This window comes from Comamonas testosteroni, from assembly GCF_000761245.1.
Classification (GTDB): domain Bacteria; phylum Pseudomonadota; class Gammaproteobacteria; order Burkholderiales; family Burkholderiaceae_C; genus Comamonas; species Comamonas testosteroni_C.
The window spans coordinates 1-54,386 of the sequence record NZ_AWOR01000057.1; the positions used below are offsets into that span (position 1 = coordinate 1).

Annotated in this window: 65 protein-coding genes (1 of these 65 running past the window's edge); 37 read left to right on the forward strand and 28 right to left on the reverse strand. The window is 59.8% G+C overall.

Annotation, left to right across the window (positions count from 1 at the left end; all coding sequences use genetic code 11):
* Positions 1-49: 49 nt before the first annotated feature.
* A complete protein-coding gene (locus P353_RS16255; RefSeq protein ID WP_034371611.1) occupies positions 50-1,414 on the forward strand; it encodes an efflux RND transporter periplasmic adaptor subunit in 1,365 nt (454 codons plus the stop codon).
* 102 nt (positions 1,415-1,516) lie between these two features.
* Positions 1,517-3,532, forward strand: a complete 2,016-nt coding sequence (locus P353_RS16260) for a site-2 protease family protein (protein WP_232776578.1) — start codon at positions 1,517-1,519, stop codon at positions 3,530-3,532.
* 174 nt (positions 3,533-3,706) lie between these two features.
* On the opposite strand, the gene P353_RS16265 is transcribed toward P353_RS16260, so the two are convergent.
* Together P353_RS16265 and P353_RS16270 are read right to left on the reverse strand one after the other, a co-directional pair.
* Positions 3,707-4,294, reverse strand: coding sequence for an NAD(P)H-dependent oxidoreductase (locus P353_RS16265; protein WP_052084899.1), 588 nt, complete (start codon positions 4,292-4,294; stop codon positions 3,707-3,709).
* 75 nt (positions 4,295-4,369) lie between these two features.
* Positions 4,370-4,750 (reverse strand): MerR family transcriptional regulator, encoded by a 381-nt coding sequence (locus P353_RS16270; RefSeq protein ID WP_034371618.1) that lies wholly within the window; start codon positions 4,748-4,750, stop codon positions 4,370-4,372.
* Positions 4,751-5,722: 972 nt separating this feature from the next.
* Here P353_RS16270 and P353_RS16275 point away from each other — a divergent pair.
* Positions 5,723-6,112 carry a hypothetical protein gene (locus P353_RS16275; protein WP_034371621.1) on the forward strand — a complete coding sequence of 130 codons (390 nt, stop codon included), beginning with the start codon at positions 5,723-5,725 and terminating at the stop codon, positions 6,110-6,112.
* 65 nt (positions 6,113-6,177) lie between these two features.
* On the opposite strand, the gene P353_RS16280 is transcribed toward P353_RS16275, so the two are convergent.
* The 24 genes from P353_RS16280 to P353_RS16385 all read right to left on the reverse strand — a co-directional run bounded on the left by P353_RS16280 (position 6,178) and on the right by P353_RS16385 (position 20,678).
* A complete protein-coding gene (locus tag P353_RS16280) occupies positions 6,178-6,390 on the reverse strand; it encodes a hypothetical protein (RefSeq protein WP_157839614.1) in 213 nt (70 codons plus the stop codon).
* Positions 6,391-6,486: 96 nt separating this feature from the next.
* On the reverse strand, positions 6,487-7,380 hold the full coding sequence (locus tag P353_RS16285; RefSeq protein ID WP_157839615.1) for a hypothetical protein: 894 nt from the start codon (positions 7,378-7,380) through the stop codon (positions 6,487-6,489).
* Positions 7,381-7,395: 15 nt separating this feature from the next.
* On the reverse strand, positions 7,396-8,187 hold the full coding sequence (locus P353_RS16290; RefSeq protein ID WP_034371630.1) for a DNA adenine methylase: 792 nt from the start codon (positions 8,185-8,187) through the stop codon (positions 7,396-7,398).
* Positions 8,108-8,341: a Com family DNA-binding transcriptional regulator gene (locus P353_RS28305; RefSeq protein WP_080750586.1), complete on the reverse strand. Its 234-nt coding sequence runs from the start codon at positions 8,339-8,341 to the stop codon at positions 8,108-8,110. Before P353_RS28305 ends, P353_RS16290 begins: the two co-directional genes overlap by 80 nt.
* A gap of 239 nt (positions 8,342-8,580) precedes the next feature.
* Complete coding sequence (locus P353_RS16295; protein ID WP_034371633.1) at positions 8,581-9,243, reverse strand: ASCH domain-containing protein; 663 nt, start codon at positions 9,241-9,243, stop codon at positions 8,581-8,583.
* Between the two features lie 290 nt (positions 9,244-9,533).
* Entirely contained in the window at positions 9,534-9,782 is a 249-nt protein-coding gene (locus P353_RS16300) for a hypothetical protein (RefSeq protein ID WP_034371636.1), read from the reverse strand.
* A gap of 219 nt (positions 9,783-10,001) precedes the next feature.
* Positions 10,002-10,325: a hypothetical protein gene (locus tag P353_RS16305; RefSeq protein ID WP_034371638.1), complete on the reverse strand. Its 324-nt coding sequence runs from the start codon at positions 10,323-10,325 to the stop codon at positions 10,002-10,004.
* The gene (locus P353_RS29580; RefSeq protein ID WP_052084901.1) at positions 10,322-11,041 is read right to left on the reverse strand and encodes a hypothetical protein; all 720 of its coding nucleotides are present in this window, start codon (positions 11,039-11,041) and stop codon (positions 10,322-10,324) included. The genes P353_RS16305 and P353_RS29580 overlap by 4 nt, the downstream gene beginning before the upstream one ends.
* Complete coding sequence (locus P353_RS27600) at positions 11,041-12,075, reverse strand: hypothetical protein (protein ID WP_052084902.1); 1,035 nt, start codon at positions 12,073-12,075, stop codon at positions 11,041-11,043. Before P353_RS27600 ends, P353_RS29580 begins: the two co-directional genes overlap by 1 nt.
* Positions 12,076-12,089: 14 nt before the next feature.
* On the reverse strand, positions 12,090-14,120 hold the full coding sequence (locus P353_RS16320; protein ID WP_034371641.1) for a DNA cytosine methyltransferase: 2,031 nt from the start codon (positions 14,118-14,120) through the stop codon (positions 12,090-12,092).
* Positions 14,121-14,201: 81 nt separating this feature from the next.
* On the reverse strand, positions 14,202-14,768 hold the full coding sequence (locus P353_RS16325; RefSeq protein WP_034371644.1) for a hypothetical protein: 567 nt from the start codon (positions 14,766-14,768) through the stop codon (positions 14,202-14,204).
* Between the two features lie 88 nt (positions 14,769-14,856).
* The gene (locus P353_RS16330) at positions 14,857-15,117 is read right to left on the reverse strand and encodes a hypothetical protein (RefSeq protein ID WP_034371647.1); all 261 of its coding nucleotides are present in this window, start codon (positions 15,115-15,117) and stop codon (positions 14,857-14,859) included.
* Positions 15,107-15,598 (reverse strand): hypothetical protein, encoded by a 492-nt coding sequence (locus P353_RS16335; protein ID WP_157839616.1) that lies wholly within the window; start codon positions 15,596-15,598, stop codon positions 15,107-15,109. The genes P353_RS16330 and P353_RS16335 overlap by 11 nt, the downstream gene beginning before the upstream one ends.
* Entirely contained in the window at positions 15,595-15,879 is a 285-nt protein-coding gene (locus tag P353_RS16340; RefSeq protein WP_232776580.1) for a hypothetical protein, read from the reverse strand. Before P353_RS16340 ends, P353_RS16335 begins: the two co-directional genes overlap by 4 nt.
* Positions 15,860-16,072 (reverse strand): hypothetical protein, encoded by a 213-nt coding sequence (locus P353_RS16345; RefSeq protein ID WP_034371656.1) that lies wholly within the window; start codon positions 16,070-16,072, stop codon positions 15,860-15,862. Before P353_RS16345 ends, P353_RS16340 begins: the two co-directional genes overlap by 20 nt.
* Positions 16,065-16,394, reverse strand: coding sequence for a hypothetical protein (locus tag P353_RS16350; RefSeq protein WP_034371659.1), 330 nt, complete (start codon positions 16,392-16,394; stop codon positions 16,065-16,067). Before P353_RS16350 ends, P353_RS16345 begins: the two co-directional genes overlap by 8 nt.
* Before the next feature lie 128 nt (positions 16,395-16,522).
* Positions 16,523-16,777 (reverse strand): hypothetical protein, encoded by a 255-nt coding sequence (locus P353_RS16355; protein WP_034371662.1) that lies wholly within the window; start codon positions 16,775-16,777, stop codon positions 16,523-16,525.
* A 5-nt stretch (positions 16,778-16,782) separates the two neighbouring features.
* The gene (locus P353_RS16360; protein WP_052084903.1) at positions 16,783-17,694 is read right to left on the reverse strand and encodes a DUF2303 family protein; all 912 of its coding nucleotides are present in this window, start codon (positions 17,692-17,694) and stop codon (positions 16,783-16,785) included.
* 85 nt (positions 17,695-17,779) lie between these two features.
* Positions 17,780-18,133 carry a hypothetical protein gene (locus P353_RS16365; protein ID WP_034371664.1) on the reverse strand — a complete coding sequence of 118 codons (354 nt, stop codon included), beginning with the start codon at positions 18,131-18,133 and terminating at the stop codon, positions 17,780-17,782.
* A 40-nt stretch (positions 18,134-18,173) separates the two neighbouring features.
* Complete coding sequence (locus P353_RS16370; protein WP_034371667.1) at positions 18,174-18,500, reverse strand: hypothetical protein; 327 nt, start codon at positions 18,498-18,500, stop codon at positions 18,174-18,176.
* Between the two features lie 125 nt (positions 18,501-18,625).
* Positions 18,626-18,760, reverse strand: a complete 135-nt coding sequence (locus tag P353_RS30185; RefSeq protein WP_269058793.1) for a hypothetical protein — start codon at positions 18,758-18,760, stop codon at positions 18,626-18,628.
* Positions 18,754-19,005 (reverse strand): hypothetical protein, encoded by a 252-nt coding sequence (locus tag P353_RS16375; RefSeq protein ID WP_157839617.1) that lies wholly within the window; start codon positions 19,003-19,005, stop codon positions 18,754-18,756. The genes P353_RS30185 and P353_RS16375 overlap by 7 nt, the downstream gene beginning before the upstream one ends.
* A gap of 280 nt (positions 19,006-19,285) precedes the next feature.
* A complete protein-coding gene (locus P353_RS16380) occupies positions 19,286-19,942 on the reverse strand; it encodes a VWA domain-containing protein (protein WP_157839618.1) in 657 nt (218 codons plus the stop codon).
* Between the two features lie 235 nt (positions 19,943-20,177).
* Entirely contained in the window at positions 20,178-20,678 is a 501-nt protein-coding gene (locus P353_RS16385) for a hypothetical protein (protein WP_034371673.1), read from the reverse strand.
* Positions 20,679-21,112: 434 nt separating this feature from the next.
* Between P353_RS16385 and P353_RS16395 the strand changes: the two genes are divergently transcribed.
* On the forward strand, positions 21,113-21,697 hold the full coding sequence (locus P353_RS16395; protein ID WP_034371679.1) for an HNH endonuclease: 585 nt from the start codon (positions 21,113-21,115) through the stop codon (positions 21,695-21,697).
* Between the two features lie 384 nt (positions 21,698-22,081).
* Here the strand turns inward: P353_RS16395 and P353_RS16400 are convergent, their stop codons facing one another.
* On the reverse strand, positions 22,082-22,486 hold the full coding sequence (locus tag P353_RS16400; protein WP_034371683.1) for a hypothetical protein: 405 nt from the start codon (positions 22,484-22,486) through the stop codon (positions 22,082-22,084).
* Between the two features lie 269 nt (positions 22,487-22,755).
* Here P353_RS16400 and P353_RS28865 point away from each other — a divergent pair, with 269 nt between their 5' ends.
* The 32 genes from P353_RS28865 to P353_RS16565 all read left to right on the forward strand — a co-directional run bounded on the left by P353_RS28865 (position 22,756) and on the right by P353_RS16565 (position 53,584).
* Positions 22,756-23,187 carry a hypothetical protein gene (locus P353_RS28865; RefSeq protein WP_157839619.1) on the forward strand — a complete coding sequence of 144 codons (432 nt, stop codon included), beginning with the start codon at positions 22,756-22,758 and terminating at the stop codon, positions 23,185-23,187.
* Positions 23,187-23,717 (forward strand): phage regulatory CII family protein, encoded by a 531-nt coding sequence (locus tag P353_RS16410; RefSeq protein WP_034371689.1) that lies wholly within the window; start codon positions 23,187-23,189, stop codon positions 23,715-23,717. The genes P353_RS28865 and P353_RS16410 overlap by 1 nt, the downstream gene beginning before the upstream one ends.
* Before the next feature lie 423 nt (positions 23,718-24,140).
* Complete coding sequence (locus P353_RS16415; protein ID WP_034371692.1) at positions 24,141-26,609, forward strand: DUF5906 domain-containing protein; 2,469 nt, start codon at positions 24,141-24,143, stop codon at positions 26,607-26,609.
* On the forward strand, positions 26,606-27,166 hold the full coding sequence (locus P353_RS29585) for a hypothetical protein (protein WP_198529088.1): 561 nt from the start codon (positions 26,606-26,608) through the stop codon (positions 27,164-27,166). The genes P353_RS16415 and P353_RS29585 overlap by 4 nt, the downstream gene beginning before the upstream one ends.
* Positions 27,166-27,999, forward strand: a complete 834-nt coding sequence (locus tag P353_RS16425) for a hypothetical protein (protein WP_034371698.1) — start codon at positions 27,166-27,168, stop codon at positions 27,997-27,999. The genes P353_RS29585 and P353_RS16425 overlap by 1 nt, the downstream gene beginning before the upstream one ends.
* Entirely contained in the window at positions 27,996-28,628 is a 633-nt protein-coding gene (locus tag P353_RS27605; protein WP_052084905.1) for a hypothetical protein, read from the forward strand. The genes P353_RS16425 and P353_RS27605 overlap by 4 nt, the downstream gene beginning before the upstream one ends.
* A 50-nt stretch (positions 28,629-28,678) precedes the next feature.
* Positions 28,679-30,568, forward strand: coding sequence for a phage terminase large subunit family protein (locus P353_RS16435; RefSeq protein ID WP_034371947.1), 1,890 nt, complete (start codon positions 28,679-28,681; stop codon positions 30,566-30,568).
* Positions 30,569-30,598: 30 nt separating this feature from the next.
* Positions 30,599-30,907: a helix-turn-helix domain-containing protein gene (locus P353_RS16440; RefSeq protein ID WP_052084906.1), complete on the forward strand. Its 309-nt coding sequence runs from the start codon at positions 30,599-30,601 to the stop codon at positions 30,905-30,907.
* Between the two features lie 131 nt (positions 30,908-31,038).
* A complete protein-coding gene (locus tag P353_RS16445) occupies positions 31,039-31,272 on the forward strand; it encodes a hypothetical protein (protein WP_034371701.1) in 234 nt (77 codons plus the stop codon).
* Between the two features lie 2 nt (positions 31,273-31,274).
* Positions 31,275-32,852 carry a phage portal protein gene (locus P353_RS16450; RefSeq protein WP_034371704.1) on the forward strand — a complete coding sequence of 526 codons (1,578 nt, stop codon included), beginning with the start codon at positions 31,275-31,277 and terminating at the stop codon, positions 32,850-32,852.
* Positions 32,853-32,857: 5 nt separating this feature from the next.
* The gene (locus P353_RS16455; protein ID WP_034371953.1) at positions 32,858-34,249 is read left to right on the forward strand and encodes a S49 family peptidase; all 1,392 of its coding nucleotides are present in this window, start codon (positions 32,858-32,860) and stop codon (positions 34,247-34,249) included.
* A gap of 26 nt (positions 34,250-34,275) precedes the next feature.
* Positions 34,276-34,641 (forward strand): head decoration protein, encoded by a 366-nt coding sequence (locus P353_RS16460; RefSeq protein ID WP_034371706.1) that lies wholly within the window; start codon positions 34,276-34,278, stop codon positions 34,639-34,641.
* A gap of 63 nt (positions 34,642-34,704) precedes the next feature.
* Positions 34,705-35,706: a major capsid protein gene (locus P353_RS16465; protein ID WP_232776582.1), complete on the forward strand. Its 1,002-nt coding sequence runs from the start codon at positions 34,705-34,707 to the stop codon at positions 35,704-35,706.
* A gap of 10 nt (positions 35,707-35,716) precedes the next feature.
* A complete protein-coding gene (locus P353_RS27610; RefSeq protein ID WP_052084907.1) occupies positions 35,717-36,052 on the forward strand; it encodes a head-tail joining protein in 336 nt (111 codons plus the stop codon).
* On the forward strand, positions 36,045-36,518 hold the full coding sequence (locus tag P353_RS16475) for a hypothetical protein (RefSeq protein ID WP_034371712.1): 474 nt from the start codon (positions 36,045-36,047) through the stop codon (positions 36,516-36,518). Before P353_RS27610 ends, P353_RS16475 begins: the two co-directional genes overlap by 8 nt.
* A 25-nt stretch (positions 36,519-36,543) precedes the next feature.
* Positions 36,544-37,215: an InlB B-repeat-containing protein gene (locus P353_RS16480; RefSeq protein WP_034371715.1), complete on the forward strand. Its 672-nt coding sequence runs from the start codon at positions 36,544-36,546 to the stop codon at positions 37,213-37,215.
* 44 nt (positions 37,216-37,259) lie between these two features.
* The gene (locus tag P353_RS16485; protein WP_034371718.1) at positions 37,260-37,715 is read left to right on the forward strand and encodes a hypothetical protein; all 456 of its coding nucleotides are present in this window, start codon (positions 37,260-37,262) and stop codon (positions 37,713-37,715) included.
* Positions 37,691-38,179 carry a hypothetical protein gene (locus P353_RS16490; protein WP_232776585.1) on the forward strand — a complete coding sequence of 163 codons (489 nt, stop codon included), beginning with the start codon at positions 37,691-37,693 and terminating at the stop codon, positions 38,177-38,179. The genes P353_RS16485 and P353_RS16490 overlap by 25 nt, the downstream gene beginning before the upstream one ends.
* A gap of 9 nt (positions 38,180-38,188) precedes the next feature.
* Positions 38,189-41,347 (forward strand): phage tail tape measure protein, encoded by a 3,159-nt coding sequence (locus P353_RS16495; protein WP_034371721.1) that lies wholly within the window; start codon positions 38,189-38,191, stop codon positions 41,345-41,347.
* Positions 41,348-41,349: 2 nt separating this feature from the next.
* The gene (locus tag P353_RS16500; RefSeq protein WP_034371724.1) at positions 41,350-41,706 is read left to right on the forward strand and encodes a hypothetical protein; all 357 of its coding nucleotides are present in this window, start codon (positions 41,350-41,352) and stop codon (positions 41,704-41,706) included.
* A complete protein-coding gene (locus P353_RS16505) occupies positions 41,703-42,164 on the forward strand; it encodes a DUF1833 family protein (protein ID WP_034371727.1) in 462 nt (153 codons plus the stop codon). The genes P353_RS16500 and P353_RS16505 overlap by 4 nt, the downstream gene beginning before the upstream one ends.
* Positions 42,164-42,568 (forward strand): hypothetical protein, encoded by a 405-nt coding sequence (locus P353_RS16510; protein ID WP_034371731.1) that lies wholly within the window; start codon positions 42,164-42,166, stop codon positions 42,566-42,568. The genes P353_RS16505 and P353_RS16510 overlap by 1 nt, the downstream gene beginning before the upstream one ends.
* Positions 42,559-48,564: a phage tail tip fiber protein gene (locus P353_RS27615; protein ID WP_052084908.1), complete on the forward strand. Its 6,006-nt coding sequence runs from the start codon at positions 42,559-42,561 to the stop codon at positions 48,562-48,564. The genes P353_RS16510 and P353_RS27615 overlap by 10 nt, the downstream gene beginning before the upstream one ends.
* A complete protein-coding gene (locus tag P353_RS16520) occupies positions 48,561-49,022 on the forward strand; it encodes a phage tail assembly chaperone (protein WP_034371734.1) in 462 nt (153 codons plus the stop codon). The genes P353_RS27615 and P353_RS16520 overlap by 4 nt, the downstream gene beginning before the upstream one ends.
* A 3-nt stretch (positions 49,023-49,025) precedes the next feature.
* Positions 49,026-49,778, forward strand: a complete 753-nt coding sequence (locus P353_RS27620) for a hypothetical protein (RefSeq protein ID WP_052084909.1) — start codon at positions 49,026-49,028, stop codon at positions 49,776-49,778.
* Positions 49,775-50,983, forward strand: a complete 1,209-nt coding sequence (locus P353_RS29285; RefSeq protein ID WP_157839621.1) for a phage head spike fiber domain-containing protein — start codon at positions 49,775-49,777, stop codon at positions 50,981-50,983. Before P353_RS27620 ends, P353_RS29285 begins: the two co-directional genes overlap by 4 nt.
* Positions 50,980-51,546: a hypothetical protein gene (locus P353_RS16540; protein WP_232776587.1), complete on the forward strand. Its 567-nt coding sequence runs from the start codon at positions 50,980-50,982 to the stop codon at positions 51,544-51,546. The genes P353_RS29285 and P353_RS16540 overlap by 4 nt, the downstream gene beginning before the upstream one ends.
* A gap of 2 nt (positions 51,547-51,548) precedes the next feature.
* Positions 51,549-51,854: a hypothetical protein gene (locus P353_RS16545; RefSeq protein WP_034371741.1), complete on the forward strand. Its 306-nt coding sequence runs from the start codon at positions 51,549-51,551 to the stop codon at positions 51,852-51,854.
* A complete protein-coding gene (locus P353_RS16550; RefSeq protein ID WP_034371744.1) occupies positions 51,851-52,228 on the forward strand; it encodes a hypothetical protein in 378 nt (125 codons plus the stop codon). The genes P353_RS16545 and P353_RS16550 overlap by 4 nt, the downstream gene beginning before the upstream one ends.
* Entirely contained in the window at positions 52,225-52,524 is a 300-nt protein-coding gene (locus P353_RS16555) for a hypothetical protein (protein WP_034371748.1), read from the forward strand. Before P353_RS16550 ends, P353_RS16555 begins: the two co-directional genes overlap by 4 nt.
* The gene (locus tag P353_RS16560) at positions 52,521-53,072 is read left to right on the forward strand and encodes a hypothetical protein (protein ID WP_034371751.1); all 552 of its coding nucleotides are present in this window, start codon (positions 52,521-52,523) and stop codon (positions 53,070-53,072) included. The genes P353_RS16555 and P353_RS16560 overlap by 4 nt, the downstream gene beginning before the upstream one ends.
* Positions 53,069-53,584: a hypothetical protein gene (locus P353_RS16565; RefSeq protein WP_034371754.1), complete on the forward strand. Its 516-nt coding sequence runs from the start codon at positions 53,069-53,071 to the stop codon at positions 53,582-53,584. The genes P353_RS16560 and P353_RS16565 overlap by 4 nt, the downstream gene beginning before the upstream one ends.
* A 55-nt stretch (positions 53,585-53,639) precedes the next feature.
* Here P353_RS16565 and P353_RS16570 read toward each other — a convergent pair whose 3' ends face one another.
* Positions 53,640-53,894, reverse strand: a complete 255-nt coding sequence (locus tag P353_RS16570; protein WP_034371757.1) for a hypothetical protein — start codon at positions 53,892-53,894, stop codon at positions 53,640-53,642.
* A gap of 71 nt (positions 53,895-53,965) precedes the next feature.
* Between P353_RS16570 and P353_RS29290 the strand changes: the two genes are divergently transcribed.
* Positions 53,966-54,386: the 5' portion of a hypothetical protein gene (locus tag P353_RS29290; protein WP_157839622.1), read on the forward strand. The gene runs 176 nt beyond the window's last position; 421 of the gene's 597 nt are visible here — the first part of the coding sequence; its start codon is at positions 53,966-53,968; its stop codon lies off the right edge, out of view.

The window sequence follows — 54,386 nt, forward strand, 5'->3', positions numbered from 1 at the left end:
TGTTCATGGTTGATGGAATCATGAGTGCTGCATATCAGGTGCCGATGCAATGAATGCAGCCGTTTCTCCTCAGAGCGCGAACCCGGCAATGCTGCTGCTCGAGCTTGGGCATCGAGCCAGGGCCGCACGCAGCGGCGCCGAACTGCGCTTTTTGCTGGTCAACGACAGCCGTTTGCTCGTGCCTTATCGTCAAGCATGTTTGTGGCTGGACAACGATGGTGTGACGGCGCTGTCCGGCGTTGTCGAGACCGACAGGAACACTCCTTATGCGCAGTGGCTGCACGGGGTTGGTCAGTTTCTCCAGGCGCAGCCATCCGTTCAGGTTCGGCGCATTGAGCCGGCCCAGCTTCCTCCCGAACTGGCCAGTTCCTGGAACGAATGGCTGGGCGCCCATGCGATTTGGGTGCCTCTTGTGCAGGATGCCCAGACACCTGTTTGTTGCGGCGGGCTGTTGCTTTCAGGGGCGCAGCCTATTGAAGAGCAGCGTTTTCCGCTGCTCGCCGAATGGTGTCATATATGGTTGCATGCGTACTCTGCATTGCAGGCAGGCCAGTCCAGGTTCTGGCGAAAGCCTGCGGTATCAAGAACTGCGGCCAGGAGCTGGTGGCAGAGAAAGCCTGTCTGGATCATTGGCGGGCTTATTGCGCTTGGTGCTGTCCCTGTGCATATGAGCGTTCTTGCTCCGGGTGAACTGGTAGCGGCCCAGCCCGTGGTGTTGAGAGCGCCTTTGGATGGCGTCATCGATCAGATTCATGTACAGCCCAATCAAGTGGTCCGTAAAGGTGAGCGTCTGTTCGGACTGGATGAGGCGCAGATCAGCAGCCGATTGGAGGTGGCCCAGCAAGCCTTGCTGACCGCTGAAGCCGAGTACCGGCAATCCGCCCAGCTGGCCTTGGGCGATGCTCGCTCCAAGGCGCAACTGGCCGCGCTCGTCGGGCGTATAGGCGAGAAGCGCGCCGAGGTGCAATACCTGAGCGATCAGCGTGAGCGCAGCCGGGTGCTGGCGCCTGAAGATGGCATGGTCCTGTTTGACTCCCCCACGGAATGGTTGGGCAAGCCTGTGCAGACGGGCGAGCGCGTGATGCGCATTGCCCGGCCTGATGAGGTGGAAATCGAAGCCTGGGTTCCCATCGGTGATGCCATTCCATTGGCCCAGGGCTCCACAGTGAAGCTGTATCTGGCCGCGAATCCCATGGCAGGGCTGGAGGGCAAGCTACGGTATATGGCGTATGACGCCAATGCCAGGCCAGATGGCAGCTACGCCTATCGAGTGCGTGCATCCCTGTCGCTCGCCAAGGAGGAGGCTCGTATCGGCCTCAAAGGTACCGCCAAGCTGCAAGGCGATTGGGTGCCTTTGGTCTACTGGGTTCTGCGCAAGCCCTGGGCCGTCCTGCGCCAGTTTATTGCCTGGTAAGTCGACATGAGTACAGCATGGCCTGCTTTGCGTGAAGAACTGGATTTGCTTGCCGGTCCTGTGCTGCCCGATGGTCAGCCCAGCTGGACCTTGCATGATCCCGTGCGCAACCTTTTCTTTCAGCTTGACTGGGCCAGCTTTGAGGTGTTCAAGCGCTGGCATGTCGGTGCCGCTGACGCGATCGTGCAGGATGTGAATGCTCAAACGACATTGACGCTGCATCAGGAGGACGTGAACGCGCTTTTCCAGTTTGCACAGCGCAATGATCTACTGGAGCCACTTCCCAATAGTGCCGGCACGCTGGCCGAGCGTTGGCAGTCCAGGCGCTCAAGCTGGATGCAATGGCTTTTGCATAACTACCTCTTCTTCCGGGTCCCTTTGATCAAGCCCGATCGCTGGCTGACACGATGGGCGCCGCGGCTGGACTTTCTTTTCAGTCGAACTTTTGCCTGGATTACCTTGCTGGCTCTGTGCGCTGGACTTTGGGGCGTTTCCCGTGCGTGGGGTGTGTTTACCGCGACCTTGGTTGATTCGCTGACCTGGCAAGGCCTGGCGGCCTATGGCTTGACTTTGGGGTTTGTCAAGGTATTGCATGAACTGGGGCACGGCTTGACCGCCAAGCGATTTGGATGCCGCGTTCCCACCATGGGCGTCGCCTTTCTGGTGCTATGGCCGGTGGCATACACAGATACCAATGAGGTCTGGAAGTTGACACGGCGTGACCAGCGCCTCAAGGTGGCGGGAGCTGGAATTGCAACAGAGCTGATGATTGCCGCATGGGCCTTGCTGGCCTGGGTCTGGTTACCAGAGGGTGCACCCCGATCCATGGCCTTCTTGCTGGCCACCACGACATGGGTCAGCACCCTGGCCATCAATGCAAGCCCATTCATGCGCTTTGATGGGTATTTTCTGTTGTCCGATTTTCTACAGATGCCCAATTTGCACTCACGTGCCTTTGCCCTGGCACGCTGGGATATGAGGGAGAGATTATTCAAGCTCGGAGAACCTCCGCCAGAGTTTTTCTCCAATGCCAAACGCCGCGGGCTGATTCTGTTTGCCTGGGCTACCTGGATTTATCGACTGGTTCTTTTCTTGGGCATTGCCGCCTTGGTCTATCACTTCTTCATCAAGGCGTTGGGTATTTTGCTGTTTCTGGTGGAGATTGTGTGGTTCATTGCCAAGCCTGTGTGGTCAGAGATTTCAGCGTGGTCTTCACGCTGGCCTCAAATCGTGCGTAGTCGAAGAGCTCGTTGGAGCGCGGTCGGTGCCTTTGTCCTTGTTGCGCTGTGCTGGCTTCCGTTGCCTGCCCCGATTCGCACGGAGGGCATGCTGCAATCCAGTGATATTTGGCCTTTGCATGCACTTGACGCATCGCAGCTGCAACAGCAAATACTTGGCAACGCAGATACGATCGCGCTGGATGCGCCTGTCTTTGTGCTGGATTCCCCGGCGCTCAAGGCTGCCCAGGCTCAGAACGATGCCCAGAGAATCCAGTATTCACAGCAAATAGCTGCGGCAGGTTTCGACTCGGAGCTACGCCGAGATTGGCAGGTTCTGCAGGAGCGCCAGCTGCAGGCGGCCACTCAACAGCAGGCGGTGGAAACCGAAGCCAGCCGATACCGGCTGAATGCCTCGGGCGCCGGAGTGCTGCGAGATGTGGATCCTGATCTGCGGTCAGGAGACTGGCTCGCCCGCAACGAGCTGCTTGGCAGAGTCGTGGGCCGTGATCGCCTGGAGGTTCTTGCCTATGTGCAGGAAGACGATGTCCAGCGCATCAGCATCGGCGACAGCGCAATTTTCATCGCTGACGCTGGCGTGGGGCCGGTACTGGACTTGACAGTGCGCAGCGTCGATCAGGATGCGAGTCGTACCCTCTCGGAGGCAGCGCTGTCTGCGGCAGCTGGAGGCATGATTCAGGTCCGAAGCATGCAAGGCACCCTATACCCGGAGCGTCCGGTCTACAGAGTGGTGCTGAATGTGGTGACACCGCTTGAAACAGACGCTGTTTTGCAACACCGTTGGCGTGGCAAAGTCAGCATTCGCGGCCAATGGGAAGCGGCTGCAGCGCAGTTTGTGAAAACTGCGACAAGTGTCTTCTGGCGGGAGGCAGGCTTTTAGCCTCAATGAATGACTGCAATGGGCGGCGATTCAACCGGTCGATGCGTCCGCCCCGCAGCAATTTGTGTCCGTATTCCTTGGTCGCGTGGAGCTTCGCGGAACGAAAGTCGGGTGGCTTGCCGATCCTTCCTGCCGAAACAAAGAACGGTGGGGGAGAACTAAGGAAGGACGCTGTCAGCGTAAGCCTGCACGAGTGCCCAGCATGCGCACGCGCCCTACCCAGGCGGCGCGCTTTGCAGCACTGGACTTGACTACCGGGCCGAAACTGTGCACGTGCACGGGCCGGATCCCGCTGAACTCCAGGATGCTCTGCTTCATTTGCCGATGACCTGGTTGGCGCTGTACCCAGCGGTAGTACCAAGGAGGAAAATCCATTGTCACAAGCAGTTCAGCAGTGCGGCCGGCCAGCAGGCGGTCCCACAATGCAGAGTTGGCCCGGTATTTGAAGGCGAAACCTGGCAGGAAGATGCGATCCAGAAAGCCCTTGAGCAGCGCCGGTAGCCCGCCCCACCATATTGGATAGACCCACACCAGGTGTTGCGCCCAGGTAATGTCGAGCTGAGCGTTCCGCAGGTCGGTCTCCAGCGGCTGGCTATGCTCGTAGCCGTGGTGCAGGATGGGGTCGAATTGCATTTCACCCAGCTCCAGCAGCCGGACCTCGGCTCCGGCGTGGCGTGCGGCATCGGCATAGGTGCTCGCCAAAGCGGCGCATAGACTGTTGGAGGAGGGTTGACCGAGGATGATGAGGACGCGACGGGACATGGTGATAGAGAGGGCCTGAGTTCGTAAGCCGTCAGCATCACCTTGTCCTTGGGGACAGAGTCAAGCCCTACAACGTCAAATGGAGAGTGGCTCTAGTGAACGGCATGTCTTTGCACCGTCGCATGTGCTCAGTTCCATGGTCAATGCAGCCAGGGCGATGTCGGCAGCTTGCAGCCGCGCCAGCTCGTCGGCAATGGCGCGTCGCCGGGTCTGGAGCAGCGCCTGGACGGCGGCAGCGCCGGAGGGGGTGTCGATGCTGCGTAGCGGCTGTAGCGCAGCCAGGCGAAAACCCAGCGACAGCGCCTGGCGGATCCACTGCACGCGCTGGACGTCTTCCGGGTCGTAGTTGCGGTAGCTGCCTCGGCGTGCCACGGTGCCGAGCAAGCCATGCGTCTCATACAGGCGTAGCGCTTTGGGCGTGCAGCCTGTGAGTGCGGCGAGTTCACCGATACGCATAGGTGACTCCCGTGCGCTTGGGAGCAGGTATCTTTCTTGCTGAAAGTGCTGTTGGCTCAGGGTGCATGAATGCCTGGGGTCGTTTGAATGTGTTGTGGGAATTGTTGACCCATGAATTCCGAGTGGTCGTGACAGGGGGGCTCACGGCCATAGGCCTTGTCAGTAGCCATCGTGCGAATTTACGGCAATCCCATGGCGCGATTACAGCAAATTTCGGCGCGGTCTTGGCACTCGACAAACGTCAGGGTTGTCGGCTTGTCCTGTGCTTGTAGGAAATCCTCTGCTAACGGCTTTTCTCTAGTGAGCATTGCCTTGCGGCCGCTCCTTTATCTGCTCATATTGACTGGGCTCGCTGCAGCGAGCATTGAGGGGCGACTATTGGATGCCTCTGGCTAAGCAGAGGAGGGAGGTGGTTGCAAGCTTCCATCGGCATACCTTAGCCCAGGGGAGACCAGGAGGGCGCGAGCAGCCTGGGTGCGCAGCTGGTAAAATCAAGCGATTAACCTGTTTTGGGCCGTGTCAATGCTTGTTGATGACTCGGGCTTTTAATCCGTTGGTCGCGAGATTGAATCTCGTGGAACCAGCCAGAATACAGGCGCTACAGCTATAGAAGCGGTAGCGCCTTTTTCGTTTACCAGTTTTTCAATCGTGCGTGTGGCTGGCTCGAACAACAGAGACGAGTCTGCTGATCTGGCCGTTGAAATAAAATTTCTGCTTGGCGCGTAGACGCTGCGCTGCTGGAAAAATCAAATGAAATCAATCGACTCCGTTAGCCCCACGCAAACCGCAATCCCCAAAGTGGGCTTTGTTTCGTTGGGCTGCCCGAGTGATACTCAATGTATAGCCTAGCACGTCTCGAGCGCCCAACAGAAATGGCCTGTCCTAGATGGACAGGCCATTGCTTCTTGTGGGGTTGAAATAGTGCTGCAGTCCCTTGTGAGTACGATGGTCCTTTTCTAAAGGGGAGGATGTATGGGGCAGGAGACTTTTCGCGCTGGCACACAGTACGGTGACTTCAAGGGTTCGGCCGCTGCAGATCGCCATGATCATGCCGACATCTCTGACTACCTTGAGCAGAGGGGTTTGATCAAAGAGGGTGAGCAGGTTTTCGCTACCGAGCTCTATTCGGGAGAAGTGCATACGGTCACTCAGGATTCAAAGGTCTATGTCACGGTCATGCTGGCAACCGGCGAAGGGTACGACGACATCAAGGCAGCAATCGACTCAGGCGAACCACTGAAGGTCCGCAAGGTCCGTTTGGAGATGCACCTGAACGAATTCTTCGGTCTGTTCAAGCGCTTCAACATCTGCATATCGAATCATGGACTGCTGGAAAACAAAGAAATCCAGTTTGATGATTAAACGAAGCTCATTGCAATGAAAAAGGGCCTGTCCAACTTTGGACAGGCCCTTTTGCTTGGCTTCCCTTACTCGCCCCACTTTGTGCCAGGCGGTAGCTCCAAGGGCTTGATGTAGACGACCTGATCTTCAATGGTGCCGCGAACTGGGACTCTGTGAAGGCCAGGCGCAGATTCTTTTGTCAACTGCTCGATAAGGTCGGCAGCTTTCTGTGCAGTGGCATCTCCCCGGCGAAGGTCGATGATGAGTTGAGATATCTCAGTGCTGTTCATTTTTTGCATTTGAAGCTATTTTGCGAGGCTGTTTAATTCATTTGTGAGTAAGCGCTATCAGAATCTCTATTCATGCAGCCTTAAATTTTTAGCTCATTCCCGTCCCTAGGGAACCTGAACTGTTACAGATGCATTGGTCAAACGATCGTGAACTTTGAAGTGTGAGCCGTTTGCGTTCACTTCAACTAGGGACAAAAAGCGAAAAAGCCCTTTGCCTCTTGGAAAAATGGTTGCATGGTGAGTTTCGACATGAGCTTGCAGAGCTTCTATTTTTCGATGCAAGATCATCCAATGGACAGTCGACTCAAGGGAGTGCCTCTGTCCACCCATCAAGCCGCCTGCAGGGATGACAGTGCCACGATCAGTCGTCACAAATGCATTGCCGCCATTTGAAAATACTGCTTTGTGCTCGTCATCAGATAGTCCGCCATCAGAAGCGGGTCCAGCCTCAAAAAGCCTGTGGAGTTGCGGCCAGTTCCGATCTGCAACCCTCACGAGATGGGCATCGATCCACTCCTCGCGGCGAGCGCCTTTCGGGGGATGGGGTAGAAGGTCGATGAAAAAGACCTCATTCTCCTTCACATGAAAATAAAGTAAATGATCTGCTCTCTGGTTAATGAAGTTTGGATTCTTGGTATCTCGCTGGCCTTCTAGGACAGGGTGCAGATGATTAATTCCCCAGTAGGCGAGGAGACGATCAGGGCCATCAACGTTGGATGACGTTTTGGAAAGATAAGGGGTTATGTCCCCCCCACTCTCGAGTAGGCCAGTCACCTCGGCAACCGCTTGCTGATACTGCGGCCAATAGCTTTGCGCAAGTAGCTCTGGTGAGTGGTGGACCTTGTACTGACCAATCGGCACTTGGCGCTTATTGTTGTCGAAGAGCATGGAATAGGCTTGTGCTGGACTGACTTTCGACAGTCGTTTCGATCCGGATTCTTTGAGCCTGGCCATGACCATGTCATTGAAGTCCCGTTGGAAATCCATAATCGCAAGCATTCCATACTCCCTTTTTTAAAACAGGCCCGCTGGCTCTGCCTCCCTGTCCCAACTATAGATGACTAGCTCGCCGCGCTCGACACGATTTGCCGCGCCGCCCACGGTGTAGTCGAGCTTCAGATCCTCCATCTCGAAGTCCTTGAAGCACTCCCTGATCGCAGGGTGATCGTTGATGCTGATGACGGCCTTGCCCTTGATCGCCTTGAGCTTCTTGGCCATGAGCTCGTACTGCTCCCAGGGGAAGGGCACGCCATAGCCCTCGGTCTCCCAGTACGGCGGGTCCATGTAGAAGAGGGTGTGCGCGCGGTCGTAGCGATCGATGCAGGCTGCCCAGTCCAGCTGCTCGACATAGGTGCCGGCCGCAAGCCGCAGGTGGGCGGCAGACAGGTTTTCCTCGATGCGCAGCAGGTTGATGGCCGGGGCCGTGGTGGCAGTGCCGAATGTCTGGCCAGCGACCTTGCCGCCGAAGGACTGATGCTGCAGATAGAAGAAGCGCGCGGCGCGCTGAATGTCCGTCAGGGTCTCAGGCTTCGTATCCTGCATCCATTTGAAGACCTGGCGGCTGGTGAGCGCCCATTTGAACTGGCGCACAAACTCCTCGAGGTGGTGGGTCACCACCCGGTAAAGGTTCACCAGATCTCCATTGACGTCGTTGAGTACCTCGACGTCGGCAGGGTGCCGGGCGAAGTAGACGGCAGCGCCGCCTGCGAACACTTCAACATAGCAGTCATGCGCTGGAAAGCGCTTGAGCAGCATGTCCACCAGGCGGCGCTTGCCGCCGATCCACGGAATGATTGGGTTGGTCATTTATCTCAGCTTCTGGCACGCGGGGGTGCTCTTGAGGGGCGCGCGTGGCGCTCAGCTGATTGAATGCACCGCATCTGGGGCATTTGATAGATAGACGAGTGTATTCACCTTCGCCCAGTTTGCGGCGGCAGTTGCCGCAGCGAATTTCCTGCATATGCTCTTTCCGAGGGGAAAAATTGGCTAGACTCGTCACGCTGTCGCGACAGTGGCGGGTCTTCGCCTGGCATGCAGGCCCGGTCTGCTGTTGGGGTCTTGCGCGGGTGTTACCGCACCTTTGCAAGTCGCCCGTCTTTTTTGATTTCGAGAAACCCGCTGTACTCAGGTCGGCGGGTTTTTTTCGCACTAGATCGCTGCCGCCGTGCGCAACATGGACAAGCGCCTGTCAGAGCAGATTCATGCTGTGGTTCTGCGATCTATGCGTTTGAAGTCAATCACCCAGACCCATGGGTTTGCTGCCCAGTCGCCGCCAGTGGATTCCCAAAGTTCGCGGAATGCGTCATCTGGATAAGTCCAGTTTTTCGGGTGCTGTTCATTTCTGATCGCGCTGTAGTAGTCACCCTCGCGGCCGTGGGAAATGCGATTCACGCCTTCGGCAATTGCATCTTCATTGCTGATGTCCTGCAGGCGCTCCACGCGCACTCCAGTGACTTCCAGCCAGATGCGCGCGGCAGACTTGGGCATGTGAATGCTTGGCCGCCATGGCGATTTCTCCATGTCCTCCGAATCCATCACATCGGGATCGGTGGCGCGATACCAGTAAACGTTGTCAATCAGGCATCCGTCGTCATCTGCCTGCTGGCACCATGTCTCGCGCACATAGATGCGGTCACCACGCTTGCCGAATGGGCACTTGGCCGAGTGGTAGATGCCCTGCGTGTAGGTGCCCGACCACCAAGTGTGCTCTCCTTCGGCAACAAAGGAGTCGGGGGCGTCAACCGAACGATGTAGACGATCTTCCGGTGGCTGTGGTTTCACTACTCGGCGCGTCTGGGTCTTCTGCCCGCTCAGAATGGCGCGCACCAAGGGCGCCTTGAACATCAAGCCGGTTTCTTTCATTGGGTGGCTCCAAAAGCAGAACCCCGCTCAGTGGCGGGGCTCTGCTGGTTGATACATATGCCAGGGTAGCGGTGGCACGCCGGCCAGTACGTGTGAGGGAGTGTCACTTCCCATTGCTCTGCTCCTTTTCAACTCGCCAGCACAAGTCGCACAGAAACTTGCATTCGTTTTCCGACCGTGGATCGCCCACGGCCTGCCCACAGTTGTGGCTGCAAACCTTTGTCGCAGGATCGAACGCGGCAAGCGCCTTGGGGTCGGCACGTGGCCACGGTACTGGATCAGCCATTGCTCTACTCCTTCTTCGCCTGGGCGCGCTTTGCTTTGGCAGCCTCGATGTGAGCTAGAAACGTCCGGCGAAGGTCGAGTAGGTGCTCTGTCACTTCATCAGGCAAGGCGACCAGGCGGATTCCATCGGGCTGGCCCTTCTGGAAGGCAGGCAGCATGTGCATGAAGGCTGCGGCCATGGCAGGGTCGACCATGGCAATGCACTGCTTCCCATCAACTTCAACAAACACGTTGATCGCTGTGAAATTAGCCATGCTCCACTCCTACCTTGGCTTCTTGCGAGGCACGCTTGAAAACAGTCTCCGGGTACTTCGTGTTGAATGTCTGAGAGGTTCCGCAATTGCTGCACGCATGAGGCCATTGCGGTGGATCGCTCATCAGAATGGATCCAGTCGGCTGCATGTGGCCCGATCCGCATTCGTCACATACATAATCGACTATCGCCGCTTCGGCAGGTGCTTCTTGTCTTGCCATCACTCACCCCCTTGCGCTGCCTGGGCGGCGCGCTGTTCAAATTCGTCTATGGCACTTGCGTCATCGCCGTCGTAATCGTCATCCTCGGTGCACCGCCCCATCAGTTCGCAGCAGGCTGCGCACCAACGGTGCGTCATGAAGTCACCATACTTTCCGATCTGGCAACGGTGTCGCTCACCTTTTTGGATGACGCTTTTGCAGTGGCAGCACTCGTGCGGCTTGGAGGCAACTACCATCTTGTTCGATAGCACTGTGTCGCTGGGCTCGCCAAAATCGCCCTCGAATGGATCGAAGGCAAGGATGCTTTGATCTGTAGCCATCATTTCCCCTTTGCTGCCTCAATAGCAGCGCTGCATGCTTCTTCTGGTGTGTCGCCTTGTCCGCTGCACAGCACCTTGCGATCTGGATTGATTACAGGGCCGCTGTTTAAAGGCTTGTCTGTGATCCATGCCATCCAGCCGGTTCGCCGCGTGTAGGCCAATTCGAAATAGGCGTAATGGTTGTGCTCTAGTTCTGCTCGGTGTTTGCCGATCAGTTCGCGGATGACATCCCGTGAATCAGCCCGTTCACCCTGTGCGGAGCTATACAGTTCGACGTAGTCCAACGCCGGATTTCGCATCGCAGCTAAGTGCTGCTCCGTTCCTGGGCGTACCGGCCTGTGGTCAAAAAAGGATGTTTCTCCGATTTCTCGGACCAGAACGGCATAAGGTTCCGCACTCTGCGTGTCTGTCTGTACACGCTGCTTGAGCCTGCGCAGTTGATCGCGTGTTCCCGATATGTCGCAGACCTCGTTTTCGCGGGGGGTCCCGGCGTTCATCCCACGACCTTCGCCTGATGCGCTGATGAAAGCAGCGATAAGCCGAGCCTCTGCCGACTCATGGCCGCACCACTTGTCGATCTCATCCACGGCTATCTGATAACGCATGATTTTTTCTTCGGCCGCATCCATGTCTCTGCGAAGGCTTCGCATGGAGAAGTGCTGTTTGATGGCCCACACGAAGCAGATGTAGAACCCGGCGACATAAATTGCTTCAGTCATCACTCCCCCTTTGCTGCCGCGATAGCGGTGTCATCTTCCAAATGCAGTGGCCCGGTGCAGTACGGGTCGCGCTCGATGCGCGCCATGGCCTCCCGAATCGCCCGTCGTGGTTGATCGCCGTAGACCTCCGAAACCACGCGCTCACGCGGCTCGCTCATGTGGTGCTGCACTGTTCGCCAGCCCACATCCTCTCCGTCGCTGGTCGTGAAGCAGCGAAGGTCAATGCACTGGTCTTGGAGAAAGCCCAGCAGCTCCGCAGCCCGCGCGTCTTCCACCGTCATGGGGGCTGAGAAAACGGGGCGTACATAGTGCTGCGTTTTGTACTTGCTGAAATCCCTGCTCCAGTTTGTGACTTCACCACCGACAGTCCACGCCACTGGTTCTGCCTGCGACTGGGGTGTGATGCCTTCGGCGCGCGCCGACAGGAAAGCGCAGAAGTTCGCAACGTCCACGGGGTCGCCCTTGTCAACGTGGCCGCGCAGCAGCTCGGACAAGCGTTCACGAGTGCAGTCGGTATCCCATCCGCCGTATCCCTTGGCTCGCTGCTTTGCCAGCTTGGCTTTCATGAGCGCAGCAAGGGCATCGACCGCAACATCGTCGGGGTGAGGCGCGACCACCGCCTGCGCGGGAAGTCCGGTAGCAGCAGCCAGCACGGCGCGCAATGCCTCGATTTCCAAAGCACCACGGATGCAGGCTTTTGCATCGAGCTCGTCCCAGCTGTGACCGGGTGGGTAGTTCGTTGCCATGGCTCGCAGTTGTGCGGCTGCGCTCTCGCCCTTGGGCATGATCGCAGGTTGCTGCTGCCTGACCCATTCGGGGTTCAGCATCTGGCCCTGCTCAATGTCGTGCGGGTCGTCGATCCACTTCGGCACTGCGGGCGCGGCTGCCGGGGTGGCGGCAAGCGCTGCGCGCTCAGCACTCTCCATGCTCTGCCTGGTCTGATGGCCGTGCACGCCGTCGATGAGCTGGCCGTTTAACCAGGATTTGCCGCGAGGGGCGATATTGAGTTCAGTTGGAATGGTGTGCTTACTCATGTCGTGTCCTTGTCTCAGGCGTACATCAGCGCCTCGTGTTTGAAATTCCACTTCGCCAGTGCCTGTGCCATGTATGGGCTGACGCTGTTGCCGATCATTCGGACCTGTGATGTGGTGCTGAGCTTGATGCGCGGTATGTCGCGCGGGTCATCTACGGCCTGCACGCCGTCTTTGAACAAGAGCGCTGGGTCTGGGATCTCGTCAATCTGGTAGCTGTCGGGGAAGCCCTGCGCGCGCGCCAGTTCGCGCGGTTTGAGCATGCGCAGGGTGATATCGACCAGGGCCCACCATTGGCCGCCGTGCCACATCAGCACCACATCCGCGTGCTCGGTGAACTGGTCCGGCAAGTGCTCGCGCAGCAAAGCTGCGCAGAGCTTGGCGCGCTCCGCATGCTCTGGCGCCAGATGTGCTGCGGGCACCTTGGCGGTCTGCACCAGGGCCATGCGCGCCTTTGTGGGGACGGTGTGCATGGGCTCGCTGCAGCTGCTGTCCTGGCCGCCTTCGCTGTAGTACTTCACTAGACAGGCCGTGATGAGGCGCTGCTGCGTGCCGCTGGTGGTGATGGTGGACAGCGGCTCATTGGCTGGCCGGCCATCGCCGTCATAGAAGCCGCCGTAGGCCTGCTCCAAGCAGACGGCAGCGAGAGCGCTGGTTGCGCCGCTGGCAGTGACCGTGTTCAGCGGCATCTCGATGTTGCGAGTGCCATGGCTCCAGCGTTTGCCGCCCGCAGGGCCTTCGCCGTGCCCCATATCCACCAGATGCGCTGCGACCATGCCCAGGGTGATGCCTGTGCTGGGCCGCTTGGGCGTGCCTCCTGCAGTGATGGTGGGCAGCGGCTCATCCATCGCGCTACCCACAGCGCCGGTATTGAACTTGGTGATGTGAGCTGCCGCGATCGCGTGGTGCTGCCCATTGGCCGTGATAGTGCTCAGTGGCTCGGCCACGGTCTTGCCATTCAGCTGCGTCTCTGCCGTCCCGCGGAGCGTCACTATGGTGGGAGAAACCACCGAAAAGTGGCCGCCCTTGACCTGGGCGCAAACCGTGCGCAACGGTTGATCAGCCGGCATGGTGCGTTGGTTGCTGCCGTTGGCATGCTCGTTGATGAATGGCGCGAGCACCGGAGCTGCCAATGCGCCCTGAGAGCCTTGGCTTGTCACCGTCCAATAGGGCGCGTCCAGTTCGCGCACCCGTGGCTGCTGTCCTTCGCGTTCGCCGTTGCGCGTATTCACGATGAAGGGCGTGGCCGTATTCAGCACATGGCGAAAAACGCCCTTTGCCACTCGGCGCAGGGTATTGGTCACCAGATCGCGCTTGCGGCCGAAGATGCTTTCTGCAGGCAGATCAAAGTCTATGCACTGAGCCGCTGTGCGGTGTGCAGCGAGCAGGCCGGCAATGACGCGGTGATCTGTTGGAGGTGCATACGAGGGGCCGCCCCAGTGGATGGGTATGCCATCGCGGCGTGCGACCAAGAAAAGGCGTTTGCGGATGGTGGGGGCGCCCTGGTCGCATGCGCGCATCTCGCTCCACTCCACGCTGTACCCATGGTTGCGCAGCTGGCGAACGAATGACTGAAAGGTCCGGCCTCTCTTTTTGGGGTCGGGTCGGGCATTGCCGTCAGCATCGACCACCAGTGGGCCCCAGTCTTGGAACTCCTCGACGTTCTCCAGCATCATCATGCGCGGCCTAGTTTTGGCGATCCAGCGCAGGCCCACCCAGGCCAGTCCCCGTATGTTCTTGGAGACAGGCGTGCCGCCTTTGGCCTTGCTGAAATGCTTGCAGTCGGGCGACAGCCAGACCAGGCCCACAGGCTGATTGCCGGTGACAGCAATTGGGTCCACCTCCCACACGCTCTCGCACAGGTGCTTGGTGTATGGATGGTTGAGCGCATGCATGGCCAGCGCTTCGGGGTCGTGATTGATGGCGATATCGACAGGACGGCCAAAAGCCCATTCCAGCCCGGTGCTGGTCCCGCCGCCACCGGCGAAGTTGTCGATGACCAACTCGTGGCCGAGGTCGAGATTCAGCGTGAAAAGGTCGCGCTTCATTGATGCTCCAGAAAGCAAACAGCCCGCTCTATGGCGGGCTGTGATTCATTGATGTGTGCAATAAGGCCAATTCATGAAGATCTATGAATGGCTCGAAGGTGTGCGCATAGCTGCTAGTAGCGCAGCCTCTTCAAACGATGGGGCAGTGCCAGAAGATTGAAAGTGCCAATAGTCGGGATCGTTACCGCCCCCAGAGATGAATACGGCACTCAGGTCCATGCCGCCGAGCCAGCTCTTCCAGTGGCCGTCGGACTCGCGCCACCAAGTCAGTGCTCCGACCTGGCGGCTTTCATGCTGGTGGCTTGTGGCACGCTGCAATGCTGTGGGGATGTCAGGCGCATAGTCGTTTACTCTCACATATCGCCTCCCGCCGAGCGTCAACAGCGATGACCAACGTATGAAGTTGCCATTCACTTTGGCGTGCTCTCTTGCAGGGGAGATGCTCAGCGTCAGCTGATGACCATTTTCGAGCTCGATGTGTTTCGATAGTTCTGCGGGATGGCCATGGCTTGTCATGAGAAAGGCGTTCCAGCCGTCCAGGCTGCCCGTGCCGTCCGCATAGTTTGGACTGCAATGCCAGTCGGCCGTGCTGATGCCATTTTCGTCAACCCAGGCGATGGCCTTGTGAGGCGTGTAGGTGGTGCTCATAGATACTCCAGATACCAAAAAGCCCGCTCAAGGCGGGCCGGTGGCTTGCCATAGATGACTGCACATCTATGAATGAATGGGGCGGGGTTTAGGCTGCTTTCCGCAGTGGAGGGATAGGGCAGCTTTGCACGCGCAGATGGCCCAGGCCTTTGAGGGTGTTGCGGTAGCAGCTGACGATTGCGGCCTCGAGCTCCTGGGCCACATTGACGCCAGCGGCAATGATCTGGCCGTCCTCGGTGACGATGGCCAGCTGCACGGGCTTACCGTGGAAGGTGGCTTTCGGCGGCTCGTGGCTGACAGTGTGGATGTAAACGCCTTCGATGGCGCCTGTGGCTTGTTCACCCAGCATGGCTTTTCTCCTTTGCCTTGGTGCGTGCCTGCTCGGCCTGCACGCGCGTGACGGTGTTGTGTGCTTCGAGCATCTGCTGCGGACTGCTTGCGTCCATGATGGTCTGGGCATAGCTCAGTGCCTCTCCTACCGGAGCGATTTCCTCGGGGGAGAGGCGCATGAGCTTTGTTTGCTCGTAGCGCTCGCGCAGGGCGTTCATGACGTCATGCGATGGCGCGATCAGATCCACGAGCTTTTGATCAATATCTGCCGCCCTGACCAACGCGACATTCAGGGCAGCTGACACCCTAAGAAAGTCGTCTTCCGTGCCGGTGCCTTCATGCAGGCGCGTGAAGGCGTCCAGCGTGTCGAATCCGTCCTTGAGCGTTTCGCCCTCGTTGTAGGGGCGGCAGTGGTTCAACAGGTGGATCGGGTACAGGGACTGTTCTTTCGGCGGTCGTGCCCGCTTGAACCGGGCCGCTCTGCGTTCGGCGCGGTTCACTGAGGCAGCTCCTTGATCGTGCCGTCCGGGTAGTGCAGGCGGTTGCCCACGCGGCTTGGCAGCGTAAATGCGCGCATGCGGGATTCCGGAATGCCTGGCGTGTCCTTGAGCTCGGGGCATTTGTAGGGCTCGCTGTATCGGCTCTGCCAGGGGAATGTCTGCACCGATGCGGTCGATCGGCTTGCGCGGCGCTTCTTGAGCTCGCTGCTGCGCAGCACTGGTGTGGCGTGAGTGATGCTGACCGCGCTGTCCTCACTGGGTTTAATGGGTCGACGTTGCATGGCGGTTGGGTAGAGGAATGCAGAGGTTGTAGATCGCCAGCCAGTGCAGACCGCACTGACTGTGGAAGGGGTAGGGGCAGGCATCGTTGGGCTTCAGGCCGGCTGCATAGGCCTCCTGGGCCTCGCGTTCGACCGTGGCCTTGGGCATGCTGATCAAGCCGGTGACGGCGAAGCAGTGCAGCTTGTCAGGCACAGGCCGCCTCCTTGCTGCGTGCCGGTACCAGCGCGCAGCTCAGCACGTTGGCGAGCATTTCGGTGCGCGGCGGGCGGCAGACAAGGGAGTGGATGCGTGCGCGTTCCAGGCTCACGACTAAGGCGCGGCCTGGGGTCAGCTCGCTCTTGAAGTCGTCCCAGAAGCGTTGCGCGTTCAGGCCTGACCATGTGACTCGCCAGGGCTCAACGTGGTGGGTGCCGAGCCGGTCATAAACCAGCAGCTCCAGCTGAAAGACGCCGCATGCAGACTTGGTTGCTTGCGGTGGGGTGCGGCTGAGATAGACGGTGCCGGTGTGGTTCATGGTGCCTCCTGTCGCTGGCAATGAAAAAAGCCCACACGGCAACTGCCGGGCGGGCTGGGTGGATCAATCTGGCAAGCGTCCGGAGAGGGCGCTTGGCAGATTCCCCTCGGGTGAGGGGATGTGGTGGCTCAGGCGAACGGGTAGCCTGCGGGCTCGTGCTGCAGCCGGCGCAAGGCTTCATCAATGTGCAGAGCGCGGCGTGTTCGCTCAGGAACGTGTGTTACCAAGATGAGGGCGCCAGTCGCAGGAAGCTCTTGCACTCCATGGATATCCTCGCAGTCAAGCACAGTGGCGAGCGCGAAGTGCTTGCGCAGGGCCTCGGCGTGACGGGTCTTGCCGGAGCCTTGCGGCCCGTAGACGATGATGGATTTCTTGTCGGGCATGGTGCTTAGCGGCTCTTCTCGTAGGTGCCGATCAGCACGGGCAGGGTGTTTTCGACCGCAGCGCGGATGTCATCGGAAAACTCGGTGGCCATCTGCTCGACCAACTCTTCCCAGCCCACGGGGCGCAGTGTCATGACAGGTTTGCCGTCGGTGGTCACGCTCAGGCGCATCACGAATTCGCGCTCGCTCAGTTCGGGGTATGGCTTGCACTTCACGGTGATGTGCGTGGGCAGCGTTTCCTTGTCGCTCTTGACCGTCACGCTCTCGAAGGCAGAGCGCTGGGTGCTCAGCGCTTGTTCTTCGTGATTCGACTTGGCAATGGCTTCGACCGAGATGTTGCGCACGGCCGCGATGGCCTTGGGCATATCGATGGGGTTATCTCCAGACTTGGCGGCCAGGATCGGTGCCCAGTCCTCCAGCCATTCGGCCATGGCGCGCTGAGTCAGGCCCATGTTCATGACCTTCTTGAGCGCCGCATAGGCTGCTGTGGCCTTGAGCTCCAGCGTGGCCCGGCTGGCGCAATGGCCTGGCTGGGTAGGGGTGCCTAGATCCAGCACCGCGGTAGCGTTCATTGCGTCAGCGTTCACGAAGATACAGCAGCCGTCTTGCTTGTGATCTTGGGTGTATGTCACGAAGTCGTTGATGTAGGGCGTGCGCATCGTGCCAGCGGCGCGTCGGCGCGTAGGCATGAACTGCTCCAGATCCTCGAGTTTGAAGTCCGCCGGCAGGGCTGCGGCGGTGAGGTAATCGCCATCCGCAGGCCGTGTCATTTGCAGCGCCATATTGATCTGATCGATCCGTGTGTCGCGCTGATCGTTGATGTACTGGGGTGGCAGTGCCGCAGCGCTCAGCGCGCTCAGTGCGCCCAGCAGTTGGGCTTGATCGTTGGTCTGTGTGGTCTGTTCGGGGTTGTTCATGCTTGATGTGTCGTAATGCGGAAAAGAAAAAGCCCGCTGGATATGACTCCAGGCGGGCGGGCTGGTTGTTGCGGTGGTGGCTGCTTCAGGCCTTGACGGGCATGCCGGGGATCTTCAGCTGGTTGGCCGGGATGAGCGACATCACGCCATTCGTGCCGACATGCATCACCGTCTTGCGCGTGACTTCCTCGCTGCGCTTACCGTCTGCGGTGGGGCGCTGGAACTTCAACGTGTGCGCCACGGTCACCTGATGGGTGCCAGGAATGCGCGACAGGTGCAGCTTGACGTTGACCTCGCCCACTTTGTCGTTGTCGACCACGCCTGCGGCGACTTCGCCCAGGGCCATGGACAGCATGCGGTCAAACTGGCCGCCGTCCAGATCGGTGATGAATTCGCTCACGTTGGTTTGAGCGGCGCTGGTGTTGGGAACTGGATGCATGGATTTCTCCGGTGGTGGTGGCTTGCGCCGGGGTGGTAAATCAGAAAGGTGGGGCTTCGTAGATCTGCTTTCCTGGGACGAAGTGCATTCCACCGCTCCGGCCGTCGCCGTTGAGACGAGTTCCGCTAGAGATCCAGCGGCGTTTCTTGTTCAGGTAGAAATACAACTCGCGTCCCAGAACATTGCGCGTGAAGGTCTTGTGATCAGGTGCCACTCCGTCGATCTGCACTATCAGTGCTGGTCGTCGGCTGGCCGTGCCCGGCCAGTGGTAAGTGACCGTGGCTGGAAACTGCTCCCAAATGAGGCCGTTTCTCCCAACCACCACCACGGTCCCTTTGGTTCCTTTTTCTGCGGCAAAGGTCTTCATAGCTTTTGTTCAGGGGAAGAGTGGCGGACTGGCGAGCCCGTGGGCCAGCACCAGGGCGATGCAAGCGCCGAGGATGACGACCCAGGCGACGGCTGTTGCTTTGATCAGGGTGCTCTGTGACTTGGTCAGCGAAGGCATCGGCAGGAGATCCCTTTGTTGAGCTGGCCGAGGTGCTGAAAGGCGTAGTCAAGTGCGTCCCAGGCCGTTTTGGCCTGGTGGCTGATGGACACGCCGCCGCTGGAGAGGATGAAGGTCAGCATGGGGCCGGCTCCTCGAAGAGGGACATGGTCAAGTGCGCGGTGGTACCGGCGCGCACGCGGCGCACTGTCATGACGGCTGGGCGTTTGCGAGGCTTGATGCCTTCGCGCTCTTTCTGCTGCTGAGAAAGCAGGGTCTCGCGGTGGCGATCCCAAGTCAGGGTCACGTTTGTGCAGTCCTTGTTGCGGTACACAAAGGCTGCATTGGTGATGGGCACGCTGGGCATGGTGACGCGGGCTATTTGCATTGCGGTCTCCGGTGGGTGCAAAAAAGCCCGCTCAGCAATCACGATGCTGGCGGGCGAGCGATAGATGGATGTATGCGGCTGATGGTGCAGATCCATCACGATGAAGCCTTGCTACAAGGCCTCGTCGTGATGGCCCTGGTTGCCCAGGGCCCCGCTCTTACTTGACCTGGTCCTTCAGCGCTTGCCAGAGCGCCTTGGGGTTGCGGTACTTAGAGCCAAGCCAGAAGCCGAGAGCGAACACGGCCAGCATGAAGCTCAGCAGGATCAAGTCGACCATGGCTTAGTCTTCGATTGCAGCCAGGATCAGGTGCGCGGTGGTGGGGAAGGCGTCGGCCTCGGCCACGGTCTTGGCGTCCACGATGTCGAACTTGGCACCCGTCAGCTCGTCGTCCAGGCTGCGCAAGTACTTGGTGGCGCCGGCATCGTCGCCCACCTGCACAAACAGGATGGTGAGTGCGTCATCGGTTTCCTGGCGGTTGGCCGCGTCGATGATCACCTTGGCAGCGGCTGCCTTGTCATCGGGCTCGCCGTCGGTGAACACCACGATGAAGTCCTTCTTGTCGGACTTGCCGGCCAGCTTCAGCGCCTCGGTCAGTGCTTCGGCCAGAGGTGTGCCGCCGCGCGGCTGGTATTGGGCGAAGACGTCCTTGACTGTGTCGGCCGTTACGCCGGTGTGGGAGACGATGCCGGAGCCCGAGAACATCACCACGTCGATACCGTCAGAGTCCAGCTTACCGACGTCGCGGGCAAAGCCCAGGGCCGACTCTTGCACCGCTTCATAGCGGCTGCGGCTGTCGCCGGGCTTGACGGGTTCGGCCATCGAGCCGGATTTGTCGATCACGACCACGTAGTCGAATTCAGACAGCTTGGCCAAGGCCGCAGCGGTCAGGATCGTACCAACGGCCAGGGAAGAGGAGGAGGAGGTAACAGCGTTCATTGCAGTTGAGGAATTGCCGGAAAAGGGGTGTTCCGGTGGCACCATGAAAAAGGCCCGCGTGATGCGGGCCTTGGGATAGAGAGCCGGTGCCATTGCTGGCAGCCATGAGAAAGAAAAGGTGGAGGGCGGATAAGTTGCTCCCTGGCCCGGCTGTAAAAAAAGCCCGCGAGCTGGTGCTGCGGGCTGTGTGGTTGTAGCCTTGCCGTTGGTGGTGGCAATGGCAGATTGGAAAAGACTAGCGGATTACGTAATGTCGGAAGCGCAGGTACATCTCAGCCTCCAGCAGCTGGGGCTTGTCGATCAAGCGGCAGAGGCTGTGTGGGGCGATGTCGATAGCTGGTGAGCAATTCGCCTCCCAGATCTGGGGGGCTTCACATTCTGCTTTTAGCTTGGCTGCTTTCTCTGTGACGTCCTTCTTGTCGAGGATGTCCTCGAAGTAGAACTGGAAGTCGAAATCACTGATGGGTTCGATAACTGTCGCGCGCTTGATCTTGGACTTGTATATGAACGGGTGCTCGCCCTGGTACATATTGATTGGCCCGGCGCGGAACCCGACCTTGCCGCATATCAGGCTGTCGTCGGTCTTGCCGACTTGTAGCCCGCTGAATTCGGCGGACTCGGGTTGCTGGAGTATGGCCTTGACGGCAGCTTGCGCATCGTTCTTCTTGCTTTCTTCGCTGGAGCAGGCTGCCAAGGCAAAAGCCGCGACACAAAGCGCGGCGGTGATCTTTTTCATAGGTGTATGCGTGAAGTCCCTCAACAGGTCCTTTTATCACGCATGCACTGGTGCCGGCAACCGACGGCTGCAGGCTTGAATTGAGGGATCGTCTGGTGCGCCATCAGCCCGACGGCACACCAGACTGCAACCATTACCTCGCCATGGCTGGTGTCAGGCGCCGCACTTGGTGCGGGACACTGCCAGTGGCCTCGACACACATCGCTCAGGTCATGCTCGATGTGCTCAGCCAGGGTGGCAGTGATTTACCAGTCTTCGCGCAAGGCCTGCAGCTGGTGGGAGCAGATTTCCGATGGCATCGCGGCGCTTCGCAGCGGGGCGTGCTGGACACATTTATCCGGCAGTTTCGAGAATGGATGGAGAAGGGGGGGGGTCGCTCGCTGTAATAGGATCTGGATTCCTACATCACAGATTTCTTGCAGGAGGAACCCCGTATGGGAAGAAAGGCCTCGGTTGAGCTGTATCCGGGTCAGCGCCAGAAAGAACGACGCCAGTTATTCAGTCGTTTTGCAATCCCTGCTGTGGAGGCTGTTTACAGGGAAAAATTCTTCGCCCTGTTCGGTAAGCGTTGTTTTAAATGCGGCCAACCCGAAACCTACGTGCAAGGCACTAGGGGAATGAAGGTTCTTAGTATTGACCACCATGTCCCCATGGCGCTTGGTGGACAGCTGGTTCCTGGCAATCTTGTGTCACTGTGCCGCAGATGCAATGGCACTAAGCTGGACCAAGACCCCGAAGCCTTCTACACGCCAGAAGAGTTGGGTCGCCTGCAGCCGTTTCTCGATCTCCAGCATGAACTGTTCAACTTCAGGTTTGACTGGGACGCCTGGAGAGCCGATCCGGCAGGCTATTTGATCGGCTTGGGTGTTTCTCCAACCTTGGTCGATCAGCTCTTGCACGATGAAGATCACCCCGATTTCCTCGGTATGCCGGAGAAGGAGCAGGTCGCTGCAGTGTCCGTATCCTTTGGCCTGCCACCAGAGCTGGCAAAGTATTTTGAGCCAGATCCATCAGCCTAACCCTTTTCCATCCACTCTCTTTTTAAAGGTCCGGGTGTGGTGCCCGGTCGATGCCGTGCCACCCAGCACAAGGCATTTCTTGGTAAACAAGTTTGCTATGTGCTGAGCAGCAGTGTAAACGGATTTACAAAAAATGGCGAACAAATTTGTAAATGAATTTACAAATAAATCAAATGCAGTCTGACTTGAAGTGCTTGCTCACCAAGAGTTGCAGCGTTTAAGATAAAAGCATGTATAAAAACACAGTACCAAAACGTCAAGCCAATGAGGGCGTATTGGTGCGCATTCGCGGGTGCGAAGAGTGTGATGAAGATGTGGTTTTGTCAGTCGAGGCGTGCACAAAAGATGGTGTGCGCGTCTTGGTCTTTCCGAATGAAGACCTGCTTACTTCTTGGCGTCAGCGTCTTGAAGCACTTGCATGATTGCTGTGCTGGCTGCATTGAATGCTTTTGCGCGGCTGAGCTTGTCAGCCTGAGGAATCATGTCGAACAGCACGGCAAGCTCAATTGCTGCAGGTGTCAGCTCTGTAGGGGCGTTAACTTGCACACTCACCTCCATAGGCCCTTCCCCTGTCAGTAGCCAACGTGAATTGACCTTGAGGAAGGCTGCAACGGCATCGTGTGCTTCAGTTGAGAGCTTTTGATCGCGTTCCTTGGCATTGGTAATGATCATGCCAATGTTCTGAACAGATCTATTAGCAATTTTTGCCACTTCCTTGCGTTCGATGACGCGGCCAATGGCCTCGCCGCGCTTGTCCATCGCAAGTTGGAGTCTTTCACCGTAGAGCATGTGTTTACGATAAGTCCTGTTGTGTAAATTCGTTTTCCGTCATTCATGTAAACATGTTTACAATGAAGCGATGAAGAAAGCGCACGCAATTGAGTTGCTTGGTGGCACGCCAAAGAAGGCGGCTGCTGCAATGGGCTACCGATCAATTCAGGCGGTCTACCTATGGCCTGATGACTTGCCTCAGGCAACCGCTGATCGAGTGCGTGGTGTTTTGTCCCGTGTCGCTGATGAAAAAGCAGCGGTCGCTCAGCAACCTAAGGAGCCCGGCAATGTCTAGGGCCCGCTCTCATCTCGATCACTACGCACCAGCCACCGTTCGCGGCGTTCTGCCCGTGCATGAGGGCTGGGTTTGCCTGTCCTTCGACCAGTGCGGCAGCGTGGTTCGCATGCGTTTGTCTGTGGAGCAGCTCAAGGCTTTGCAGGCAACGGTGGCCTTGGCTGTGGCTGGCTTTGCTCACGCTGTGACCCTCCCGCACAAGCCGCGCAATGCGGCAATGGTGGCGGGCGGGGCCGAGTTGGTTTGCTCCATGCGAGATGAGCAGGCCTGTACCCAGCGCTCGAGCTTCTCGGCTGAGAAGCCTGCAGACCCTTCGGCCTCCAGCACGAATATCAGTTGGCTGAGCAGCAGCTCGACGGCTGATTCCCAGGGCGTTGGCGAAGTGGTGGTGTTGGACATACCAATTAAGGGGGTTGGTCGCTGATGTCTCTAACTATCTCAATTCAAGGCTTGCCGGGATACGGCGATGAGCATGGCGAGGCCGACAGTGCCGCTGGCATGGATCTGGTGGATGCCGCACAGATGACGGCCCAGCATTTCCCTGGTGGTGTGCCTGCCCTGGCCAAGGCCATGGGGGTGTCGCCCAACACGCTGCAGCACAAGCTGAACACCAACAACGACCGCTACATCCTGGGCCTGAAGGAGTCGCTGCTCATCCAGCAGGTGACGGGCAATAACGCGGTGTTGCATGCCATGGCCGCGGCACTTGGCTTCACCTGCACTCGTGCGGTGGCTGATCAGTCGGGTGGCGATCCTATGGAGGCGTTCTGGCGCTTCCAGCAGGAGATGGTCGACTTCACCCAGCAGGCGACCAATTGCTTCAGGCCTGGTGCAACGCCATCGCGCAATGCACATCGTCGGCTGGAGTACCACGCCAATGAACTGGCTGCAGCCCTCAACCATATGGTGGCCGCATCAGCAGCCTTGCTCCCCAAGGACAGGGACGCAGTTTGATTTCAGCGCGCGCAACGGCAAAGCATTCACTCGGCCAGTCTCTGTCGGACTGCGTGGCCTGTGGTGGTTACTCCCATTCGATTCGTGTGAATGGTTGCGCGCGCTCTTTTATTGCCACGGCATCGGCATCGACAGACAGCACGCCGGGGGGTGACAGCCCTGGTGCAAGCACAAGAAACACAAGCATGTTCAATCCCTCAATCAGCCGCCGCGCCGCGCCGCGTGGGGCTTCGCCGTTCCCCGCCCCCCTTCTGTTTAGAAGAAGGCGCACACACGTTTCGTTGTCAGTTGGAGCGGCTCTGCGCGCTGCGTCGGGCATGTGGTTCGCATGCAACACCGATCACGGGTCCTTCCTGGCCTTCCTGCATGCGGGTAATTCGATCCTCGTCAAGTCTGTAGTTAGCGAGGCAGGAAGTTACTGACATGGCCTCTAACTATGACGACGTTCTGGGCCAGCTGAAGGCGGCAGGCCTGCTGGTTGACTCGCTTGAGATTGGCCGGCTGCGCCGATGCCGCACAGCTGATGGCGGGCGAGAAAAGCGCGGCTGGTTTCTGCTGCATGAAATTCGCCTGGATAACGGCAATGACCTGATCGTCGGCAGCTTCGGCGTCTGGCAAGGTAGCGAAAACAATGCTCGCAAGGTTGAAATCAGCAAGAACGAGATCAGCCGCGAGCAGGTCGAGGCACTGCGCAAGCGCCTGGCTGAGGACAAGCGCCGGTCGGAGCTGGAACGCAAGGCCGAGGCCGAGCGGGCTGCGGCTCGCGCTTCGGCCGCATGGAAAAAGTGCGATGCCACTGGCGAGAGTACTTACCTGCAGCGCAAGGGCGTGGCCGGGTACGGAGTGCGCTACTCGCCCAGCGGGGCGATGGTCATTCCGCTGCTGGACACCAGCAACAACATTCACGGTCTGCAGATCATCCGCGGTAAAAACCGCAAGCCGGGCACTCAAGAAAAGGAATACTGGCCGGTTGGCTTGATCAAGAAGGGCCGGTTCCATCTAATCGGTATGCCCACGGCTGGCGGTCTGCTGCTGCTTGTCGAGGGCTATGCGACAGGTGCCAGTCTTCATGCAGCTACAGGCCTGCCAGTGGCCGTGGCCTTCGACGCGAACAATCTCGTGCCCGTGGGCGAGGCACTCCGTGCTAGGTATAAGGGCCTGCGAATCCTGGCCTGCGCCGATGACGACAACACCCAGAAGTGCCACGCCAAGAATGAGGCCGAGTCGGTGCTCCAGGGCAAGCACGTGGAGTGCAAAACTCGAGTCTGGGTGGCCGACGGTCCCAAATGCCCTCACTGCGGCGAAGATCACAAGGCAGGCAATGCCGGTGTAAGCATGGCCAGCACTTGCGCGATGCAGGTCGGCGGTTCGTGGCTGGCACCAGCTTTCGCAGATCCCGCGGCCGTGCGTGAGGCTTGGCTGACCAAGGGCGAGAAGTTCAACGACTTCAACGACCTGCACCTGGCAGAAGGCTTGCACGTAGTGCGCGACCAGATCGAGGTCCGCCTGCTGGAGCTTGGCTGGCGCTCGCGCAATGGCGCCAAGGCCTTGCCCCGCACACAGGGGGGCGGGGAGGCGGGCGTTCTCGCTCCGCTCAAGCCGATCGACAGCCTTGATGAGCTGCTCGAGCGCTATGCCTTGGTCTATGGCCAGGGCGGCGCTGTGTTCGATCATGATGAGCATCGCCTGGTCACCTTGACCGATATGGGCCACATCTGCCTGAGCCGCGACCTGTACCGCACGTGGAGCGAGCACCCGGACCGCCAGATCGTGAGGCCCGAGCAGGTGGGTTTCGATCCCGCGTGCACTGACAAGGGCATCACCTGCAATCTTTGGGACGGCTGGCCAACCAAGCCAAAAGCTGGCAATTGCGAAAAATTGCTGGAGTTGCTGTGGCACATGTGCTCGGCGGAGTCTCAAAAGGATGACCTCTTCATGTGGGTGCTCAAGTGGCTGGCCTATCCGCTGCAGCACCCTGGCGCCAAGATGAAGTCGACCATCGTCATGCACGGCCCCCAGGGCACGGGCAAGAACATGTTCTTCGAGGCCTATATGGAGATCTTCGGCAAATACGGCTGGACGATCGACCAGAGCGCTATCGAGGACAAGTTCAACGACTGGGCCAGTCGCAAGCTGTTCCTGATCGCCGATGAAGTGGTAGCGCGTTCTGACCTGTACCACGTAAAGAACAAGCTCAAGGCCTTCATCACCGGCGACAAGATCCGCATCAATCCCAAGAACATGGCTGCGTACTACGAAGCCAACCACGTGAACATGGTTTTCCTCTCGAACGAGGCCATGCCCGTAGTGCTTGAAGAGGATGACCGTCGTCATGCGGTGATCTGGACGCCGGAGAAGCTTTCGGCCGACTTTTACAAAGCAGTAAAGGCCGAGATCGATGCAGGCGGTGCCGCAGCGCTGTACGACTTCCTCCTGCAGATGGAGTTGGGGGACTTCACGAACGCCACCAATCCGCCCATGACGGATGCAAAGCGCGAGCTCATCGACCTGAGCCTGGATAGCCCCAGCAAGTTCGTGAAGGTGTTTGAGGCAGGTGACCTGCCCGGTTTCCCGGCAAAGGGAGCTCCAGCGCTTCTCACGCCTTGCCTGATGTCAGATATGTATGAGCTCTACAAGTGGTGGTGCGCGTCCACCAATGAGCGTGCGCTGACTCTGCCACGCTTCTCAAACTCGATGACACGCAAACACAAGGGCGAGGTGCTGCGCAAGCGTTATCGCCTGGATGTTCACCAGGTCAGGGGGCCGGTCAGCGTTTGCTATTTGCCGGGCGGTAATGAGTTGCCGGCTGGTGGTAGCGAGGTTGATTGGCTGGGCGAGCGCATCGACATCTTCAAAAGGGCCGTGCGCGACCTGAAGGGCGGTGTCGCATGAGCATCGCAGCAGTGATTCGCCCAGAACTGTGCGCTATGTGCGGCAGCGTGTGCGGCATGGTGTGCGCTGTTAAGTCATTGATTTTTAAGGTGTGTGCGCCATGTGCGCTATCACCCTTCACGGGGGTGCAGGCGGGCGCGTGCACACACATGCATGCAGGCGTGCGCATGTGTGTGCATGTTCATGGCGCACATAGCGCACATAGCGCACACCTCATACATATCAATCACTTAAGTGTTTGTGATGCCGCACAACATGCCGCACTTCATAGCGCACATCTCTCTACACCCCCCTTTTTGAAAGAAATAGAGATGGAAGAAGAGAAGAAGAGGGTGATTCCCTGCACGCCTGAAAACGCTGCAGAGGTTCGCGCCGCTGTCAAAGCCTGGCCCCAACTGCAATCGCTGGTGAAGTCTTTGCAGGACGGTGGGCATTTCCCTGGCCTGCGTGCCATGACGTTCACGCTCACAGGCAGCGCGGAGTACGTGGGCAAGGGGTTGGGGGCGCTGCTCCCAGAAAGCCGCCCCACGGCCCCACAAACCGGCGAGGAGGCGTAATGCAGATCACGAGCAGCATCAAAGGGCTCAAGCCTGTTCAGACCTTGATGGACCGGCTCTCGCGCTCCAAGGTTCGGGAGGCCTCTGTGAAGGCGGTCAATGACGCCGGCTTTGAGGTGCGCCGTGCCATGCAAGAGGAAATGCGCAGCGTTTTCGATCGCCCGACCGATTACATCCTGCGCAGCCCCATGCTGAAGATGGCGACGGTAGACAAGCCCATGGCCACAATCGAGCCGGAATACATGGGCGGCAAAGGTGTCGACCCCAAAAAGATCCTGAAAGCCCAGAACCTGGGCGGCAAGCGTCGGGATAAACGCAGCGAGGTTGCGCTGCGGCGTGCCGGCATCCTTCCCAAGGGCTACCAGACTGCAATTCCTGCCGAACCCTTCCCTGGGAGTGAGGACCGCTACGGGAATCTCAAGGGCGGCTTCATCGTCCAGCTGCTCAGCTATTTCCGATCGTTCGGGGAGCAAGGCTACCGCGCCAACATGACCGACGCCCGGCGCAAGGCGCTGCAGCTGCGCGGTGGCGCAGGCGTGCGCAAGGTGGGCCCAAACATTGGGCGCCGCTACATCCTGGCCTACGGAAAGCTGCGCGGAGGTGCCCGGTGGACGGCCAAGGGTGAAAACGATCGCCGCGCCTCCAACCTGGCGCCGGGGATCTGGGCGGTGGTCGGCAGCTCCGGTGCTGACATCCGGCCCGTGCTGATGTTCGTGCGGTCCGGCAACTACCAAGAGCGCCTGGACATGGAAAAGGTGGGCCAGCGCGCTGATGTCGAAAACTACTTGAGCCGCAGAATCCGCTACCGGATGCGGCAGGCGGCAGGCGTATGAGCAATATGCAAAGCAGACACCCCGAGACGCTCACACTGAGCGAATTCAACAGGCACATGGGCTACAAGGGCCGTTTTGTCTATCAGCTGCGCAACGAGGGGCGTCTGGTGATGACCGAAGACGGGAAGCTGGTGCGCGTGGCCGAATCCATCCGGCGCATCGCGGAGACGAGAGACCCAAGCCGTGCTGGCGTTGCGGCGCGACATGCGGCCGAGCGCGGTCATGAACTGACCGGCTTGCCTCCCACTGAGCCGTCGGACGATGGTGCGGACGCTGATGAAGGTGAAGACGGCGGTACCGGCAAGAGTGGCTTTCACTTTCAGGACAGCAAAGCCAAGCGCGAGCACTATGCCGCCCTGCGGGAGGAGAACGCCTACCGCAAGGAAGTGGGCGAGCTCATGGACGCAGATGAGGCCATTGGCGCATTTTCAGACGCAGCAGCCAAGATCGCCAGCGTTCTGGATGCGGTGCCGTCGACCGTCGGACCCATGCTGGCAGGCCTGGAGTCCGACGAGGTGATCCGCATTCTGGGCGAGCAGATGGACATCGCCAGAACTGAACTCTCGACCGCCATCAACAAGCTGGCCGATGAGATTGAGAGCCGTCGAAACGGAGGGGCAGGCGAGTGAGAGCTTTGAATTCAGGTGCTCTGTCGTGCCCGTCGAGGGCTTTGCGCTCCATGGCGCGCAGCGTGGCGCCGCGCAAGCGCAGGACGGTCAGCGAGTGGGCCGACAAGAATCGGGTGCTCAGCACCAAGGGCTCCAGCCTGCCGGGCCAGTGGCGCACGGCTCGCAATCCGCCTCTGCAGGAGCCCATGGACGCCTGCAGCAACAAGAGCGGCGTGCGTGAGGTGGTGCTCATGTTCCCTATTCAGTTCGGCAAGACCGAGGTGGAGGTGAACGCGCTCGGCTACATCATTGCCGAGAATCCGGGCCCGGTAATGGTCTGCCTGCCCGGCGAAGTCAGCATGGAAAAGTGGGTCAACCAGAAGCTAGACCCCATGATCGAGGAGACCAAGGCCGTCAAGGAAGCCCTGCGAAGCATCTCCAGCCGCAACTCGAGCAACACCAAGACCTTCAAGGATTTCATCGGTGGCCAGCTCTATCTGGAGCACGCCGGCAGCCCGTCCCGCCTCAAGTCCACCACAGTGCGCTTCTTGCTGGTTGACGAATTGGATGAGTTCGCCGCGGCATTGCGCACCGGCGACGACCCGCTGCTCATGCTGGAGGGGCGTACCTCTGCCTTCCCGGCCACCAGCCTTCGTATCTACATCAGCAGCCCCCAGATCAAGGGGCAAAGCCGTATCGAAGAGAAGTTCCTCGCGGGTGATCAGCGCCGTTATCACGTGCCATGCCCTCACTGCGGCCATATGCAGCACCTGCAGTGGTCGGGCCTCAAGTGGGCACCGGACTGCTCCAAGGCCTGGTATGTGTGCCAAGAGCATGGCTGCATCATCGAGGAGCACCACAAAACGGCAATGATCGCCGCGGGCCGCTGGATCGCCACCAATCCCAATGGCGCCAAGGGTGTACGCAGCTACACCATCAACTGCCTCTATTACCAATTCGGCCTGGGTCCGACCTGGGTGGAGCTGGCTGCGATGTGGCTGGATGCACAGGCCGATCCGGCAAAGCTCAAGGTGTTTCTGAATGACCGCCTGGCCGAGACCTGGGAAGACGCCACCATGCGCTCGGTGCGTTACAACGCCATTCAGGAGCGCGCGGAGGAGTATCCAATCCGTGGCGCACCGAAGGGCGTGCTCTGGGTAACCGCAGGGGTGGATACCCAGGATGACCGTCTCGCCTTGCACCTTACCGGCTGGGGCCGAGGCATGGGTTTCTGGGCGCTCGATTATCACGAGTTCCCCGGCGATCCAGCAGACGATGCCGTGTGGGTGGCGCTGACCGAATACCTGAATCGACCGATTCAATCGGAGGCCGGATACCTGCTAGGCGTCGATGCGACAGCTGTCGACATGGGGGGGCACAGGTCCGAGGCAGTCAAACACTGGGTGCGTCTGGGCTTGGTGCGTCGTCCCATGGTGATTCAAGGCGCCGTGCCCAATAACGCACCGGTGCTGGGTAAGCCTCGTTTGCTGGACGTCACCCGCAATGGTCAGACTGACCGAAAGGGCGTGCGTGGCTATTACGTTGGTACGGTCGCCGCCAAAAACTGGTTGTTCGGCCGGCTCAGCGTGGACTCTGACCGCAAGCCGGAGGAGCGCTACACCCACTTTTCGCAGGAGCTGGACCAGTTCTACTTCAAGGGCCTGGTCAGTGAAACCTTCGATCCAGCCAAGAACCGCTACGAGAAAAAGCGCGGCGCCCGCAATGAGCCGCTCGACACGGCCATTTACAGCTATGCCGCCGCCCATCACCCTGAGCTACGCCTGCACCGTAAGCGCGAAATCGACTATCAGCTGCGAGAGCAGTACCTAGAGCTCCAGTTGGCTGGAATGAGCGAGGGTCAATCTCTGTTGGTCAAGGTGGAAAGGGATCGTGTTGCGTTGCCGCAGCCAAAACCGCAGCCCAAGAAGCGCAGCGTTTTCGCACCAATCAGCCTCTCTTAATGTATTCACTGCACTTGAAGCTATAAAAATATGAGCAATAAACGCCTTGAACTAATCGACATCCTGCGTGAAGAACTGAATGCTGCAGGCCTGTGCTTCGGTGTCGATCGCGCCACGGACTTGACAGAGAGCGTGCTGCGCCGCGTCGTCACCCGCATTGGCGGAATGAATGCCTATGCCCGCAACACTGTCCGAAGCCGCAAGGAAGTCCGGGCGGCGGTGCTGCGTGACTTCGATGGCCTCAACAGCCGCGAGGTGGCACGCAAGCACGGAGTGTCAACTCGCACGGTTTATCGCTGGGTTGCCGGAAGTCGCGATTGCTCACAAAAAGATAGCTGATAGTTGTTTATTTATGGTCACCATGAGAGTTTGGTTAGGAAAATTGTGTTGTCGACCTATCACGGAATCTGTGCCAAAAATAGTGACACTGTCACAAGTAACTGTCACAGCATTGCGCCGACCATCGGCGCATGGGACTTTATAGCCACTACTCCACGCAGCAGCTCACCGATCTTCGGGATCGCTTGAGCGTGGCCCACGAGCAGCAGCTCACTGGTCCCAGTTCCGCCAGCGGCCACGGCAGATCTGTGCAGTTCCGCGACAACAGCGTCCGCGACCTGCAAAAGCAGATCAGCGATATCAACGACGAGTTAACACGTCGCAGCGGTAGGCGTGCTCGCCGCCCCATTTATCTGGTGGGCTGATCATGGGGCGAAAGACACGCAACAATCGTGATCTTCGCGCTGCAGCAAGCGTGTCGAAAAGCTCCCGTGTGGGCATGTCTGCCTATCAGGGGGCGTCACATTCGGATCTGGCGTTTTCGGGCTGGCACCCCACGCTGAGCAGCGCAGACGCTGCGCTTCTGCCCGAGCTTGGCACTTTGAGTAGCAGGTCTCTGGACCTGACGCGCAATAACGGTCTGGTGTCTGGTGGCATGCAGACCATGCGGGACAACATCATTGGTGCCGTGCTGCGCCTCTCGTCCCGTCCTGATTACCGCCTGCTGGGCTGGACCCCGGAAAAGGCCCGTGAGTGGGGTAATAACACAGAAGCCCACTTTCGGAGCTGGGCGGACACCACGGAGTGCGACGCAGCTCTCACCCTGAACTTGCTGGGTCTCACCAACCAGGCGCTGACCAGCGGAATGACGACCGGGGATTCAGTGGCGTTGCCCTTGTGGCGGCCTCGCCCTGGTCTCATTTGGAATACCAGGCTGAGCCTGATCTCATCCGCGCGACTGTCTACGCCGCCTGGCTTGGTCGGCGTGGCACGTATGCGCGAGGGCATAGAGTTCGATAACGATGGCGCCCCTGTCGCGTACCACTTCCAAGGGGCACATCCCGGCGACGCCGCCTATCTGTCAGGCAATGAAGCAATGGATTTGACCCGTTGGGAGCGGGTGCCCGCTTTTACTGAGTGGGGCCGCCGACGGGTTATCCACCTTCACGACAAGGAACAGACAGGGCAATCCCGTGGCAAGCCCATCCTGGCCGCGGTCATGCGCGAATTTCACATGGCTGGCAAATACTCGCAAAACGAGTTGCAAGCCAGCATGGCCAATTCCTTGGTTGCGGCCTTCCTCGAATCCAACATGGACCAGCGCTCCTCGGAGGAGCTGTTCGGCGAGGAGCCTCGCGAGGCATGGGAAAAGTCGATGGAAGACGCCCAGGCCATCCGCAAGCTGGAGGGTGCTGCCGTTATTCCTTTACCAGCTGGCGCCAAGGTCAGCCCATTCACGCCAGGCCGACCCAACGTGGCCTTTGAGGCATTCATGCTGGCCGTGCTGCGCAATATCGCTGCCGGTCTGAACATCCCCTATGAGCTGCTGGTCAAGGACTTCAGCAAGACCAACTATTCCTCGGCTCGGGCGGCGCTGCTCGAGGCCTGGAGATATTTTCACGGCCGCCGTCGCTGGCTGGTGGACTACTGGCTCCGTCCCATCTATGAGCTGTGGCTTGAAGAAGCAATCAATGCTGGCGTGATCGATGCGCCTGGCTTCTACGAGAAGCGTTATGCCTATACACGCTGCCGCTTCATCTTTGGTGGCCGTGGTTACGTTGATCCGGTGAAAGAAGCCGAGGCCGCCAACATGCGAATGGAGACCGGGCTTTCCACGATGGAAGACGAATGCGCTGAGCAGGGCAAGGACTACGAGGAGGTTCTGGACCAGCAGCAGATTGAGGCCCGTATGCGCGCTGATCGTGGTCTTCCTTCTCTGTATGAGCTGAGCAAAGGCCGCTCTCCAACTACCAAGGCCGAGAAGCCTGCTGAGCAAGAGGAATGAAAACCATGAGCGCTTTTAACTTTCATCCTCATACCGCTCAGCGCATCTTCAACACGCCTTTGCTGATGCACCCCCAGAAGCTGGACGCCATCATTGCCGGCGTGGGGCAGAGAGTACTTGGCACTTCGGCCCCTCTGATTCAGGTGGGTGAAGCTGCAAAAGCTGAGCTCGCACCGGAAATGTTCTCCACCAAGCGCGGCCAGCGCACCGACCGTGGCTGGAGATTGGTGGATGGCGTGGCCGTGGTCAACGCCATGGGCGCACTGGTGCACCGCACACGCCTGGAGGCCGACAGCACGCTGCTGATTGGCTACAACGATATGGCTGCCGACATGGAAGATGCCATGGCACACCCTGATGTGCATGCCATCTTGCAGGTCTATGACACGCCGGGCGGCGAGGTGGCCGGTGCCTTCGAGTACGGCCAGCGCATCTTCGATATGCGCGGTCGCAAGCCCATCGTCGCCATTGCCGACGGCATGGCAGCCAGCGCCGGATACCTTGGCGCAAGTGCTGCAGACGAGGTGGTGATCACCACTACAGGCTATGTCGGCTCCATCGGTGTGGTCATGCGCCATGTGGATTTTTCCCGTGCCCTCGCCAATGAAGGCATCCAGGTCACTCACATCTTTGCCGGTTCACACAAGGTCGACGGGAACCCTTATGAGCCTTTGCCGGTTGCCGTGCGCGAGCACCTGCAAGCCGATATCGAGGGCCTGTACACGATGTTTGTGCAGGCAGTCTCGAAGCATCGCGGCCTGAACGAGCAGGCCATCCGCGACACCGGTGCAGCTGTCTTCCGTGGCCAGGCGGCCATTAGCGCAGGACTGGCCAGCCGCATCAGCACGACTGACTCCCTGATTACCGAATTGTCTGCGCGTCGTGCGCGGACGTATCCCGCTGGTGGGCAGCCCGCCCACGGCACCGCTGTCTCGAAAGGAGCACTCATGAGCAGCACAGCACCCGAGGCGGGCAATCAGCCCGCATCCCCCCCTGTCGCCACTTCGGCTCTTTCTGCGCGCATTTCTGGCGCGGAGGCTCATGCGGGCCCTGCGCAGGTATCTCCGGATGCCGTTCGCGCTGAAGGTGCAGCCGCTGAGCGTGCGCGCATCAGCGCCATCCTCGGTCACGCCAATGCTTCCGCTAACCCAGCCATTACCCGGCAGTGCATCGATACCGGCTTGACTGCCGAGCAGGCCAAGGGCTTTCTGGATGCGGCAACGCCAGCTGCAGCCGCTACTGCACCTGCAGCTGCATCGAATCAGTTTGCTCAGGCCATGACGGCCTTGGGTAACCCGGCTGTTTCGGGTGTCGAAAGCGCTGTCCCTGATGCCGCCGTTGCCTCTGCCGCTCAGAGCACGGCTGGCTGGGCACGTGCTTTTGGCACCAGCTCGTAACTGGAATCACAGGAAGGAAAGAAACCATGCGAGTTCAAGAAATGGGGCCGGGCACCGGCAACTACATCGTCAGCGAAGCCAATGGCACACGCTCGCGTGACGTCGTGACCATCGCTGCCGGTCAGAGCCTTCTCCCAGGTGCAGTCCTGGGCAAGATCACTGCGAGTGGCCTTTACACCGCCGTGGCTCCGGCCGCCACCGACGGCAGCGAGAGCGCTGTGGCCGTCCTGTATGCCGCAGTTGATGCCACTGATGCGGAAAAGCCTGGCGTTGTCACTGCTCGTGATGCCGAAGTGGCCGGTCACGCACTGATCTGGCCCGCAGGCACAACCACTCAACAAGAAGCTGACGCGCTGGGGCAACTGGCGGGCATCGGCATCGTTGCGCGCTGATACGCACGCAGAAAGGACATAAACATGGCAGATATGAGCATCTTTGGGCACGAGGCATTTCAAATGACCTCGTTGTCCGCAGCAATTCAAGCTGCACCGTTTGTTCCCCAACTGTTGGGGCAGATGGGAGTATTCACTCCGGATCGTTCCCGCACTACAAGCGTTGCAATCGAGGAAAAGGGCGGTGTGCTCTCGTTGATCAAGACGAGCCAGCGCGGTGCTCCCATCGAGGAAGGCGAGGGCGAAAAGCGCCGGATTCGCTACTTCGACACATCGCGCATTGCGCGCGGTCGTACTCTTCAGGCTGCCCAAGTCCAGAACATCCGAGCGTTTGGCACCGTCAGCGAGCTGCAGGCCGTACAAAACGAGCTGGCTGACATCATGAACGGAAAGACCGGCCTGCGTGCTGCCGTCGAGTTGACGCACGAGCACATGCGTCTGGGCGGTGTTCAGGGCAAGGTGTTGGACGCCGATGGCGAGGTGCTCTTCGACTGGTATGACGAGTTCGGCATTGCGAAGCCTGCTGTGATCAACTTCAAGCTGGCTCTGGCCACTGCCGAAGGTGGCGAGATTCGCAAGGCCTGCAATCAGGTCATTCGCGCAATGATGCGCAACAGCCATGGTGCATGGTTGCCTGGCCAAACCTATGCAGTGGCCCTGTGTGGCGACAACTTCTTTGATGATCTGGTGGGTAACGCTGAAACCCGCAGCACATACCTCAATCAGCAGGCTGCCAATGATCTGCGCAACGATGTTGGTCAGGCATTCAGCACATTCCGCTACGGCAACATCGAGTTCGTCAACTACCGTGGCACGGATGACAACTCCACCGTATCGATCGATACGAACGAGTGCCAGTTCTTCCCGGTAAACGCCCCTGATGCCTTCCGTGTTGGCTATTCGCCATTGGAAGCATTTCCCTTCGTCAACACTCCCGGCCAGGATGTGTATGCCATGGTGGTGATGGACAAGGACCGCCAGTTCTGGGCCAGGCCCGAGGTCTACAGCTATCCGCTGTTCATGTGCACGCGTCCTGGCATGCTGCAGCGGGCCAAGAGGGCCTGACGGGTAGGCCATGCAGCCCTTCAACCCCCAGGCCCATGCCAGCCTCGCGCCCTTCGCGGGCGTTGAGCAGCTCATCAACACCTCCGTGCTCGGGATGCTGGCCAATGCCACTGCAACCTGGCTCGGCGGTGAGCCGTTCGCTGTCATCTTCGACAGCAAGCCCCATGACGGCCTGGGGGTCGGTCAGTTTGAGCCGAGCTGCAGCCTTCCTCTGGCCTCTGTCCCCGGCCTTGACCAGGGCGGGGTGCTCGTGATCAGCGGACAGGAATGGACGGTGATCGAGCCCGTGGTCGCTGACAGCTCGGGCTGGGCCACGGTTGTTTTGCGAAGGGGCGGCAATGGCTAAACCCAATCACCTGCAGCTCCAGATCCTCGAGTCGCTGCAATCCGTCCTGTTGGCGGCCAACACCGATGCCGGCACTCGAGTCCGTGTCGAGGGTCTCAACAACCTGCCCAGCTCGGCCTTGCCGGCCATTGAGATCGAGGTCAGTGATGAGGAGATCGAGCGCCGGACTATGGGCTCGGGTGGCCGGGCCACGCTACAGCGCGATTTGATCGTTGAGGTCGGCTGCCTGGTCAAGGGCGGGGGCGACTACCTCAGGCGTGCCAGCGAGCTGCTGGCCCAGGTTGAAGAGGCGCTGTTCCCTGATGGCCCGACCGAGCTTGACTGCTTGCTGGAAGGCCGCCCCCGCTTGCGAGGCACACGGCCACAGCACGACGACCGCGGCGCCGAGCCCGTCTATCGCATCCGTGTCGGCTGGATCTTCCGCTATTTCACCGCCGAAGGGCGCCCGCGCGCCCAGGGCACCTGATCACCTCTTTTGAAAGGAATTCGCCATGAGCTCCGAAGACGTCCAAACCTCTGCCGGCAGCACCCTCGAGGTCTGCCCCAACCGTCCTTCCTCTTACACGGCCATGGGCTACAAGGCCTTGCAATGGACCGAAGTCGCTGAAATCACCGACCTGGGTGAATTCGGCCGAGAGTACAGCAAGGTCACGCACAACCCCGTAGCCACACGACGTACCAACAAGCGCAAGGGTTCCTTCGATGAAGGCGCCATCACGCTGCCCATGGCGCGTTCCAAGAATGACGCTGGCCAGAAGCTGATGGCCGCAGCTTCCGAGTCCGATGACAGCTACAGCTACGCCATCCGTCTGCAGGACGGCACTCGGCACTACTTCACGGCGCAGTGCATGTCCTTCAAGACCAATGTGGGCGGCGTGGACAGCATCACCGGCAAGACCGCTGTGCTGGAAATCGACAGCGACATCCTCGAGGTCGAGCCTCAAACATTCCAGCTCAAGTACCAGGCCGGCGCCAACGGCTCCATTCTGGGCGTGGCCACACAGACCGTGGCTGAAGGCGGCAGCGGCACGCCTGTCACCGCCAAGCCCGCTGCCGGCTATGCCTTCGATAAGTGGAGCGACGACATCACAGACAACCCGCGCGTTGACACGCAAGTCGTCGCCGGCATCACTGTGACAGCAACTTTCGTTGCCGTGCCCTGATTGACTGGGTGCACTCACTTTCATAAAGATACAAGGAAATAGACATGGGCCTCATCAAGCGTTCTTCACTCCAGACTGTCCAAACCGGCACCCTGCACCTCAAGGACGTGCGTGGTCTTCCGATGATGTTCACCCCAGACGCGGTCGAGGCTGGCGAGGAAGCAAACTCCCAGCCGGTGATCGTCACGATCTACGGTCCAGGCTCGGAGCAGTACCGCAAGGCGCAGCTGGCCGCCAAGCAACGCATCCTCGAATTGCTGCGCAAGGGGGGCGACGAGGCACGCCCACGCAATCTGTCGGATGAAGAGCGTCATGCGGATGGCGCCGAGTTGCTGGCGGATCTGGTCGCAGACATCACAGGTTTCGACTTCGAGGGCCAGACGCAGCGCGAGTTCTTGCGTGGTTTGTTTGCCGACCCCTCGTGCGGCTACATCACCGATCAGGTCAACAGCTTCGCAGGTGACTGGGCAAATTTTTGCAAGGGTGCAGCCAACGCCTGACGCTGCACGTCCGCACCCTCGCGTGGCTCAGCGCCACGCTCAAGCCGTCGAATCCATCCAAGAAGCCCCGCCGCAGTGAAGAACAACCGCTCACACGCCGTCAGAAACTGGCAGAGGAAGGCCGCACGCACGATGTGCCTGATGCCGGCCCTGCTGCGTATCTGCTCGAGTACCTCTGGGATTTTGGCCCGGCAGAACACAACGGCATGGGCTTGGTGCCGATTGGCTATTCGCAGATCAGCGCCTGGCAGCAGGTCACAGGACTGCGGCTATCGCCCTGGGAAAGCGCCACGCTGCGGCAGCTCTCGTGCTCGTACTGCGCAGAGCTGGCCACGGCCACGGACCCCATGGCTGCAGCGCCTGGCAGTGCACATGAAACCCCAGAGCAGGCGGCTGAGCGTCGTGACCGTGTCAGTGGTGCTCTTTCAAGCATGCTCCGCAGACGTGCAAAGCGTGGCCGTTGAGGTGCAGCCATGAGCGAGGCAGTCCAGTTCCTCAAGTTTGTCATCTCGGGGGATGACGCCGAGTTGGCAGAGGCCGTAGCGCGTTCGCGCAAAACGGTCACAGGGCTGTTTGACGTTCAGACGGCCGGCGCCAAGCGCCTGGTGGACTCGTCGGTTTACGTCAACGGCTGGCGCGAGGCTCTGCAGGAGGCCAGCGGGGCCGAGCAGCGCATGAGCGCCACCGCCCTGTTTGAGGCCCAGCATCAATCGGCAAAAAAGCTGGCCACGGATGCTGGCTATGTGGACTTCTGGGTCAATGCTCTGCACCAGCAGGAGGCCGCTGAAAAGAAGCTGGCATCTGACAATGCATTCCTGCGGACTTTGCAGGAGCGGTCGAGCCAGATTGGCAAGACCACCACCGACATTCTGGAAATGCAGGCGGCCGAGCGTGGGCTCTCCGCCAAGGCCGCGCCTATGATCGCCCAGTTGCGGCAGGCCGAGAAGTCTTTCGGGGCCACCGGGGTCAGCGCTGCCCAGACTGCTGCGGCCATGCGCATGGTGCCTGCGCAGTTCACCGATATCGTCGTTTCCCTGCAAGGTGGGCAGCAGCCGCTGACAGTCTTGCTGCAGCAGGGCGGCCAGCTTAAGGACATGTTCGGCGGTACCGGGGAGGCCGCAAAGGCCTTGGCTGGCTACATACTCGGCTTGGTCAATCCCTACACGGTTGCGGCTGGTGCAGTCGGCGTCTTGGCGCTTGCTTATTACCAGGGCAGCCGTGAAGTCGACAAGATGCGGGAAGCCGTGGTGCTATCCGGCAATGCCTCTGGCGTAACCCTGAGCCAGATGCGTGCCTATGCAGTGAGTATCGACGGCGTGATCGGCACCCATGGCAAGGCCGTTGAGGCAATCACTGCCATGGTGGCGGCAGGTGTTCGCGGTGGCGACCAGCTACGTGACTATTCGGAAGCGGCGATTCGCTGGGAGCGTGCAACAGGCACTGCCGTGGATAAGACTGCCGAAAAGTTCGCCAGCCTGCAGAACGATCCCTTGAAGGCAACCCTCAAGCTCAATGAGGGCACGAACTACCTGACCTCCTCTGTCTATCTGCAGATCAAGGCGCTTGAAGATCAAGGGCGCACGACGGAAGCCGCCAAGGTAGCACAGAAGGCTTTTGCGGACTCATTGGTTTCGCGATCCGATGAGATGGTCAAGCATTTGGGATTGGTCGAGCGGAGCTGGGTCGCAATCAAGGACGCCATCAAGGACGTCTGGGATCTCATCAAGAGCGTTGGCCGTGAGTCTGCCACCGATGACCTGCTTAAAAAGCAGCAGGAGACTGTCGACAACCTCCGAATGCTGGCGGATAGGTCCCCGTGGAATGCCAGTATCAAGCCGAAGCTTGCTGCTGCCGAGGCGCATCTCGAAGTGCTCAGAAAGCAGCAAGCCACTGAGAAGGAGACGGCAGCGGCGGAGAGCGCCCGTGCCGTTAACCTAAAGGCGACGGAAAAATGGGAAGCCCTTCTTGATCAGCATGCCGATAACCAGGCCAAGAAGAAAAAGGCACTGATCAAGCTCGAAACCGAGTACCAGAACAAGCTCAAAGCAGTCGGTGACGACCCTAAAGCCAAGGCGAAGGTAGATCAGGAATACCGGCAGCTTCAGAAGGCCACCGAGGAGCAGTTCAAGGACAAGGGCGCGGCTGCTGCAGCCAAAAGCGAAGAGACAGCCTACGACAGGCTGATTTCGAGAATTCAAACCAAGGTCGATGAGGTTAAGAAAGAGCTTGAAGTCGATCGCGAGCTCACCGATAGCCAAAAGATCCGCGCGAAGCTCGATAGCGACGTCGCATCTGGGCTGATCAAACTCACAGACGCTCGTCGCAAAAGTGTTGATGCCAAGTTGGCGGAGCTCGAGGTCCAGGAAAAGCTGGCTGATGCCCGCAAGGGCAGCAAGCTGACCGACCAGCTGCTGTCTGAAAACTCGCCGTTGGCTCCCAACTTTGCCCAGCAGTGGAAGCAGATCGGCGCCGCCTACGATGGCACCGAGGAAAGCCTGCAGCGCCTGATTCAGGCCCAGGCTGTCCTGTTGGCCAAGCAGCCCTTCTCTCAGCAGGCCACGGCCATCGAGCAGTCCCGAGTCGAGGCTGAGCAGTACCTGTCCACGCTGCAGCGCGCTCAGGAACGCGAAGTGCAGCTCGTTGGTATGGGCGGGCGCCAGCGCGAGTACTACAACGGCATCAACCAGATCGAGGACACCTACGCTGGCCGCCGCTACGACAACAACCGCGATCGTGAGCAGGCTCGTGCCCGCGCTGGTGGTGAGCTCACCCCGTATCTGGAGAGCTTCTACAAGGAAAAGGCCCTGCAGATCGATGAATTCGAGCGCAGGGCCAAGGCCAGCTACAAGAGCACGTTTGATGCCATTGGGCAGGCCCAGGGCAATTGGCTGACGGGCGCCACAAAGGCATTCGATGACTACGCGGCAAGCGCCGCCAATGTGGCAGAGCAAACCGCTGGTGTGTTCAACCGGGTCTATGGCGGCCTGGAGGATGCGGCCCTGTCATTTGCCATGACTGGCAAGAGCAGCTTCAAGGACTACGCGCAGTCGGTCATTTCTGAGCTGATCCGCATTCAGCTCCGCGCCCAGATGGTGTCGATTCTGGGTGGAGCCAAGGGCAACGGGCTGCTGGGCACGTTGATCAGCGGCGTGACGCAACTCTTTGGCGGCGGAACGCAAGCCCCCGGCTTGCAGGCCACAGGTGCTGAAACCATGGCTGTCTCGGGCTGGGGCTCGGTCAGTGGCATCGATCTGGGCTCGGTGGCTGGCGGCCGCGCCAACGGCGGCCCCGTGACGGCCGGCAACCTCTATGAGGTCAATGAGCGAAAGATTCCTGAGCTGCTCAACATCGGTGATCAGCAGTTCCTGATGATGGCCGGCGCCAACGGCTACGTGACTCCTCTGCAGGCGGCTGGCTCGGCCCCTGCTGGCGGTGGTCAGTCTGCTCCTGTCCGCATCGACATGCAGGTCATCAACCAGGGTGCTCCTGTCGAGGCCCAGGTCCAGTCGCAAAACCGTGCTGATGGCAGCGTCGCCATCAAGTTGATTCTCAAGGCCGTTGCAGAAGACACGGCCTCTGGTGGGGTTACGGCCCGCGCCACCAGGCAGCGCTTTAACTTGCAGGAGGCCTGACCATGGCGCAACTCCCAGACTATCTCACCATCCTGCTGGACGATACCGGCGAAGAGTTCGACCCAGGCGTTATCAAGAGCGACATGGAGCGCGGCATGGCCAAGCAGCGCGTGGGCCAGAGTCGTGTCGTGGTGGAAGTGCCCGTCACGCTGCTGTTCGACAGTGCTGCAGATGCCGAGTCCTTTTACGACTGGTACTTCAACACCATCAAGCGCATCGGCTTTTTTACCTGGACAGACCCACGAACTCAGACGGTTCGCACTGGGCGCTTCAAAGATGGTGCCATCGGCAAGCTGGTGCCCACTATTGCTGGATATGCGCAGAGCAAGCGGTCCTGCGTGCTGGAGTACCTGCGATGAACGACTTTCGCACGCGAAACCAGCGCGTTACCGACGATGTCGGGCATATCGAGCTGCTCGAGGTGAGCAACCCCAGCTTTTCGGAGTCGATGCACATCTGCAACGACGGGCAGGACTTCGTGAGCCGCGGCATCAGCTATATCGGCCTGCCTTTTGGCTTCACGCTCCCCGATGACGTGTCCGGTCAGGCGCCACGCATGCGCCTGGCCATGGACAACGTGGGGCGGGGCGTCAGCGACGAGCTCGAGCGCCGCCAGCCGGGCACCACCACGATGGCCAAGCTGATCATCGTGCCGCGCGATCAGCCCGATGTGCACCAGCACGTTTACTGGCTTCCCATGTCCAGCGTGAGCATCAGCGGGGCGTCTGCCCAGGCCACATGCAGTGTGGACGAGCTCATGCGCCGCGCGGCATGCCTGCAAATTGCCAATCCTCACACCTTGCCGGGGGTCTTCTGATGCTGGATGCCCTGCAACTGGATCGCTTCGTTGGCATTCCCTATTGCCCGCGCCACATGGACTGTGCGGACCTGGCCCTGCTGCTGCAGCGAGAGCTGTTCGGCCGCACGGTGGTGCTGGCCGGCAAGCGCGTGCGACCGCTCGAGCTGGACGCCCAGGCTGCAGCGATTGCCGGCTACTGCTCCGAGCTAGGCACGGCCGTGGAGTTTCCGCAGGACGGCGATGCAGTGCTGATGCGCGACTTTGACGCAGCGCAGGCCGGCCACATCGGCACTTACGTGTTTACCAATTACGCACCGCACGTTCTGCACACCTCCCACAAGCTGGGCTCGTCTGTGCTGCACCGGGTGCAGGACTTGCAGGGCTACGGCCTGATTGTTGAGGGCTATTACCGATGGAAGTGAATCGCGCTGAATCTGCTGCTGTGGCTGCTGTTGGCGGGGTGCCCGCCGATGTGCTGGACATGGCGGGTCGTCTGGTTGTCTCGCCCAATGCGTTGACGCTGGACGGCCAGCGCAACGTGCCGGCAGATCTGCAGCCTGGCGAGAGCCTGGCAACCTTCCTCGAGCGTCATGTGCCCGGTATCCGCTCTGGAGCCTGGACCGTGATGATCGGCGGGGCCATGGTGCCCGAGGCCATGTGGGCGCATACCTACCCCAAGCATGGACAGTTGATCGCCTGCCGGGCCGTGCTGCGCAAGAGTGCTCTGCAACTGGTGGCCCTGGCTGCACTGACCTACTTTTCTGGCGGCATCGCCGGCGGCATTTACGGAGCCCTTGGCGGGACGTATGTGACGGCTGCAGCGGGGATGTACCTTTCTGCAATTCAGTTCGGCGTGTTCATTGCTGGATCGGTGCTGATCAACAAGGTGCTGGGGCCTAAGATCCCCTCTGTTCAATCCCAGGCCCAGAAGCAGATCTACAGCCTGAGCGACCAGCGAAACACGGCTCGGCCTTATGAGCCCATCCCTGTGCTCTGGGGCGAGATGCGCGTGACGCCCGACCTGGCTAGCAAGTCCTACGCCTGGTATGAGGGCGACGATCAGTATCTGAGCACTATCTTGCTCGGCGGCATCAACGTGCACAGCGCCGCGGATCTCGCAATCGGTGATACGCCCATCGGCAACTATTCCGATGTGAGCCTCTACTACAACGGCTTTCCCGGCATGCCCAGCCAGGATGTGCCGCTTTACAGCAATGTGGATGCAGTGGCAGGCGCCGAGTTTGTCAACGGCGGCGACTGGATCACTCGCACGGGCTCGGCCGGCGCCGGGGTGCTGCAGCTGGACATCGAGGGGCAGCTCTACGACGTAGACAACAAGGGCAACATCAAGCCCAACTCGGTTGATCTGACGATTGAGGCGCGCGTTGTCGGTGCCGCAGCCTGGACCAGGCTGCTGAGCGACACGCTGACCAATGCCAGCACGGATGTGCTGCGCCGCACTTTCTCGTTTGATGTGGCCCCCGGTCAGTATGAGGTGCGTGCCAAGCTGGGCGTGCCGCGCTGGAACGAGGGCGGCTCTGCCGATGCCTGCAAGTTCAACTGGCTGTCTCTCAAGAGCGTGCATGCCGACACCACCGATTACAGCCAGTGGGGCCGCATCGGCATCAAGATCCGCGCATCCGGTCAGCTGAACGGCAGCCTGGATCAAGTGCGCGCCACCTATCGTGCCAAGCCAATGCCCATCTGGACGGGCACCGAATGGGCCACGGCCACCACGCGCGCAGAAGGTCTGTCCAATCCCGGCGCCATCCTGCTGCAGGCACTGCGCGGTGTGTGGGCGACGGACAGCCAAGGTCAGCGCGTCTTGCAGTTTGGCTTTGGCCTGTCCGATGAGCAGATCGACATTGAGGGCTTGAAGGCCTTCATGCTGCACTGCGCGGCGCGTGGCTACACCTACGACAAGTGGATCACTCCCACCATGTCGTTGGGCGCCTTCTGCGATGAGGTGGCTCTTGCCGGCATGGGCGAGTTCGCCTGGACAGATGGGAGCCGCCCCACGGCCGTTTTTGTGACCAACGGCCAGCCCAACAGCGCTGTGGTCAACATGGCCAACATGCTCAAGGGCGGTTTCAGCGTGGATTACGCGCTGAGCAACGCTGCCGATGGCATCGAGTACCAATGGCTGAACCGCGACACCTGGGAGATGACGACCCTGCGCGTGATGGCCCCCGGCGTGACCACCATGCTCAGCCCGGCCCGCGTGACGGGTGAGGGCATCACCAGCGAGCAGCACGCCGCCGTCATGGCGCGCTACCACCTGGCCCAGAGCCTGTATCAGTACAAGACCGTGCACTACACGGCAGACATCGAGCATCTGGACTATCGCCGGTTGTCGGTGCTGTCGGTCTCCCACGACCTGACGCAATGGGGCTTTGGCGGCCGGGTGATGGCTGCACAGAATTTGGGCGGTGCAGGCGTGCTGCTGCAGCTCGATGAGCTGGTGCCCCCCATGGCAACGGCCTATATTGGCCTGCGCGTGCCTGGTGAGCGGGACTATCGCGTCTTTCAGGTGGATGCACTGGAGATCGAGTCCGATTGGGTCAGGCTGACTGATCCATGGCCCGCAGATCTGGACTTCCCCGGCGAAGGTATCGGCAACCCCGCGCATGACACGCTGTGGTGCTACGACTTCAAGGCCACGCCCGGCTATCGCGTGCGCGTGACTGGCATCGATCCCGAGTCGGATCTCAAGGGCGCGCGCATCACGGCCGTGCCCGAAGGGCCTGAGTTCTGGGACTACGTGCTCAACGGCACCTATGTGCCCGCGCCCAACCAGAGCAGCATTCCCCAGCTGGGCCGCCCCGTCGTCAAAAACCTGCGCGTGTCCGAAAAGGTCAACCTGCAGGGCGACACCGAGTGGTACGAGCTGTCCTGCATCTGGGATGTGGAAGGCGACTATGACCACGCCCAGGTCTGGGCCGGCCGTGATGGGTCCGAGCTGCGCCTGGTTGACGGCAACGCTGTCGGCAACCGCAGCACGTTCCGCATTGACGGGGCGGGCGAATGGCTCATCGAGGTGCGGCCGTTCAATCCTGCCGGGCGTGCGGGCCAGATGGCCGTCAAGCTGTACATCACCAGCCAGACACAGCTGCCTCCGCGCAACCCGGGCACGTTTGTGGTCCAACAGGTGGAGGGCGGCCTGCGCCGCTTTGCCTGGGCATATGCCGGCGACAAGCCTGCAGCATTGGCCGGTGTCCAGATCCGATTCATCGCAGGCGAGATCCCGCTGAGCGTGGACATGTGGGGTGCCATGCAGCCTCTGGGTGAGGCTGACGACATCTACACCGCCCAGTTTGAAACGAGCAAGCCCCAGGCCGGCCTATGGACCTTTGGTCTGCGCGCCATCGATACCGCTGGGCAGCTAGCGAATGGCATCGTCCGTTTCAGCATCGAACTGGACCAGAGCTTTGACCAGATCCAGCAACCGGATTTGACGCCGCCACCGCAGGTGACAGGGCTTGCCGCCGTGGGCATGTTCACCAGCGTGCAGGTGACCTGGGATGCGGCCAACTACTCCCAAGGCCACGGGCATGCCCGAACCATCATCTATGCGGCAGAGGGTGCCGGGGCGCAGTTTGCTGCAGCGCGCCAGGTGGCTGAGGCCTTTGGTGGGCCTGCCTCGTTCACCAGTGACCCAGCCACCGTCTGGAGCATCTGGGCCAAGCACCAGTCCGTTGATGGCGTGCTGTCTGACCTGCCGGCCGGTCCTGTGATCGTGGAGACCGGCCAGGATCTGCAGAAGGTGCAAGAGGCGCTGGGCGGCCACATTTCTGAATCGTGGCTTGCCAACAGCCTGGGCCAGCGCATCGATCTGCTGGACAAGGACAACGGTCCGCTCGGGCGTAGCCTGGTCACGGCCGCCCAGCAGCAGGATGCACTCAATCAGTCCGTGCGCGGCAACATCAATCAGATGGCCGAGGGTCTGCTCGAGGCGGCGCTGGCAGCGGACAAGGCGCTCGAGCGCATCACCGACGCCGGTGTGTATGTCGATCCGGCCACTGGCCAGGTCAAGATCTACGGCCTGGAGCAGACGAATGAGCATGTGACCACGCTGCAGATTCTGCTCGATGCGGTGCAGGGGCAGATGCTGCTCAAAGCCAGCACGGCTTACGTGGACGGCAAGATCGCAGAGGCTGTGCTGTCGCCTGCGGATCTGCTCCTCTATGAGGGGATCGATGCGCGCCTCATCACGGTGACGCAGGAGCTCGACAGCATCAACGGTCGGCTGACGCAAAAGGCTGATGCACTGGAGTTGCAGGGGGCATTGGTGCGGCTGACCACAGCTGAGAGCAATCTGGATGCGCTCGGCGGCCAGATCGCTTTGCGGGTGACGCGGGCCGAATACCAGGCCGATCAGGATGCCTTGCAGCAGCGCATGGGCAGCGCCGAGCTCACGCTCAATGCCCTGGATGTGCCGGCTATCACGGCTACGGTGACAGCCACCAGGCGCAATGAGCGCGATGCAGAGAAGACCGCCGAAGCGTTGCTGCGAGACATCCTCTCGGGTGAGCGCAATCGGGAGCAGGCTGCTGATGCGTTAGCGTTCGCTCGCAATCAACTCAGCGCCGCAATCACAGACGGTTTGGCTGCAGAAGCCCAGCAGCGCTTGGAACTGGCGGCCGTTGTCGGCGCGCAGGGGGCAGCGCTGACCCAGGAGTCCAAGACTCGTGCGGATGCTGATGCCGCCGAAGCGCAAGCCCGGCAGCAATTGGCGGCAGAAACACAGCGCGGGCAGCAGAGCCTTTCTGCCGCCATCGATCAGGAGGCAACGACTCGGGCGGATGCTGTCTCGGCAGAAGCGAGCCAACGTCAACAGCTGCAGGCCGTGGTTGAAGGCAATCATGACGCGGCCATGCAGGCCGCTCAGGCGGCCAGTGATGCAGCCGGTGGCAAGGGCAAGGTGATCTTTGGCAGTGCACAGCCTGCTGCAGAGGATCGACTGCCGCAAAACCTCTGGATCGATACCACCGGTGGCGCCAACACGCCCAAACGATGGAGTGGTGCGGCCTGGATCGTTGCGACGGACAAGGTAGCCACGGATGCAGCGGCTGCTGCAGCCACGGCGCAGTCCACGGCCAATAACGCGGTGGCAGCCATCCATGCCGAGCAGTCGGTGCGCGCCAATGAGACCGGCCACCTCGGTGCCCTGTACTCCGTGCGCATGCAGCTGTCGCAAGGCGGTCAGCAGGTGGTCGGCGGATTTGCACTGTCGGGCACATCCAATGGCACGGCCGGCCCAACCATCGACTTTGGCGTCATGGCCAATTCGTTCTGGATCGCGGCGCCCAGCGGCTCGCCGGCTGGTGTGTCCAACGTCAGGCCGTTCTCGGTGCAGACCACGGCGCAAACCATCAACGGGGTGGTGGTGCCGGCTGGCGTCTATATGGATGCCGTCTACATCAATAACGTGGACGTAATTCTGGGGCGCTTCGGCACCTTGCTGGCGGACAAGATCCAGGCCACGGCCATCAGTGCGAGTCAGCTCACAGCCGGCAATGGTGTGATTGGCGGCAGCCTGAAGTCGAGCAACTACGTGACCGGCTCCAGTGGCTGGATCCTGCGGCCTGACGGCATGGCTGAGTTCTCGGGTGTGATCGTGCGCGGGACTATTTACTCCACGGCGGGCTCCATTGGAGGCATCACCATCAATGCGAATGGCCTCAATGCGGGCGCGTTCACCGGCTATGCGTGGCCTGCCGGCACCGGAACCGGGTTTCATCTGGGGCCGAATGGCTTGCTACTTGGTAACCCCAGCACAGGCCGGTATGTGGAACTTGGCCGGGACGGCTATGTATCGATGCCTGGATTCAACGTCATCAACGGCAACGCCACTTTCTCGGGGCGCCTGGAGGCCGCCAGCGGCACCTTCGCTGGGGCGCTGCAGGCGGCAACAGGGTCGTTCTCGGGTGTGCTGACGGCCTCGGCCATCAACGCGGTCAACACCATCAACATCGCCGGCGGCGCTATCAGTGCCAATGCCGCAGCGTATTCGGCGGGCGATGTGTCTTTCTCGAACTACGACACAGAGGTGGAGATTGCCTCAGTGAACTTCACGAGCTCGGGCGGAAGCGTGATGGCATTGGTCGGTTTTGGGTTGACTGCCTCGGGTGGCGTCACCTCGTCCTTTAGTCCTCTCATCCGCGTTCGCTTGCGGCGCGATGGCATCGAAGTTCGTCGCATCGACCTGCCCTGTGAAGTGCAGACCAATAGCAACGAAAGCGGCTATTTCTACACCAGCCGCATTGTCGGTATGCCGATCTCTCTTCCTCCTCTGACGGACACCCCTGGCGCTGGTTTTCACACCTTCAGCGTGACGGTTGAGGCCCGAATGATGGGGAACTCCGTCAATGTGACCACGCGCAACCGTGGCATTTCAATCATGGAGATCAAGCGATGAGTGCTGAAGTTGAGCAACAGGATCAGCCGCTGGTGCTGCAGGTGACGGTTGTTGATGAGCTGGGACGGGTGGTGCATGAGCTGGTCTGCTCGCCTGACCAGCTGCAGGCGAATGTCCCGCAGGGCTGCCGCGTGGTTGACGGAGTGTCTGGAGGTGACTGGTGGGATGGGGCGGTATGGCGGCACAAGCCAGAGCCGCCTAGCCCACATGCGCAGTGGGACTGGAAATCACTGTGCTGGGTAATGGATAGCGCTCAGGCCGCCGATGCCGCCTGGCGCGATGTTCGTCTTGAGCGTGATGCGCGCTTGGCTGCCACTGACTGGAGGGTGGTGCGCGCCATCGAGCGGGGGCAAGCCCTGTCTCTCGAATGGCAGATCTACCGCCAAGCGCTGCGCGAAATCACCACGCAGACAGATCCGCAAAACATTCACTGGCCTGAATTGCCGAAGGAGGAATAAGCAATGGCTTGGTACAGAACTGGCACCGTAGCGGTGACCAACAACAGCAACGTCATCACCGGCACAGGCACCTCATGGGTGGATGGTGCAGCGGTTGGTGAAACCTTTCTGGGACCGGACGCGCAGGTCTATGAGATCACGTCCATCGTCAGCGGAACCAGTTTGCGCATCAGCCCGAACTACAAAGGCAGTACGGCCACGGTCCAAGCCTACGCAATCATGCCCACTCAGGGTTATCTGCGCGACCTGGCCGCGCAGGCTGCGGCGCTGGTCAATAGCTACCAGGCGGTGCGTGACGGCGTTGGTGCTGGCAAGTTTGCTGCAGGCACGGCGGCGGCGCCCAGTCTGCGGGGCGAAGCCGACGAAAACACCGGTCTCAACTTCCCAGGCGCAGACATTCTGCAACTCATCACCAATGGGGTGGTCAGGCTGCAGATTGCCCCTGACGGAACGCCGAGCGGTGTGTTTGTGGACAAGCTGCCAGTCAGTGCCGCTACCCAGACGGCGATCAATACCTTGGCAGCCGCATGCCTAGCATTGACAACCTTGGGGTCTGGGCCTGACCAGGTTCCGAGCAACCAGCACCTGGGGGCTCTGGCTTTTCAGGATGTTGTCGGGGTGCAGCAGGTCTACCGCAATGCGCGTAACAGCCAGCCTGGGGAGGTGTGGCATGAGCGTGTCAGCGACACCCAGTTGATCAAGAAATTCCACGGCCTCGATGACGTGGTGCGCAGCATTACGGAGACCTATGCATGACAACAATCACTGACTTTCCGGCGATTCGTCCAAGTTTTTTGCTGGACTTTGCGAATTCTGGCCGAGTGGATCCGCGCATCAGCTGTGTGCGGGCCAGCACTGCAACTTGCTGCGGCCCTGACGGCAAGCGGCGCACTGTCGCGTCCAATGTGCCGCGAATCGACTACGACCCCGCAACAGGTAAATGTCTTGGTCTATTGGTGGAAGAGGCTCGGACGAATCACTGCATAGCACCTAACAACCTAACAAGCTCCGGCGCATGGATCCTTGAAGGGGCATGTTCGGCAGAGTACTTCGCAGCAGATGGCGGCTATAGCGTGTTGTCCGTGACAGGCGCGACCTATACGGCTCGACCTGCATCGCCAAGTATTTCTACCGACCTTTCAATGGCTATCTCATGCGAAGTTAAGCGAACAGCCACATCTCAGAAAGTTTATGTGCAGCGCAATGGATACGTTGGTTCGTATTTGCGCGTTGTCTATGACTTCAATACCGAAACGGTGATGCTACTCAAAGGCGGGGAAGCGGTTTCAAGCGGGTATGGTGCGGTGAAGCTGGAAGACGGTTGGGTACGCATCTGGGTTGCGGGCTCAGTGCGAACGACAGAGATTTCAACAAATCAGCAAATCACCCTCGGGGAGATTCTTCCTGGGCAATCTGTAGCAGTTCGACGCTTCCAGATGGAGACAGGTGATTTCCCAACCAGCTACATCCCTACAGCGGGAACTGCGGTGACTCGGGCCGCAGATTTGCTGTACATCGACTACACGCTCCCTACCGTTGGTGCCATCGTTGCATCCGTGGCAGGCCTGGCATCGGCCAACACTGCAAATGCTTACCTGTGGAGTGCGGCGAACCCTGCCGACACCAATGCGGACCACGCGTACACCTACTTTTCCGGCTCGAACAATCGCACCAACTGGTGGGTCAACAAGGGAGGTGTCGGTCAGTCTGGCGGCAACATTGCGGGGCGACCGCTCAGCATAGGCATGAGCTTTGATGCGACAGGAAAGGCAGCGGCACTGGCTGCAGGCTCACTGATTGCGAAAGACACCACCCGCCCGCGCGACTTCCCTGCAAATCTCTCCCGGTTGAGCCTAGGACGCAGTATTTCGAACAACGGTTTTTTGGGTGGATGTATCTCGCGCTTGGCGGTTTACAGCGGCCGTATCACTGACGCTCAACTCCAAAGGCTCACAGCATGATGTACCTGCAATTTGCCAGCGAGGCGGCAGCGCGCCTCGCCTTCGCACCATGGATCGTTGAAAACGCATGGCCGTCGTATATAGAGGTTGTGGCAGTCGATGTCGTCGGGAGGATTCAGCGCCCAACGGGCTCAGTGATCGACACGCCTGAGGGGTCCATCCCTGAGATGGCGCTCATCCCTGGATGGCATATCAACCTGAGCGCACCCGTCCCCGCCTTGGCAGCCTATGAGATTGCGGCACCTTCATCGCCTGACAGGGTGTTTGCGGGCAGTGGTGACGCACCGCCACCGCGAGTGCCGGCCGAAGTTGCCCGCTGGCAAGCCAAGCTGGCCCTGATGCAGCAGGTGGATGGGCAAGGCGTGACTCTGTGGGATCGCCTGCAGCAGCTGCGCGAGTCGCTCACGGATACCGAGCAGCAGACCATGCTCGATGCCGCGATGAACGAGGTCCTGAACTGGAAGCGCCCCAGCCCTACGGTGCTGTGGGCGGCCGAGCAGCTCGAGCTCAGCGCCCAGCAGGTGGACGAGCTCTTTATCTACGCGCACGCGCTGGAGCTGTAGCCATGGATTGGACACCTTTGATTCATGCGCTGATCGCCATGCTCGCCCAGGCCCTGGTCGGCCTGATGCTGGGCAACTGGTGGTTGGGCGGCGCGCTGGCCTGCAGCTGGTGGCTGGCGCGCGAGCATACCCAGGCGGAATACCGCTGGATTCAGGCGTTTGCTGGCGGGAACCGCACGGGCATGCCCTGGTGGGGAGGGTTTGACCCGCGTGTCTGGAATGCCGGCTCTTTTCTGGATGCCGTGGTGCCGATCCTGGTGTGTATCGCGGTTTGGGTGATTTACGTACAAGAGAGGGGGGTTATGTGACTAGCAATCTCGATCCGGTAGCGGTCTCCGTGACTGTGGTAGGCGTGGTCTTTTCGCCGGCGCTTGCGGCCGTGGTGGGGCCATACGCCGTGATCGTTCTGTCTTCAGCCATTGGGGCGGCCTGGGCGCTGGGTAGGCGTGAGCCTTCGACCCGGTTCAATGCCGTCAACTTTTTTGCGCTCATTTGCGGTACCGCGTTGATGGTGACTGTGAATGTGGCCGACATGATTGGCATGTGGCTGGGCAAGGAAGACACGCGCTGGCTCTTGTCCCCAGTGGCCTTGTTCATTGGTGGCGTTGGCCAGGACTGGATTCGCTTGGGCAAGTGGGTCTGGGGCCAGTTTCTTTCTTTCAAGCGAGGAGGTGCGCAGTGACGTGGCAAACCCATCAATTGCTCGCCGGGTTAAATCTTGCCCTTTGCTTGGGCATTGGCTGGGCCTGCATTTGCCGGCTCAACTCTCATATCTGCCGCACTTATCTGCTGGCGCGTGCGCGTTATACGTTGCTGCTGGTCGGTGCCATGGCATCCGGCTTGCAGCCGCTGCTTTTCAACTCCTGGCCGTCGGTGGCCAGCGTGATTTTCGGGCTTGCTGTTCTGGCGGGTCTTGGCCTCAACGTGGTGCGCTGGTGGGTCAGCTCGCACCCGATGCGAAGGAGTGACGACGAATGACGCTCGAATCCATTATTTCCAATTCCATCCGTCCAGCTATGGCTTTGCTGCCTGCTGCCATGGATACGCCCCAGGCTCACGTGTACCTGCTCGCATCAGGCCTGCAGGAAAGCCGGTTCAAGGATCGCTATCAGATCGTGCAGGGACGGCCTGGAGCAAAGGGGCTGGCGAGGGGCTTCTGGCAGTTTGAGCAGGGCACACAGTCGAGCCGTGGCGGTGTTTGGGGGGTGTACCTGCACGAGGCAAGTCGATACTGGCTGAGCATCGTTTGCGCCGCGCGAGGTGTGGCATTCGAACCGCGCGCTATATGGGAGCAGTTGGAGGCAGATGATGTGTTTGCTGCCTCTGTGGCGCGGCTGCTGATGTTTACTGATGCGCAGCGCTTGCCGACTGTTGGAGATGAGGAGGGGGCGTGGCAGCTGTACCTTCGCACATGGCGCCCAGGAGCCTGGGCACGCGGCAGCGCTCAGCAGCGGGCGGACTTGCGGGCGAAGTGGGCACGAAACTATGCCCTAGCCATTGAGGCGATGGCGGGTGTCGCAGCATGATCAGTCGCGGCCAATCCATAACCTTCGGGCTACTGCTGACGCTGGCCTTTGCTGCTGGTTGGGTAGCTCAGGGCTGGCGGGCGGACGCTGCATCCGCCCGCGTTGAATCAACTCAGGCAAGCCAGGGCGAAGCTCAGGCCAAGCAATCACAAGCAGTGACAGAAAAAAAAGCAGAGGCAGTGGTTGAGCACGGCACTGCCCAACAGGAAAACACCCATGACTACACGCAAGAAATGGCCCGCCTGGAGGCTGGCCGCACTGCTGATGCTGCCCGCATTGCAGGCCTGCAGCACGACATCAGGAGCGCTGCAACCCGCAACGCCCAGCTTGCCAGTGACGCCGCTGCCCGCCGAGATCTCGCAGATCAGCACCAGCGACTCGCAGCCCTCGCTGCAGAAGGCGCGGAAGTGGTTGGCGAGCTTAGCGGCCTGGTCGAAAAGCGAGACGCCCAGGTAAAACTGTTGCGCGGCCAGATAGCGGCTGACCGGGCACTGCTCGAGCAGATAAACTGAAAGCGCCCCGACACCGTGATTGGTGCCGGGACGTTTCTTTGCGTTTGGTGCTTGATCAGTAGCCTTCGACCAAAGGCATTTCTGCCCCATCGACCGCAATCATCACGCCCGTGGTGTTGGGGTCGATTTCTATTGGGACTCCCCACATTTCATTGGGCTTAGCGAAGGCGTTGACGATGTTGAACTGCCGCAACTCTTCCGGCGTCATCTTGATCAGCTTAGGGTAGGCGTTGTTGTGGGCCTTCCAGTGCCGGAGGAACGTGTGGCAAACGCGCTTGTGGACTGTGTGGATCGGGGAGTCATCGGTCATAGTGCACATTGTCTTTGATCTGTGTAGCGACCATCGTTCTTTTGGATGGCTTTTTGTTTAGAGAAACAGATATGCTTACGATCATGTCTGATTTATCAACAATTATTCCTGTCACAGCGGTTGTGACAATCACTCTTTTCGGAATAAAAGAATTCCTCGAATGGAGGCGTCGTACAGCAGCAGACAGACGAAAGCTTCAAGCAATTAAGAAAGTGCTTGCGAGAGACATTGAGTTAAATTACTCATCGATATCAAATTTAAATTTAATGTTGAATGAGATTAAAAATAAGAAACTCAGTGAGAACGCCGCTGAAATATCTATAACCAGTCGTCCTGCTGGTGGATTCGTTGTGCGGTATGACAGGGGGAGTTATGTCCAGCATGGGATACGAAAAGATAATTTTTTAAAGCACCTTGTTGATATTGCGTCCTTAGATGAGTCATTTTATAAAGAATGTGAATCGGCATTAAATGAATTGTCTGAGGCAGAGC

Excerpts from the sequence above, each read along its gene's own strand:
- P353_RS16255 (WP_034371611.1), top strand. The coding sequence starts at position 50 with ATGAATGCAGCCGTTTCTCCTCAGAGCGCGAACCCGGCAATGCTGCTG.
- P353_RS16265 (WP_052084899.1), bottom strand. The coding sequence starts at position 4,294 with ATGTCCCGTCGCGTCCTCATCATCCTCGGTCAACCCTCCTCCAACAGT.
- P353_RS16270 (WP_034371618.1), bottom strand. The coding sequence starts at position 4,750 with ATGCGTATCGGTGAACTCGCCGCACTCACAGGCTGCACGCCCAAAGCG.
- P353_RS16275 (WP_034371621.1), top strand. The coding sequence starts at position 5,723 with ATGGGGCAGGAGACTTTTCGCGCTGGCACACAGTACGGTGACTTCAAG.
- P353_RS16280 (WP_157839614.1), bottom strand. The coding sequence starts at position 6,390 with ATGCAAAAAATGAACAGCACTGAGATATCTCAACTCATCATCGACCTT.
- P353_RS16285 (WP_157839615.1), bottom strand. The coding sequence starts at position 7,380 with ATGCTTGCGATTATGGATTTCCAACGGGACTTCAATGACATGGTCATG.
- P353_RS16290 (WP_034371630.1), bottom strand. The coding sequence starts at position 8,187 with ATGACCAACCCAATCATTCCGTGGATCGGCGGCAAGCGCCGCCTGGTG.
- P353_RS28305 (WP_080750586.1), bottom strand. The coding sequence starts at position 8,341 with ATGCAGGAAATTCGCTGCGGCAACTGCCGCCGCAAACTGGGCGAAGGT.
- P353_RS16295 (WP_034371633.1), bottom strand. The coding sequence starts at position 9,243 with ATGAAAGAAACCGGCTTGATGTTCAAGGCGCCCTTGGTGCGCGCCATT.
- P353_RS16300 (WP_034371636.1), bottom strand. The coding sequence starts at position 9,782 with ATGGCTAATTTCACAGCGATCAACGTGTTTGTTGAAGTTGATGGGAAG.
- P353_RS16305 (WP_034371638.1), bottom strand. The coding sequence starts at position 10,325 with ATGATGGCTACAGATCAAAGCATCCTTGCCTTCGATCCATTCGAGGGC.
- P353_RS29580 (WP_052084901.1), bottom strand. The coding sequence starts at position 11,041 with ATGACTGAAGCAATTTATGTCGCCGGGTTCTACATCTGCTTCGTGTGG.
- P353_RS27600 (WP_052084902.1), bottom strand. The coding sequence starts at position 12,075 with ATGAGTAAGCACACCATTCCAACTGAACTCAATATCGCCCCTCGCGGC.
- P353_RS16320 (WP_034371641.1), bottom strand. The coding sequence starts at position 14,120 with ATGAAGCGCGACCTTTTCACGCTGAATCTCGACCTCGGCCACGAGTTG.
- P353_RS16325 (WP_034371644.1), bottom strand. The coding sequence starts at position 14,768 with ATGAGCACCACCTACACGCCTCACAAGGCCATCGCCTGGGTTGACGAA.
- P353_RS16330 (WP_034371647.1), bottom strand. The coding sequence starts at position 15,117 with ATGCTGGGTGAACAAGCCACAGGCGCCATCGAAGGCGTTTACATCCAC.
- P353_RS16340 (WP_232776580.1), bottom strand. The coding sequence starts at position 15,879 with ATGCAACGTCGACCCATTAAACCCAGTGAGGACAGCGCGGTCAGCATC.
- P353_RS16350 (WP_034371659.1), bottom strand. The coding sequence starts at position 16,394 with ATGAACCACACCGGCACCGTCTATCTCAGCCGCACCCCACCGCAAGCA.
- P353_RS16355 (WP_034371662.1), bottom strand. The coding sequence starts at position 16,777 with ATGCCCGACAAGAAATCCATCATCGTCTACGGGCCGCAAGGCTCCGGC.
- P353_RS16360 (WP_052084903.1), bottom strand. The coding sequence starts at position 17,694 with ATGAACAACCCCGAACAGACCACACAGACCAACGATCAAGCCCAACTG.
- P353_RS16365 (WP_034371664.1), bottom strand. The coding sequence starts at position 18,133 with ATGCATCCAGTTCCCAACACCAGCGCCGCTCAAACCAACGTGAGCGAA.
- P353_RS16370 (WP_034371667.1), bottom strand. The coding sequence starts at position 18,500 with ATGAAGACCTTTGCCGCAGAAAAAGGAACCAAAGGGACCGTGGTGGTG.
- P353_RS30185 (WP_269058793.1), bottom strand. The coding sequence starts at position 18,760 with ATGCTGACCTTCATCCTCTCCAGCGGCGGCGTGTCCATCAGCCACCAG.
- P353_RS16375 (WP_157839617.1), bottom strand. The coding sequence starts at position 19,005 with ATGCAAATAGCCCGCGTCACCATGCCCAGCGTGCCCATCACCAATGCA.
- P353_RS16380 (WP_157839618.1), bottom strand. The coding sequence starts at position 19,942 with ATGAACGCTGTTACCTCCTCCTCCTCTTCCCTGGCCGTTGGTACGATC.
- P353_RS16385 (WP_034371673.1), bottom strand. The coding sequence starts at position 20,678 with ATGAAAAAGATCACCGCCGCGCTTTGTGTCGCGGCTTTTGCCTTGGCA.
- P353_RS16395 (WP_034371679.1), top strand. The coding sequence starts at position 21,113 with ATGGGAAGAAAGGCCTCGGTTGAGCTGTATCCGGGTCAGCGCCAGAAA.
- P353_RS16400 (WP_034371683.1), bottom strand. The coding sequence starts at position 22,486 with ATGCTCTACGGTGAAAGACTCCAACTTGCGATGGACAAGCGCGGCGAG.
- P353_RS28865 (WP_157839619.1), top strand. The coding sequence starts at position 22,756 with ATGTCTAGGGCCCGCTCTCATCTCGATCACTACGCACCAGCCACCGTT.
- P353_RS16410 (WP_034371689.1), top strand. The coding sequence starts at position 23,187 with ATGTCTCTAACTATCTCAATTCAAGGCTTGCCGGGATACGGCGATGAG.
- P353_RS16415 (WP_034371692.1), top strand. The coding sequence starts at position 24,141 with ATGGCCTCTAACTATGACGACGTTCTGGGCCAGCTGAAGGCGGCAGGC.
- P353_RS29585 (WP_198529088.1), top strand. The coding sequence starts at position 26,606 with ATGAGCATCGCAGCAGTGATTCGCCCAGAACTGTGCGCTATGTGCGGC.
- P353_RS16425 (WP_034371698.1), top strand. The coding sequence starts at position 27,166 with ATGCAGATCACGAGCAGCATCAAAGGGCTCAAGCCTGTTCAGACCTTG.
- P353_RS27605 (WP_052084905.1), top strand. The coding sequence starts at position 27,996 with ATGAGCAATATGCAAAGCAGACACCCCGAGACGCTCACACTGAGCGAA.
- P353_RS16435 (WP_034371947.1), top strand. The coding sequence starts at position 28,679 with ATGGCGCGCAGCGTGGCGCCGCGCAAGCGCAGGACGGTCAGCGAGTGG.
- P353_RS16440 (WP_052084906.1), top strand. The coding sequence starts at position 30,599 with ATGAGCAATAAACGCCTTGAACTAATCGACATCCTGCGTGAAGAACTG.
- P353_RS16445 (WP_034371701.1), top strand. The coding sequence starts at position 31,039 with ATGGGACTTTATAGCCACTACTCCACGCAGCAGCTCACCGATCTTCGG.
- P353_RS16450 (WP_034371704.1), top strand. The coding sequence starts at position 31,275 with ATGGGGCGAAAGACACGCAACAATCGTGATCTTCGCGCTGCAGCAAGC.
- P353_RS16455 (WP_034371953.1), top strand. The coding sequence starts at position 32,858 with ATGAGCGCTTTTAACTTTCATCCTCATACCGCTCAGCGCATCTTCAAC.
- P353_RS16460 (WP_034371706.1), top strand. The coding sequence starts at position 34,276 with ATGCGAGTTCAAGAAATGGGGCCGGGCACCGGCAACTACATCGTCAGC.
- P353_RS16465 (WP_232776582.1), top strand. The coding sequence starts at position 34,705 with ATGACCTCGTTGTCCGCAGCAATTCAAGCTGCACCGTTTGTTCCCCAA.
- P353_RS27610 (WP_052084907.1), top strand. The coding sequence starts at position 35,717 with ATGCAGCCCTTCAACCCCCAGGCCCATGCCAGCCTCGCGCCCTTCGCG.
- P353_RS16475 (WP_034371712.1), top strand. The coding sequence starts at position 36,045 with ATGGCTAAACCCAATCACCTGCAGCTCCAGATCCTCGAGTCGCTGCAA.
- P353_RS16480 (WP_034371715.1), top strand. The coding sequence starts at position 36,544 with ATGAGCTCCGAAGACGTCCAAACCTCTGCCGGCAGCACCCTCGAGGTC.
- P353_RS16485 (WP_034371718.1), top strand. The coding sequence starts at position 37,260 with ATGGGCCTCATCAAGCGTTCTTCACTCCAGACTGTCCAAACCGGCACC.
- P353_RS16495 (WP_034371721.1), top strand. The coding sequence starts at position 38,189 with ATGAGCGAGGCAGTCCAGTTCCTCAAGTTTGTCATCTCGGGGGATGAC.
- P353_RS16500 (WP_034371724.1), top strand. The coding sequence starts at position 41,350 with ATGGCGCAACTCCCAGACTATCTCACCATCCTGCTGGACGATACCGGC.
- P353_RS16505 (WP_034371727.1), top strand. The coding sequence starts at position 41,703 with ATGAACGACTTTCGCACGCGAAACCAGCGCGTTACCGACGATGTCGGG.
- P353_RS16510 (WP_034371731.1), top strand. The coding sequence starts at position 42,164 with ATGCTGGATGCCCTGCAACTGGATCGCTTCGTTGGCATTCCCTATTGC.
- P353_RS27615 (WP_052084908.1), top strand. The coding sequence starts at position 42,559 with ATGGAAGTGAATCGCGCTGAATCTGCTGCTGTGGCTGCTGTTGGCGGG.
- P353_RS16520 (WP_034371734.1), top strand. The coding sequence starts at position 48,561 with ATGAGTGCTGAAGTTGAGCAACAGGATCAGCCGCTGGTGCTGCAGGTG.
- P353_RS27620 (WP_052084909.1), top strand. The coding sequence starts at position 49,026 with ATGGCTTGGTACAGAACTGGCACCGTAGCGGTGACCAACAACAGCAAC.
- P353_RS29285 (WP_157839621.1), top strand. The coding sequence starts at position 49,775 with ATGACAACAATCACTGACTTTCCGGCGATTCGTCCAAGTTTTTTGCTG.
- P353_RS16540 (WP_232776587.1), top strand. The coding sequence starts at position 50,980 with ATGATGTACCTGCAATTTGCCAGCGAGGCGGCAGCGCGCCTCGCCTTC.
- P353_RS16545 (WP_034371741.1), top strand. The coding sequence starts at position 51,549 with ATGGATTGGACACCTTTGATTCATGCGCTGATCGCCATGCTCGCCCAG.
- P353_RS16560 (WP_034371751.1), top strand. The coding sequence starts at position 52,521 with ATGACGCTCGAATCCATTATTTCCAATTCCATCCGTCCAGCTATGGCT.
- P353_RS16565 (WP_034371754.1), top strand. The coding sequence starts at position 53,069 with ATGATCAGTCGCGGCCAATCCATAACCTTCGGGCTACTGCTGACGCTG.
- P353_RS16570 (WP_034371757.1), bottom strand. The coding sequence starts at position 53,894 with ATGACCGATGACTCCCCGATCCACACAGTCCACAAGCGCGTTTGCCAC.